The 56,793-nt window shown below is 56.9% G+C and carries 55 protein-coding genes and 1 other RNA gene (2 of these 56 cut by a window edge); 42 read left to right on the top strand and 14 right to left on the bottom strand.

Translation table 11 applies throughout. The annotated features are described in order from the left end of the window. The 3 genes from IG609_RS01615 to IG609_RS01625 form a co-directional block, all read left to right on the top strand. On the top strand, positions 1-359 hold the 3' end of the coding sequence (locus tag IG609_RS01615; RefSeq protein ID WP_193401054.1) for a ParB/RepB/Spo0J family partition protein. Its footprint begins 1,672 nt before the window's first position; the window shows 359 of its 2,031 coding nt (coding positions 1,673-2,031); its start codon lies beyond the left edge, outside the window; the stop codon is at positions 357-359. A 300-nt stretch (positions 360-659) separates the two neighbouring features. Beyond that, positions 660-1,121 (top strand): DUF6367 family protein, encoded by a 462-nt coding sequence (locus IG609_RS01620; RefSeq protein WP_193401051.1) that lies wholly within the window; start codon positions 660-662, stop codon positions 1,119-1,121. A 794-nt stretch (positions 1,122-1,915) separates the two neighbouring features. Then, positions 1,916-2,230, top strand: coding sequence for a DUF736 domain-containing protein (locus IG609_RS01625; RefSeq protein ID WP_193401049.1), 315 nt, complete (start codon positions 1,916-1,918; stop codon positions 2,228-2,230). Between the two features lie 57 nt (positions 2,231-2,287). On the opposite strand, the gene IG609_RS01630 is transcribed toward IG609_RS01625, so the two are convergent. Next, entirely contained in the window at positions 2,288-2,578 is a 291-nt protein-coding gene (locus IG609_RS01630; RefSeq protein ID WP_193401047.1) for a helix-turn-helix domain-containing protein, read from the bottom strand. Positions 2,579-2,877: 299 nt separating this feature from the next. Here IG609_RS01630 and IG609_RS01635 point away from each other — a divergent pair, with 299 nt between their 5' ends. The 10 genes from IG609_RS01635 (at position 2,878) to IG609_RS01680 (ending at position 10,368) form a co-directional block, all read left to right on the top strand. Continuing rightward, on the top strand, positions 2,878-3,228 hold the full coding sequence (locus IG609_RS01635; protein ID WP_193401045.1) for a DUF2958 domain-containing protein: 351 nt from the start codon (positions 2,878-2,880) through the stop codon (positions 3,226-3,228). A gap of 372 nt (positions 3,229-3,600) precedes the next feature. Continuing rightward, a complete protein-coding gene (locus tag IG609_RS01640) occupies positions 3,601-4,356 on the top strand; it encodes a DUF2285 domain-containing protein (protein WP_193401043.1) in 756 nt (251 codons plus the stop codon). 125 nt (positions 4,357-4,481) lie between these two features. Then, positions 4,482-4,778, top strand: coding sequence for a helix-turn-helix transcriptional regulator (locus IG609_RS01645; protein ID WP_193401040.1), 297 nt, complete (start codon positions 4,482-4,484; stop codon positions 4,776-4,778). Between the two features lie 26 nt (positions 4,779-4,804). Further along, a complete protein-coding gene (locus IG609_RS01650; protein WP_193401038.1) occupies positions 4,805-5,671 on the top strand; it encodes a replication initiator protein A in 867 nt (288 codons plus the stop codon). Between the two features lie 253 nt (positions 5,672-5,924). After that, a complete protein-coding gene (gene parA / locus IG609_RS01655) occupies positions 5,925-6,563 on the top strand; it encodes a ParA family partition ATPase (protein WP_193401036.1) in 639 nt (212 codons plus the stop codon). Next, positions 6,560-6,814 carry a chromosome partitioning protein ParB gene (locus IG609_RS01660; RefSeq protein ID WP_193401034.1) on the top strand — a complete coding sequence of 85 codons (255 nt, stop codon included), beginning with the start codon at positions 6,560-6,562 and terminating at the stop codon, positions 6,812-6,814. Before parA ends, IG609_RS01660 begins: the two co-directional genes overlap by 4 nt. A 5-nt stretch (positions 6,815-6,819) precedes the next feature. Continuing rightward, positions 6,820-7,353 (top strand): DUF2840 domain-containing protein, encoded by a 534-nt coding sequence (locus IG609_RS01665; RefSeq protein ID WP_193401032.1) that lies wholly within the window; start codon positions 6,820-6,822, stop codon positions 7,351-7,353. Then, entirely contained in the window at positions 7,350-7,949 is a 600-nt protein-coding gene (locus IG609_RS01670; RefSeq protein WP_193401030.1) for a S26 family signal peptidase, read from the top strand. The genes IG609_RS01665 and IG609_RS01670 overlap by 4 nt, the downstream gene beginning before the upstream one ends. Continuing rightward, positions 7,946-8,413: a hypothetical protein gene (locus tag IG609_RS01675; protein ID WP_193401029.1), complete on the top strand. Its 468-nt coding sequence runs from the start codon at positions 7,946-7,948 to the stop codon at positions 8,411-8,413. Before IG609_RS01670 ends, IG609_RS01675 begins: the two co-directional genes overlap by 4 nt. Beyond that, entirely contained in the window at positions 8,410-10,368 is a 1,959-nt protein-coding gene (locus tag IG609_RS01680; protein WP_193401027.1) for a relaxase/mobilization nuclease and DUF3363 domain-containing protein, read from the top strand. Before IG609_RS01675 ends, IG609_RS01680 begins: the two co-directional genes overlap by 4 nt. Before the next feature lie 91 nt (positions 10,369-10,459). On the opposite strand, the gene IG609_RS01685 is transcribed toward IG609_RS01680, so the two are convergent. Then, positions 10,460-11,101 (bottom strand): TetR/AcrR family transcriptional regulator, encoded by a 642-nt coding sequence (locus IG609_RS01685; RefSeq protein ID WP_193401025.1) that lies wholly within the window; start codon positions 11,099-11,101, stop codon positions 10,460-10,462. Between the two features lie 146 nt (positions 11,102-11,247). Here IG609_RS01685 and IG609_RS01690 point away from each other — a divergent pair, with 146 nt between their 5' ends. From IG609_RS01690 to IG609_RS01760, 15 genes are all read left to right on the top strand, one after another. Beyond that, on the top strand, positions 11,248-12,057 hold the full coding sequence (locus tag IG609_RS01690; protein WP_193401023.1) for a glutathione S-transferase family protein: 810 nt from the start codon (positions 11,248-11,250) through the stop codon (positions 12,055-12,057). Positions 12,058-12,363: 306 nt separating this feature from the next. Next, a complete protein-coding gene (locus IG609_RS01695; protein WP_193401021.1) occupies positions 12,364-13,308 on the top strand; it encodes a LysR family transcriptional regulator in 945 nt (314 codons plus the stop codon). Further along, positions 13,305-13,580 carry an EexN family lipoprotein gene (locus IG609_RS01700; RefSeq protein ID WP_193401019.1) on the top strand — a complete coding sequence of 92 codons (276 nt, stop codon included), beginning with the start codon at positions 13,305-13,307 and terminating at the stop codon, positions 13,578-13,580. Before IG609_RS01695 ends, IG609_RS01700 begins: the two co-directional genes overlap by 4 nt. Before the next feature lie 220 nt (positions 13,581-13,800). Beyond that, a complete protein-coding gene (locus tag IG609_RS01705; RefSeq protein WP_193401017.1) occupies positions 13,801-15,816 on the top strand; it encodes a conjugal transfer protein TraG in 2,016 nt (671 codons plus the stop codon). Continuing rightward, positions 15,813-16,277, top strand: coding sequence for a ribbon-helix-helix protein, CopG family (locus IG609_RS01710; RefSeq protein WP_193401015.1), 465 nt, complete (start codon positions 15,813-15,815; stop codon positions 16,275-16,277). Before IG609_RS01705 ends, IG609_RS01710 begins: the two co-directional genes overlap by 4 nt. Then, positions 16,274-17,338: a P-type conjugative transfer ATPase TrbB gene (gene trbB, locus IG609_RS01715; protein WP_193401013.1), complete on the top strand. Its 1,065-nt coding sequence runs from the start codon at positions 16,274-16,276 to the stop codon at positions 17,336-17,338. The genes IG609_RS01710 and trbB overlap by 4 nt, the downstream gene beginning before the upstream one ends. Next, positions 17,335-17,712, top strand: coding sequence for a TrbC/VirB2 family type IV secretion system protein (locus tag IG609_RS01720; RefSeq protein ID WP_193401011.1), 378 nt, complete (start codon positions 17,335-17,337; stop codon positions 17,710-17,712). Before trbB ends, IG609_RS01720 begins: the two co-directional genes overlap by 4 nt. After that, entirely contained in the window at positions 17,709-17,978 is a 270-nt protein-coding gene (locus IG609_RS01725) for a VirB3 family type IV secretion system protein (protein WP_047748479.1), read from the top strand. Before IG609_RS01720 ends, IG609_RS01725 begins: the two co-directional genes overlap by 4 nt. A 10-nt stretch (positions 17,979-17,988) precedes the next feature. Beyond that, a complete protein-coding gene (gene trbE / locus IG609_RS01730; RefSeq protein WP_193401009.1) occupies positions 17,989-20,439 on the top strand; it encodes a conjugal transfer protein TrbE in 2,451 nt (816 codons plus the stop codon). Beyond that, entirely contained in the window at positions 20,436-21,164 is a 729-nt protein-coding gene (gene trbJ / locus IG609_RS01735; protein ID WP_193401007.1) for a P-type conjugative transfer protein TrbJ, read from the top strand. Before trbE ends, trbJ begins: the two co-directional genes overlap by 4 nt. 11 nt (positions 21,165-21,175) lie before the next feature. Next, complete coding sequence (gene trbL / locus IG609_RS01740; protein ID WP_193401004.1) at positions 21,176-22,555, top strand: P-type conjugative transfer protein TrbL; 1,380 nt, start codon at positions 21,176-21,178, stop codon at positions 22,553-22,555. A 24-nt stretch (positions 22,556-22,579) separates the two neighbouring features. Further along, entirely contained in the window at positions 22,580-23,284 is a 705-nt protein-coding gene (gene trbF, locus IG609_RS01745; RefSeq protein ID WP_193401002.1) for a conjugal transfer protein TrbF, read from the top strand. After that, positions 23,281-24,306 (top strand): P-type conjugative transfer protein TrbG, encoded by a 1,026-nt coding sequence (trbG, locus tag IG609_RS01750; RefSeq protein ID WP_193401000.1) that lies wholly within the window; start codon positions 23,281-23,283, stop codon positions 24,304-24,306. Before trbF ends, trbG begins: the two co-directional genes overlap by 4 nt. A 2-nt stretch (positions 24,307-24,308) precedes the next feature. After that, the gene (locus IG609_RS01755; RefSeq protein ID WP_193400998.1) at positions 24,309-25,601 is read left to right on the top strand and encodes a TraB/TrbI/VirB10 family type IV secretion system protein; all 1,293 of its coding nucleotides are present in this window, start codon (positions 24,309-24,311) and stop codon (positions 25,599-25,601) included. Then, the gene (locus IG609_RS01760) at positions 25,598-25,843 is read left to right on the top strand and encodes a DUF2274 domain-containing protein (protein ID WP_193400996.1); all 246 of its coding nucleotides are present in this window, start codon (positions 25,598-25,600) and stop codon (positions 25,841-25,843) included. Before IG609_RS01755 ends, IG609_RS01760 begins: the two co-directional genes overlap by 4 nt. A 315-nt stretch (positions 25,844-26,158) precedes the next feature. Here the strand turns inward: IG609_RS01760 and IG609_RS01765 are convergent, their stop codons facing one another. The 3 genes from IG609_RS01765 to IG609_RS01775 all read right to left on the bottom strand — a co-directional run bounded on the left by IG609_RS01765 (position 26,159) and on the right by IG609_RS01775 (position 29,630). Beyond that, positions 26,159-27,487, bottom strand: a complete 1,329-nt coding sequence (locus tag IG609_RS01765; RefSeq protein ID WP_193397185.1) for an MFS transporter — start codon at positions 27,485-27,487, stop codon at positions 26,159-26,161. A 212-nt stretch (positions 27,488-27,699) separates the two neighbouring features. Next, positions 27,700-28,746, bottom strand: coding sequence for an L-idonate 5-dehydrogenase (gene idnD, locus IG609_RS01770; protein ID WP_193397184.1), 1,047 nt, complete (start codon positions 28,744-28,746; stop codon positions 27,700-27,702). Positions 28,747-28,856: 110 nt separating this feature from the next. Further along, entirely contained in the window at positions 28,857-29,630 is a 774-nt protein-coding gene (locus tag IG609_RS01775) for an SDR family oxidoreductase (protein WP_193397183.1), read from the bottom strand. Positions 29,631-29,810: 180 nt separating this feature from the next. Between IG609_RS01775 and IG609_RS01780 the strand changes: the two genes are divergently transcribed. The 4 genes from IG609_RS01780 (at position 29,811) to sspB (ending at position 33,666) form a co-directional block, all read left to right on the top strand. After that, a complete protein-coding gene (locus IG609_RS01780) occupies positions 29,811-30,515 on the top strand; it encodes a FadR/GntR family transcriptional regulator (protein ID WP_010280187.1) in 705 nt (234 codons plus the stop codon). Positions 30,516-30,851: 336 nt separating this feature from the next. Beyond that, entirely contained in the window at positions 30,852-32,096 is a 1,245-nt protein-coding gene (locus IG609_RS01785) for an enolase C-terminal domain-like protein (RefSeq protein ID WP_010280188.1), read from the top strand. Between the two features lie 419 nt (positions 32,097-32,515). Continuing rightward, complete coding sequence (sspA, locus tag IG609_RS01790) at positions 32,516-33,157, top strand: stringent starvation protein SspA (protein WP_005975503.1); 642 nt, start codon at positions 32,516-32,518, stop codon at positions 33,155-33,157. Between the two features lie 5 nt (positions 33,158-33,162). Further along, a complete protein-coding gene (gene sspB, locus IG609_RS01795) occupies positions 33,163-33,666 on the top strand; it encodes a ClpXP protease specificity-enhancing factor (RefSeq protein WP_193397182.1) in 504 nt (167 codons plus the stop codon). Between the two features lie 62 nt (positions 33,667-33,728). Here sspB and IG609_RS01800 read toward each other — a convergent pair whose 3' ends face one another. The 3 genes from IG609_RS01800 to gltB all read right to left on the bottom strand — a co-directional run bounded on the left by IG609_RS01800 (position 33,729) and on the right by gltB (position 40,648). Next, positions 33,729-34,502: a (S)-acetoin forming diacetyl reductase gene (locus IG609_RS01800; RefSeq protein WP_102117097.1), complete on the bottom strand. Its 774-nt coding sequence runs from the start codon at positions 34,500-34,502 to the stop codon at positions 33,729-33,731. A 257-nt stretch (positions 34,503-34,759) separates the two neighbouring features. Next, positions 34,760-36,178, bottom strand: coding sequence for a glutamate synthase small subunit (locus IG609_RS01805; RefSeq protein WP_039507277.1), 1,419 nt, complete (start codon positions 36,176-36,178; stop codon positions 34,760-34,762). A gap of 9 nt (positions 36,179-36,187) precedes the next feature. Next, positions 36,188-40,648, bottom strand: coding sequence for a glutamate synthase large subunit (gene gltB / locus IG609_RS01810; protein WP_193397181.1), 4,461 nt, complete (start codon positions 40,646-40,648; stop codon positions 36,188-36,190). Between the two features lie 651 nt (positions 40,649-41,299). On the opposite strand from gltB, the gene mnmL reads away from it, so the two are divergent. The 5 genes from mnmL to IG609_RS01835 all read left to right on the top strand — a co-directional run bounded on the left by mnmL (position 41,300) and on the right by IG609_RS01835 (position 48,006). Beyond that, complete coding sequence (gene mnmL / locus IG609_RS01815; RefSeq protein WP_102117099.1) at positions 41,300-42,229, top strand: tRNA modification radical SAM protein MnmL/YtqA; 930 nt, start codon at positions 41,300-41,302, stop codon at positions 42,227-42,229. A gap of 119 nt (positions 42,230-42,348) precedes the next feature. After that, a complete protein-coding gene (arcB, locus tag IG609_RS01820; protein ID WP_193397180.1) occupies positions 42,349-44,718 on the top strand; it encodes an aerobic respiration two-component sensor histidine kinase ArcB in 2,370 nt (789 codons plus the stop codon). Positions 44,719-45,236: 518 nt separating this feature from the next. Continuing rightward, positions 45,237-45,890, top strand: a complete 654-nt coding sequence (elbB, locus tag IG609_RS01825) for an isoprenoid biosynthesis glyoxalase ElbB (RefSeq protein ID WP_193397225.1) — start codon at positions 45,237-45,239, stop codon at positions 45,888-45,890. Further along, positions 45,887-46,621: a monofunctional biosynthetic peptidoglycan transglycosylase gene (gene mtgA / locus IG609_RS01830; RefSeq protein ID WP_193397179.1), complete on the top strand. Its 735-nt coding sequence runs from the start codon at positions 45,887-45,889 to the stop codon at positions 46,619-46,621. Before elbB ends, mtgA begins: the two co-directional genes overlap by 4 nt. 89 nt (positions 46,622-46,710) lie before the next feature. Then, entirely contained in the window at positions 46,711-48,006 is a 1,296-nt protein-coding gene (locus tag IG609_RS01835) for an alginate lyase family protein (RefSeq protein ID WP_193397178.1), read from the top strand. A 117-nt stretch (positions 48,007-48,123) separates the two neighbouring features. Here the strand turns inward: IG609_RS01835 and dolP are convergent, their stop codons facing one another. The 4 genes from dolP to IG609_RS01855 are packed head-to-tail and all read right to left on the bottom strand — an operon-like array spanning position 48,124 to position 51,711. Further along, positions 48,124-48,696 carry a division/outer membrane stress-associated lipid-binding lipoprotein gene (gene dolP / locus IG609_RS01840; RefSeq protein WP_102117104.1) on the bottom strand — a complete coding sequence of 191 codons (573 nt, stop codon included), beginning with the start codon at positions 48,694-48,696 and terminating at the stop codon, positions 48,124-48,126. Positions 48,697-48,707: 11 nt separating this feature from the next. Then, positions 48,708-49,298: a DnaA initiator-associating protein DiaA gene (gene diaA, locus IG609_RS01845; RefSeq protein WP_005975525.1), complete on the bottom strand. Its 591-nt coding sequence runs from the start codon at positions 49,296-49,298 to the stop codon at positions 48,708-48,710. 41 nt (positions 49,299-49,339) lie between these two features. Further along, on the bottom strand, positions 49,340-49,696 hold the full coding sequence (locus IG609_RS01850; RefSeq protein ID WP_193397224.1) for a YraN family protein: 357 nt from the start codon (positions 49,694-49,696) through the stop codon (positions 49,340-49,342). Then, entirely contained in the window at positions 49,693-51,711 is a 2,019-nt protein-coding gene (locus IG609_RS01855) for a penicillin-binding protein activator (RefSeq protein ID WP_193397177.1), read from the bottom strand. Before IG609_RS01855 ends, IG609_RS01850 begins: the two co-directional genes overlap by 4 nt. Positions 51,712-51,774: 63 nt before the next feature. Between IG609_RS01855 and rsmI the strand changes: the two genes are divergently transcribed. The 5 genes from rsmI (at position 51,775) to ygiD (ending at position 55,091) form a co-directional block, all read left to right on the top strand. After that, positions 51,775-52,662: a 16S rRNA (cytidine(1402)-2'-O)-methyltransferase gene (gene rsmI / locus IG609_RS01860; RefSeq protein WP_039470360.1), complete on the top strand. Its 888-nt coding sequence runs from the start codon at positions 51,775-51,777 to the stop codon at positions 52,660-52,662. Positions 52,663-52,687: 25 nt separating this feature from the next. Continuing rightward, positions 52,688-53,066: RNase P RNA component class A (gene rnpB, locus IG609_RS01865), an RNA gene on the top strand. 531 nt (positions 53,067-53,597) lie between these two features. Further along, entirely contained in the window at positions 53,598-53,852 is a 255-nt protein-coding gene (locus IG609_RS01870; RefSeq protein WP_039282788.1) for a type II toxin-antitoxin system Phd/YefM family antitoxin, read from the top strand. Continuing rightward, positions 53,842-54,129: a type II toxin-antitoxin system RelE family toxin gene (locus tag IG609_RS01875; RefSeq protein WP_039282785.1), complete on the top strand. Its 288-nt coding sequence runs from the start codon at positions 53,842-53,844 to the stop codon at positions 54,127-54,129. Before IG609_RS01870 ends, IG609_RS01875 begins: the two co-directional genes overlap by 11 nt. A 176-nt stretch (positions 54,130-54,305) precedes the next feature. Further along, positions 54,306-55,091, top strand: a complete 786-nt coding sequence (gene ygiD / locus IG609_RS01880; protein ID WP_039524247.1) for a 4,5-DOPA-extradiol-dioxygenase — start codon at positions 54,306-54,308, stop codon at positions 55,089-55,091. 259 nt (positions 55,092-55,350) lie between these two features. Here the strand turns inward: ygiD and IG609_RS01885 are convergent, their stop codons facing one another. Together IG609_RS01885 and IG609_RS01890 are read right to left on the bottom strand one after the other, a co-directional pair. Next, entirely contained in the window at positions 55,351-56,511 is a 1,161-nt protein-coding gene (locus IG609_RS01885) for a glutathionylspermidine synthase family protein (protein ID WP_193397176.1), read from the bottom strand. A gap of 11 nt (positions 56,512-56,522) precedes the next feature. Further along, positions 56,523-56,793: the final stretch of a DUF1190 family protein gene (locus tag IG609_RS01890; RefSeq protein WP_193397175.1), read on the bottom strand. The gene runs 404 nt beyond the window's last position; the window shows 271 of its 675 coding nt (coding positions 405-675); its start codon lies off the right edge, out of view; it ends in the stop codon at positions 56,523-56,525.

A 56,793-nucleotide genomic window follows, 5' to 3' on the forward strand; every position in this document is an offset into this window, starting at 1 on the left:
TGTGCGTCGCCTCGACGGTGGACGTGGTGACGCCTCGCGCTGCGCAGCGCCAGCCCGGCGCGGAACTGGCGCAGGCCGTTGGCCTCGACATGGCGGCATGGTGGAAGCCGACCGCCGAGGGCTATTTCCGGCATGTGCCGAAGGCAACGATTCTGCAAGCCGTGGGCGAATATGCACCGGAGCACGTCACGCGGCTGGCGAAGCTCAAGAAGGCGGACATTGCCAGCGAAGCCGAGCGGCTGGCCGATGGCACGGGCTGGATGCCCGCCATCTTCAAGGCAGAAGGCCCGGCGGTGCAGGAAGCCCCGGAGGCTACCGAAGCTGTGGCGGAGGAACCGGCCGAGGCGCTGGCCGCTTGACCCACGCTGAAAGGCAAGCGTCCCGGCATCGACCGGGGCGCTTTGCTGGGAAAGAAACCGCCCGTGACTCGCACCACCGCCAGCACCGGCCCCAAGCCACCCCGCCTTGGGGCCGGTGGATACCAAAAATCCGGGTGCGGCCGTGGCCGCGCCCGGTGTTGAAGGGCAATTGCGGAATCAGAACGCAATCGGCTTCGCTCTGACTCAGGCACTAGAGTTGAAACTACCCAAAGCAGCCCCATCTGACTGCTTTCGTGTTTAACATGATGTTAAACGAGACTTTATATAGGGGAGATTTACATGAAATTGGCTGAAATTTTAAGGGGGCTGGATGCCGACGCGGAGCCAGAGGAAATTTCTGTTCTTCTTTCGTCCAATGCTCTTCGCCGCTGCAATCTGCAAATCACGTTAGAGAGCATCTGGATGCCTTCAGGGAACAAGGACTGGATGTACCGCGTAGACCCCGAAGATCCAAGAATTCCCCTACAACGTCACATCCACATCGCCAAGAACAAGCACACCAGCGCAAAGAATATGCAGGCATCGTGGAATGCTGACGGTACGCGTCATGACAGGAGTTCTTTCAATACCTCTGTTGGTAGTGCAGAGCGCGTGCGGGACATCGCCAGGAGCGTTCTGGGGATCCCTCCAAACATCACGCTTGAAAGCATTGATAACGTTCAATCTGACAATGTTTTGATTGACGACATCTCGTTTTCTTCGGATGGGAAGATCGCCTACGTGGCCCTTCGCATATCCTAAAAATTGCAGGCAGCGAGCGTGTCGGCGCGGTGCGCCGCCGGGCTTTCGGGCTACGCCCCGTGCCGTCTTTGCCGTCACGGCCATTCGGCTCTAATCCCTCACGCCTTCGCGCCTGCGGCGCTGCGCGCTTCGCTTGCCTCCAGGGGATCGGCGCAAGGCCCATCCCCGCCGCACGCAGCTTGGCGCCCCTGTGAAAGCGCCGAACCGGCTTGCACCGGATCGGCCAGACCAGTGCCCCACCACAATGGACGGGGTGCGGGGCAACGCCCCGGCTTGCTGCGGCAGGTTGTGTAAATGCGTGCCGTCCTCAATGCTGGCGGTTCGTCGTCCCTACGTCATGACATACGATTCACGGACACGCCGCCCAGCCTAGCTATGGAGCTTCCACACCACGCCTCAAGCATGCCGCCGCAGGATGCGGCGGGATCGTTTGCGCTTTCCGTTGGGGGGCTTGTCAGCATCACAGGGGCAAACCGGTGAAGCAGTCTGGCGGGGCTGTCGAGTCAGCCCTGCCTCCTTGCGGAGCAATCGGCCCATGCGTCCTTGGCTTGTCGTGAATCCTGGCGGGGGCACGGCTACGCCTTGGGCTTCATGGCCGCAACCGTCCGGTGCAAACAATTCCCCCTGCGCGGTCACTGCGTTCGGCGCATTCCTCGCGGGACAAATTCTTTGCGCCTCCCGGTCCTCCACTGCGTTTCGGCCGCAAGCGATGCGACCCGCCCATCCACCGCCTGACGGATCACAACAAGGACGCGATGGGCGCGGCCTTGGTTAAACCGCAAGGAGAAAACATCATGGCCACCATCGGCACCTTCACCGCAGACAAAGACAGCTTCACCGGCACGATCCGCACCCTGACGCTCAACGTCAAGGTCAAGCTTATCCCCAACGAAAAGGAAAGCGAGAACGCCCCCGACTTCCGCGTCCAGGCGGCAGGCGGCTACGACATCGGCGCGGCGTGGAAGAAAGTCAGCAAGGCCGAGCGGCCCTACGTGTCCGTGACCCTCGACGATCCCACGTTCCCGGCGACGATCTATGCCCGCCTGATCGAGGAAGAGGACGGCACGCACAACCTGATCTGGTCGCGCAGCAAGCCCCAGGCAGCCTGAAGGCCGCCTCAGCGCCCCGCCCATTGCGGCGGGGCAGCCGTGCTCTGCACGGCAAACCTACGACCGGGCCGCCGCGAGCTGGCTTTCTGTTTCGGTCATCAGCACCGAGGTACTGCATTCAAGCGCGCCGGCGATCTTGAAGATGATCGCTAGCGTGGGCATGTGCTCGCCGCGCTCGACCTTTCCCATGTGGGAACGCTCGATGCCGGCTAGATTCGCCAGCAACTCTTGCGCGATCCCGCGTTCCGCCCGCAGTGCGCGCACCGCCGCGCCGAAGGCTTGCGCCAATTCGGCATCGAAGGTGGTGGCACCGGTCGGCCGACCGGGTTGGATGGATCGCTTCTGCATAGACAGAAGCGTCCAATTTCGAGACAATTAAAACCACGTTATCTTTAACTCATTGGTTGGAGTGTCGTCCGCATCCGTGCTTGTACGGAAACCCGTATCGGCGGATTTCAACAGAACCGGGAAACCGTATCCGTGTCTTGCCTGACTTCCACAATTCCGCTTTTGCATTTCTGTGTCAGTACGGATTCGACGGCTTGCGTATCTGTGTTTACCCACGAAAGCACCCATCCGGTTCGGTGCTTCTGCGCTTTCGCGCAAAAGCGGTTTCGTGCACTCTCGGTTTTGCGGGGTTCCTGACCATGATCCAGCCTCTCATCACCGCCGACGAGCGAGCGCAACTGCTCGCCAACGGCCAAGCACGTGCGGCAGATCGGGGCATCGATCCGAAACCCGTGGTGCGGCTGTTCACGCCGGATGCGCACGCAACCTGGTTGCTGGCTGCGCTCGATCCGGCTGATGATGATACGGCCTGGGGCCTCATTGATCTCGGCATCGGCATGCCGGAGTTGGGGACGGTCAAGTTGTCCGACTTGGCAGGCATCGTCGGGCCGCATCAGCAGCCCATCCGACGTGATCTGTATTTCCGAGCATCGCGGCCGCTATCGGAGTATGTCCAGTTGGCGCAGATCGACGGTTCGATCCCCGACTGATCGAGCCGCATGGCCCCGTAGCGCGGGCCATCCAGACACAGGCCGTTGCGGCGCATTGTGTCTTTTTTGGTCTTATTTATGACATTGGCGATCTAAATCGCCACTCTTGCGGCAAGGCGACGCGCCCTGACCGAAAAGGACATGACGCACAGCAAGACTTGCGGCAGGGTCTCCTCTGCTGTACCCCATTTCAGGGTTATGCAGCCGTCGCATTCGGACAGTTCACATAAAACTTCGGAGCCAATTAGTCTTGACACCGCTCGTTACAACTTAAGTGTATCTCTTTGCTGGGTGCGCGTTGAGGTTTCGATGGTGTAGCTCCTGCGTACCAAGAACCGTGGCGACGATCCCTGCCCAACAGGAGGTTGCGTCATGACTGATCGAAGCACCGAACCTTGGTATCCCACTGCCGCGTATCTCTACGTGCTGCACCTGGATGACCTGGCACTGGCCTGGGAGTATTTGCGCCGGCATCCCGACTACCGCCACGACTGGTTACACCGTCGCCGCCAACTGGAGGCTGCCCAAAGTTGGGGGCTGCGCATGCTGGAAGACCCGGCCCTGGATGCGCGCGACGCGCATCCGGCCTGGCTTCCCGGCCATCCCTGCACCGCGCAGCTTCACCCGGACATCGACCCGCCACCGGATGCCATCGCGTTCGAGCTGTGGCGCATTCCCGGTCAAAAACACCTGGTCCACGATGGCCGACGCCTGATGCTCGCCACGCGCTGGCCCGGCTGCTGCCTGCGCCTGACGTTGGCGCCAAGCCTGGAGGATGGCATGGCCTACGTCTATGCCATCCGCGCGTGCAACATGCCTTGTGCACGCCATTGCACGCTCCGGACCGAACTGGACAAGCTGGCCGTAGCCGCCGAAACCACGCCTGCGGCAGCGGCTCGGCCCCGGCCTGCGCCAACTGCGTTGCAGGAGCTGCACACCTTGCAGGCGCTCGACGCCAACCTGGCAGGGGCATCCTTGCGTGAGGTCGCCGAAGGCCTGTTCGGTACCGATGCCGTCGTGCACGGTTGGTATGCCGATGGCGGCTTGCGTTCCCGCGTGCGCCGTCTGGTGCGACGCGGCCAGGGCCTGATGCGCGGTGGGTATCGCCGCTTGGCGCAACTCCAATGAATTGAGCAGGGTCGTTTTGCATCCCCCGCAAAACGACCCTCTACGAGACGCATCGCTTTCTTGAGACTGCCTCCATCTGGCCGCGCGGTGCGGCTGGACTGTCCTAACCGATGGAGGCTTACCCGATGCGACCCGCTCCCTTGCGGCCTGCTGCCGCGCCCGCCACGCAGCAGAAATCCGCTGCTGCTGCACAACCCCAACGCTACCTGACCAACGACGAGGCCGCCGAATACCTGCGCTTGTCGCCACGCACGCTGGAAAAGCAGCGCGTGATCGGCGGCGGCCCGCGTTTCCGCAAGTTCGGCCGTCGCGTCATGTACGCGGTGGCCGACCTCGACGTTTGGGCCGACCAGCGCAGCTTCGAGGCCACGTCCGATCCCGAATACGCCGAGCACCACTCGGCCGACAGCCGTGCGCGCTGATCGGCGCTTCGCCGGTGGCTATCTCCATGTCCAGCCCATCGCTGCCACCCCGATCATCGGGGCAGCGGCCAGCGCAGGAGCGGGAACAGCTCGATCTGTTCCGCGCGCTGCCGGGCGACATGGCGCCGCGCGACAGCCAGGATTTGATGGCCTTTCCGTTTTTCTCGCTGGCGAAGTCGAAGCGCGTCCAGCCGATCGACTTCCGCGCCGGCGGCGTGACGATCCGCGTGGAGGGAACGCAGGAGCACGGTATCGCCACGATCTGGGATGCCGACATCCTGATCTGGGCAGCCAGCCAGATCGTGGAAGCGCGCGATGCGGGCATTCGCCCATCGCGCCTCATGCGCGCCACGCCCTACGAGATCCTGCGCTTCATCGGACGCGGTACGTCACTGCGCGACTATCAGCGCCTCAAAGCAGCCTTGGATCGGCTGCAATCGACCACGGTAGCCACCTCCATCCGCGAGACGACCGGGCGGCGCCTACATCGCTTCTCGTGGATCAACGAATGGAAGGAACTGGCCGATGCCCGCAGCACTCCGCTGGGCATCGAATTGATCCTGCCGGACTGGTTTTTTGTCGGCGTGATGGATGCTGCGTTGGTGCTGACCATCGACCCGGCCTATTTCAAGCTCACGGGTGGCATCGAGCGCTGGTTGTACCGCCTGGTGCGCAAGCACGGCGGCAAGCAGCCGGGTGGCTGGCAGTTCGACTTCAAACACCTGCACCGCAAATCGGGCAGCACGGCGAAGCCCTACGACTTCGCCTGCGACTTACGCGCGCTGGTGGCGCGGCAGTCGATGCCGGGCTACGTCCTGGGCATCGAGCGGATGCCGGACGACGGGGCCGAACTGCTGACTTTCCGGCCCGTGCTTCGGACGGCACGGGGATAACCGGTGGAAAAACTGTGAATGGCCTCGTGCTATCAGGCGTGCCGGGTATCGTGCTATCGGGCGTGTCCCTATCGTGCTATCAGGCGTGCGAAACCGCCGAAAACCCAATAACGGTGCGGGTTTCCAGTCCCTCTAACTTCCCTAACTTAAATTCTTTAACTAATAAAAACAGCGCGCCGTTTCGGTGGAAAACTGCCAAACGGCCCTGCTCACAGGGAAGAAAAGCCGGCTTTCCAGAAAGGAGGGCCAGGTCATGATCATCGCTTTGCTCAATCAGAAAGGCGGCGTGGGCAAGACCACGCTTGCTACACACATCGCCGGAGAGCTGGCCATGCGCGGCCAGCAAGTCGTTCTGCTGGATGCCGACCCGCAAGGCTCGGCGTTGGACTGGACGCAGCGGCGAGCACAGCAGGGCTTGCCACGCTTGTTCAGCGCCGTAGGCCTCGCACGCGAGACGCTGCACCAGGAAGCCCCCGAACTGGCACGCAGGGCCGATCACGTCGTCATCGATGGTCCGCCACGTATCGCCGCGCTGGCGCGCTCGGCGCTGCTGGCAGCCGAGCGTGTGCTGATCCCGGTGCAGCCCAGCCCCTATGACTTGTGGGCGTCGGCCGAGATGGTGGCGCTGATCCGCGAGGCACAGGTATTTCGACCAGCACTGCGCGCAGCCTTCGTCATCAATCGACGCGTCAGCACGACCATCATTGGCCGCGAAGCACGCCAGGCATTGACCGACCAGCCGCTGCCTGCGCTGCGTTCGGAAGTGCACCAGCGCATCGCCTTCGCCGACAGCGTAGCTGCCGGGCGGCTCGCCCGTGAAACGGCGCCAGACAGTGCGGCCGCGCGCGAGATCACCGCACTGGTCGATGAACTGCTGCGGTGGCCGACATGACTGGAACAAGCAGCAAGCGCGTCGGCATCGGAGTACGGCCACCAGCGAACCCGCACGCAGAGGCGTGGGTTCGCCAGGGGGAAGCCAACGACATCCAGAAAGGCGACCTCTACACCGCACGCCTGACCCTCGACATCACGCCCGCGATGCGTGCGCGCATCAAGGTGTCGGCCTTCACGCAGGGCGTGACGGTGGCCGAACTGCTGCGCGCGTTGCTGGAGCGCGAATTCCCGGAAGTTTCTACGGAGTGAACACCATGAATGCTCACGCCTTGCCAGGCACGGTTGCACCACCAACTTCACTCGCAGAACTCGTTGGCCGAGCCGGCACTGCACCATTGACCCGCGTTTCGCTGGCCTACATTGAGCAGCGCATTGATATCTATCTGCGCTTCGGCGAACCGATGCGTACGATCCGGCTCGACCGCTGGCGGCGCGTCGCGATGTTCCCGCCGGGCGCTGTGTTCTGCCGTATCCGCTGGCATGCCAACGACTACGGTACCGTGCGCTGGCAGCTCATGGTGATGCAGGCTTGCACTCTATTGGATGCGGCGCAGCGCATCCCCGGTGTGCTGCCCGGCGCGCGCCTGCTGCTGCACGCCGAGGGAGAACTCGCCGTGCGCGCCGTGCTGGCGCAACTCGACGCCATCGAGGCGCAAAGCATCGTGCCCGCCGACGTGTCGCCCGCGTATTGGCGCACGCTGGGCAACCGGCTCGCCGCACGCTTACCGCTGCCAGCCTACACAACCGAGCGGCATGCCGCCTGGCTGGCAGGGAGGGCGCTGTCATGACGGTGCTTTCCACATCTGGCACCACGCCGCATCCTCTCTCGCGCAGGCGCGCTCACCTCGTGCTGGCGGCGTTGTCCGCCTGCGGGCTCGCTGCGCTGGCCTGCGCGTCCTTCCTTCCTGACCACATGCGGCCGCTGCCACGCCTGACCTACAACCCGTCCGACAGCGTAGCGGTCGGCTGGTATCGCGTCGATCTGCTCGACCACCAGGCCGACTCGCTGCCAAGTCCGTTGTCCGTGAACAGCATTGTGCTTGTGCCGCCGCCGGCCGAGGCCGGCGTGCTGGCTGCGCAGCGCGGCTATCTGCCGACGCGCGTTCCATTGCTCAAGCGCGTGGGTGCGATTGCACCGCAGGAAGTGTGCATCGCGGGCGGCATCGTCCGCATCGACGGCGTGCTTTCGGCCGCTGTGCTGCGAACTGACCGACTGGGCCGTCCGCTGCCGTCGTGGCAGCAATGCCGCCGCCTCGCACCGGGCGAGCTGTTCCTGTTGAGCGTGACCAATCCGGCGTCGTTTGACAGCCGCTATTTCGGGCCGGTTGCTGCATCCACGGTGATCGGTGTTGCGCATCCGATCTGGTTGGAAACACGTCCATGATGGCCGCCGATTCGCTGCACATTTCCGTGCACTTCATCGTGCCATCCGGCATGTCGTTCCGCTGGTCGTCGCCGTGTCGTTGTGCGTGCAGTGCTGGTGCCGATCCTGCGTATCGTGCACCGCACTTCGCGCAACCTCCAGCGCCGTCCTCCTACGTGCAGGCGTCTTGCCTCGAACACACCCGGCCGGTGGCCGTGGCTGCGTTCGCCGGTGGGCTGGCTGCGGGCAGCGCAGCACCGCCGGACCGCCAACGCCCAGAGCGAAAGCGAAGGGCAAAGGCGGAAGGCAAGATAAAAGGTCGCGGCACATGGCCGCTTGAAAACCTTGTCTGCACGTGGGGGTGGCGCGGCACGCGCCAAGAGGCGGCAGCGTGCCGCGAGAGTGCGCAATGCCGCATCTGCATTGGCGAAGGCGCGTGCTTTGCCCTCCTGGCTGCGCTGGTCTTCGATGGAGGCACCGCATGAGCAATCAAGACGACGAGCGCTTCCAGCTGCGGCCTGGCGTGCCGAAACAGCGTGGCGACGCCTTCATCAGCAAGGTACTACGCCAGACCAACAAGGCCGGTGCCAAGCTCGGCAAGACGGTCGGCAAAGTCGGCCATCGGCCCGGTTCCCGGCTGGGGCGCGGCCACGTCGCGGCCCGCTTTGCCGGAGCCTCACTCACAGCCAACGCGCGGCGTGTGACCATCAAGACACGACTGGTTAATCTGCCCAAGGCAGGGCCGCGTTCGACTGCCTCACACCTGCGCTACATCGAGCGTGAGGGAGTCGATCGTGAGGGCGGGCCGGGTCAGGCTTACGGCCCGGCGACCGACGCGGCGGATACCTCCGCTTTCGAGGAGCGTGGGCGCGAGGATCGTCACCAGTTCCGCTTCATCATCTCGCCGGAGGACGCCGAACAGCTCGATGACCTGCACACCTATACCCGGCACCTGATGGCGCGCATGGAGGCCGACCTTGGCACCCGGCTGGACTGGGTGGCGGTAGATCACTGGAACACCGACAACCCGCACACCCACGTCGTCTTGCGCGGAAAGGACGACACCGGTAAAGACCTTATCATTTCCCGCGACTACATTGCCGAGGGGATGCGCCACCGGGCTGCCGAACTGGCAAACGAATGGCTGGGGCCGCGCACCGAACTGGAGATCGAGCGCGCCACGCAGCGCGAAGTCGACCAGGAGCGGTGGACGAGATTGGATCGCACCTTGCAGCGTGAGGCCAAAGACGGTCTGGTGCTGCCGGAGACGTTGGCCGAACCCCGGCTGCAACGCCAGCGTCAAATGCTGATCGGCCGCCTGCAGCACTTGCAGCGTATGGGTTTGGCGACCGAACAGCAGACCGGTACATGGGCTATCCACGCCGAGGCCGAGCCGACCCTGCGGGCCATGGGCGAGCGCGGCGACATCATCCGCACCATGCAGCGCGCCATGAGCGGCAAGCAACGCGATCTGGCCGTATTCCAACCCGGCGAGGATGGCCGCTCAATCGTCGGTCGCGTCGTCGGCAAGGGACTGGCCGACGAGTTGTACGACAAAGGCTATCTGATCGTTGATGGCACGGACGGCAAGGCGCACTACGTCGCGCTACCGCCACGCTCTGAGCTGGAGCAATATCCGACCGGCGCCGTGGTGGAAGTGAAAGGCTCGGTCGACATGCGCGCTGCTGACCGCAACATCGTCGCGCTGGCCGTCGATGGCGTGTATCGCACTGATCATCATTTGGCCGTCGCGCAAGGTCAGGCCAAGCCCGACCGTGATCCGCGTGAGGTGGTGGCGGCGCACGTGCGTCGACTCGAAGCCCTGCGCCGCGCCGGCATCGTGGAGCGCGTTGCCGAAGGCGTCTGGCGCGTGCCTGGTGACTTGGCCGACCAAGGCCGCCAGTACGATACGCAGCGCCTGGGCGGTGGCGTGGCGGTGGAGCTGAAATCGCACTTGCCGATTGAACGGCAGACCCGCGTAGTCGGCGCGACTTGGCTGGATCAGCAGTTGATCGGTGGGGGCAAGGGACTAGGAGACCTGGGCTTTGGCGCCGAGGTGAAGGACGCACTGTGTGAGCGCGCCGAGTTCTTGACCGAACAGGGACTGGCCGAACGTCACGGTCAGCGCGTGGTCCTGGCACGTAACCTCTTGGCGACGTTACGCGGGCGCGAGCTGGTGAAGGCTGCGCAGGACATAGCGACGGAAACTGGTTTGGAGCATCGTCCGGTGGTCGAGGGTCAGCGTATAGCTGGTACGTATCGGCGCAGCGTCATGCTGGCCAGTGGGCGTTACGCAATGCTCGACGACGGCGTAGGGTTCAGCCTGGTGCCGTGGAGGCTCGCAATCGAACAGCGATTAGGACAGCAGATTACAGCAACGGTGCGAGGGAGTAGTGTCTCCTGGGAAATTGGTGGTCAGCGAGGACGTGGAGTTAGTTAAGCATCTTGCTGCAGTCTGGTTAGATCCGTACAGCGTTTTTTGCCTGTTCGCCGGTCGGTGAGGTCACCGACCGCATCGAATACCGCCGTCCTCACGATCCAGCTCCCGCGTCGATCCGACCGCAGATCGCAATGACAGCGGCGTCCGCAATGCCGGCCAATTCCTCGCGTCCACTGCCCGTTCGTGCACGCACAGCCAGCGTTTGCAGCATCGCCGAAGCGACGACGGCAGCAGAGGTCGGGTCGACACCACCATTCAGCTCGGCCTTCGATCGCTCGAAGCGCTCGCGAAAAGCACGGTCAACATCCGCAACATAGCCCGCCGCAACCGCGCGCGTATTGGGATCGCGAAGCGACTCAGTGACCGCTGTACAGATGACGAAGCATCCCCGCGCGCCCATAGATCCCGCCAGTGTGCTCTCCGCCGCTTCGATAAGAAAGTCGCGGAGCACTTCACGCAACGGCGCGCTGCTAGCCATGCGCTGTCGAATTCCTTCTACCGACCACATCCTGTTTTCCTGAAGCGCGCGCAAGTAGAGCGCATGCTTGTCGCCGAACGCCGCATACAGGCTTGGGCGATTTAGCCCGGTCGCCGCAGCGAGATCATCCAGTGAGCTCGCTGCATAGCCATAGTTCCAGAACACGTCACGCGCACGCTCAACCACTTCGGTCTCGTCAAACTTTCGCGGGCGTCCGCGGGGGCGTGGAGCCTCCTGCTTTGTTTTTTGTACCATTTCGCAAATAATCCTTGATCGTTTGATTTATGTTCGATATAGTACATAAATCGCGACTTGGAGTCATTACCTAAATCCGTCGCGCCCTCCCGCCGGAAGTATCTCCGGCGACCTATGTTTACGATTTTTTGCCCATGGAGTTAAATATGAAACAGTATCCCGTCTACCAGAATCCCTATGGCGCCCTCCACATCGGCGCTGACACCGTCCTCAAGCTGCACGCGATCCCGCTCGCTGAAAATGACTTGGCGTCTTACGTAGCCAGCCTGTCACCCTTCGCCTCGAAACTTCAAGCCTATTTCCGAATTTTCGGTGTCAAACACGAGCTCGTTGCTGTGCCCGTCCCTGACGTTGGTCCGCGCGGCAAAGTGCCCTTCATCAGCGTCGGCGATACGCAAATTGCTGACAGCGGACTCATCATCGATTATCTCAAACGAACCCTAGGCGACCCCGATGCCCAGCTGACTGCCGAGCAGAAGGCCTTGGGTCAAATGGTTCAGGGCACGCTTGAAGATCACCTCTACTGGGTCATCATCTACTACGAGTTCTTTGACCAAGGCGGTTGGGACTTCCTCATGAAGACTATGGTCGGCGATCCTATGGCGTTGCCTGCCGAGATCCAGGAAGCTTTGCGGGTGCGTCGGGAAGACTTCCGCAAGCGCTGCTTCGACCAAGGCATTGCGCGCTTTACTGAGGCCGAGATCATCGATAAGGCAAAGAAGGACCTAGCAGCTATTGACATCCTCATTGGCGACAAGCGCTTCCTGCTAGGCAATGATCGTCCTAGCTCTTATGACGCGGTTGTTTTCGGCTTCACCCAAGCGTTTTTCCAAGCGCGTGGCATGCACCCAGAAATTACAGACTTCGCACGCACGCTGCCAAACTTGGGGCGCTTCATCGCGACCGTTACCGATGAGTGGTATCCCGAGCTGAAACTTTCCTTCCAGCCCGCGTAACCGTTTGCTCGATTGCATCGCGCCGAGTGGATGCGAACCGACTCTATTTAAAGGGAGAGGTGTCTATTGCACGTATGTACCAACAGTAATTCTGCGGATACATAGTCAAAGGAGCTGCTCAAGAGAGGTTCGCACTCCGCCTCCTGTCGTAATGCTAATACGGCGGCAATCGCTACGCTCCTCAGGCGAGAGTCTAATGCTTGTATTGATGCATAGCTTTCGCTGTATGACGCTCGGGGCAGGTTACAACCGCATGACCTAGAACTGATCGCGCTTTGATCGCGTCAAGTGCGCCAAAGGAGGAGCATGGAAATCCGTCATCTTCGCTGTTTCATTGCCGTGGCTGAGGAACTTCATTTTGCGCGAGCTGCGGAACGACTGCATATTGAACAATCCCCATTGTCACGCGCGATCAAAGATTTAGAGGAAGAACTGGGTGTGGTGCTGTTCGCCCGTACTACGCGCAGTACGAAGTTGACCCGTGCGGGAAATCTATTCCTAGAACATGTTCCACGCGTGTTCACAGCTATGCAGCAGGCACGCGACAGCGTAAAAGCTGCTGCTAACGGCTATCACGATCAATTGCGCGTCGCATTGTCAGATGGCATTTCAACTGCGCGCTTTTCTGCCTTCCTGGCACTGTGCCGGCAGGAAGAACCCGAGGTCGAGATTCGTCTGTCTCAAGTACCGCTTTCACAGCAAATACGGGGGCTGCATGACGATCTCTATGATGTGGGATTTGCCCAATCCGATGAAGTCGGCGAACGCATCATCGCCGAACCGGTTTGGAGAGATCCTCTCATGGTGGTCGTGCCCGCAAGGCACCCATTGCTCGCTTACAAACGAATCCCTCTGGATGAAGTACTGCGCTACCCGCTCGTTTTGGGTGATCCACAAATATGCGAAGGGTACGTGCGTCAAGTAGATCGGATATTGCGCCAAGCAGATCAGGAACCCCTAATCGCAGAACGAGTAGCGTCATATGATTTGATGATGGTGCTGGTGTCAGCTGGCTTTGCCCTTGGATTGGCGGGAGCATCACATGTGGTCACATGCCGTGAGTCGGAAGTGGTGGCGCGGCCTTTGGCCGGTCGTTCTAAGGTACTCACGACCTACCTGCTGCGCCTGGAAGAAGACCCCTTGGAAACGACGACTCGTTTCATTGAGCGTGCGCGTGCTGTCAAAGAATTTGATGACAGCGCATCGACATCATTTCCATCCACCGACGCACCGGAGGAAAACGAGCCATGAAAAAAATCATCCCACTTTTGCTCACCGCAATGCTGGTCGCTTGCGGAAAACCCGAGCCACCCGCAGCGAGCAACAACTCGGCGCCAGTTGAAACGGTCGAATCTCTCGCTGCCAATCCTGAACGGTTGAAGACACTGCGCCAGCAATGCAAGACGGACCGCGTGAGACTTGGCGATGAACTCTGTAACCGAGTGGCCGAGGCGACGAGCCGACGTTTTCTCGGCGGCGGCAAAACACCCTACACGCCGCTGAAGGAGCAACCCAAGTTCTGATCGTGGGCGACACACCACGGAATTGCATTTATTTTCTCGGCACGCCGCAACACGCCTTTGCTTGCGGCGTTTATATTGGCTTTTCACCTGCATGAATTGATGCTTTTTGAAGCGCATTTGTCCCGATAACGGTCTTTGACCGGCCTTGCTCCACCTCCGATCCTGATGACAACGGCACGTCTTCGTGCCACTCGCCATGTGGGAGAAATCGGAGGACAGGATGCAAGGTCAGGGTGTGCTGTTCGGGCAGATCGCCGTTGTTTTCAGCATCGTGATCGCCGGCGTGTGGGGTGCCACACAATGGACAGCCGCCGCCCTGGGCTACCAACTACGCCTGGGTTCGCCCTGGTTCGATTTCTTCGGCACGCCGGTCTATCACCCCTGGCGGCTGTTCGAGTGGTGGTTCTTCTTTGATGCCTATGCGCCGCATGTCTTTGACATCGGCGGTGCGATTGCAGGCGGCAGCGGCTTGGTCGCTGTCGTTGTTGCCATCGGCATGTCGGTATGGCGTTCGCGACAATCGAAGCTGGTCACGACCTACGGTTCGGCGCGCTGGGCTGATGCTACCGACATTCGCAAAGCCGGACTGAATCAGCCTGCCGGTGTTTTCCTCGGCCTGCATGACGGCCAGTACCTGCGACACGAAGGCCCGGAGCATGTCCTGACCTTCGCACCGACGCGCTCCGGCAAGGGCGTCGGCCTCGTGGTGCCAACGCTGCTCTCCTGGCCAGCGTCCGCTGTCATCCACGACATCAAGGGCGAGAACTGGACCATCACCGCTGGCTGGCGCTCGCGCTTTTCGCACTGCCTGCTGTTCAACCCCACCGATGCGAAGTCAGCAGCCTACAACCCGCTGCTGGAAGTCCGGCGCGGCGCGCATGAGGTGCGCGACGTGCAGAACATCGCCGACATCCTGGTGGACCCGGAAGGCGCGCTGGAGCGCCGCAACCATTGGGAGAAGACTTCGCACGCGCTGCTGGTCGGCGCCATCCTGCATGTGCTCTACGCAGGTGAAGACAAGACGCTGCGCGGCGTTGCCAACTTCCTGTCCGACCCGGCGTGCCCGTTCGAGCTAACGCTGCATCGCATGATGACGACGCGGCACCTTGGCGCAGATCAGGGAAATAAGCCGCACCCCGTCGTCGCCTCGGCCGCACGCGAGGTCTTGAATAAGTCGGACAACGAGCGCTCGGGCGTGCTGTCCACGGCCATGTCCTTCCTCGGCCTGTACCGCGATCCAACCGTGGCCGAAGTCACCTCGCGCTGCGACTGGCGCATCGCTGACCTGATTTCGGCCAAGCATCCGGTATCGCTGTACCTGGTCGTGCCGCCGTCCGACATCAGCCGCACCAAGCCGCTGGTACGCCTGATCCTCAACCAGATCGGTCGGCGCCTGACCGAATCGCTCGACGGCAGCGACGGCATCGCGCGGCGCCACAAACTGCTGTTGATGCTCGACGAGTTCCCCGCACTGGGCCGACTCGATTTTTTCGAGACGGCCTTGGCCTTCATGGCCGGTTACGGCATTCGCAGCTTCCTGATCGCGCAGTCGCTCAACCAGATCGACAAAGCCTACGGCCAGAACCATTCCATCCTCGACAATTGCCATGTCCGGGTGACGTTCGCCACCAACGACGAACGCACCGCCAAGCGGATTTCCGAGACGCTGGGTACTGCCACGGAACTGCGTGCCCAGCGCAACTACGCAGGACACCGGCTCGCACCGTGGCTGGGTCACCTGATGGTGTCGCGGCAAGAAACGGCGCGGCCATTGCTGACGCCAGGCGAGGTGATGCAACTCCCGCCGGACGAGGCCGTCGTGATGGTGTCCAGCGTGGCGCCGATCAAGGCCAAGAAGCTGCGCTACTACGCCGACGTGAACTTCAAGCGGCGCGTACTGCCGCCGCCCGTGCTGGCAGCCAGTCGCTACGCCGACGCACCGCCTCGGCAGCCCGATGACTGGAGTGGTCTGGCAATCCCCACCGTACCAACAGCACCTGCCGCTACGGTCTTGAACGACGGCGAAACCAGCACCGCCGATGACGGCGGGCCACGCCGTCAGCCGGAGCTGTCTGAAGTCACCGAGTACCACCCCGAACAGGAGCCTGCCAGCAACGACCTGGCACTGCTTGATGACGACGACTTGCCGCTGCCGCTTCCTTGCCAGCTCGACCCGGCCATGCAGCGCACGGCCCGGCTGGCCTCCCTCGACCCCGACGATGGAATCCAGCTATGAGCCAATACCGCCTCAACCTGTTCATTCCGCCCGAGCACGCGAAGCGCCTGGACGAGCTGGCCGCCAAAAAAGGCGTGTCCAAGTCGTCCATCGTCGCGGCGGCACTGGCGTCCTGGTTGTCGCCCGACGCAGGCGATCAGCGCGAGGCAGCCATCGCTAAACGACTTGATCGACTGTCACGCCAGTTCGAGCGGCTGGAGCGCGATCAGAACATTGAGATCGAGACGCTGGCGCTATTCGTTCGCTACTTCCTGACCGTCAGCACGCCGGTTCCCGAGGCGCATCAGGAAGCGGCCCGCGCCCAAGGCAAGGCGCGTTTCGAGCAGTTCGTCGAACAGCTCGGCCGCCACCTGATGCGTGGGCGCAGTCTGGTGCGTGACGTGGTGGAGGAACTTCAACCCGACTCTGCGCGGCTGGACGAAGCGGCAGCTTTGGCCGAAGCCCAGGAGCGTGCCTCATGAGCGCGCAACCGGAATCCTTTTCCGCCACATCGCTCGACCGGCGCATCCGCATGCTGCGCACGGCCATGGGGCCGGTGATCGCCGCCGCGCTGGAAGACCCGGACGTGGTGGAAATCATGCTCAACCCCGACCGGTCATTGTGGGTCGATCGCCTGTCCTCCGGCCGCGCACCGTTGGGCGTGGAACTGTCTGAAGAAGACGGCGAACGCATCATCCGGCTGGTCGCAGCACACGTCGGTGCGGAAGTGCATCGCGGCCAACCGCTCCTGACCGCCGAGTTGCCCGAGACGGGCGAACGCTTCGAGGGCATTCTGCCACCCGCTGCACCGGGGCCTGCCTTCGCGCTACGCAAACGGGCCGTGAACATCATCGGCCTGGATCGCTACGTGGCCGACGGCATCCTGTCCGCCCCACAGGCCGAATTCCTACGCCATGCGGTGCGCGAGCGGCAGAACATCCTGATCGCCGGCGGCACCAGCACTGGCAAGACGACGCTGGCGAATGCCTTGCTCGCCGAGATTGCCTTCACCGGCGACCGCGTGCTGGTGCTCGAAGACACCATCGAACTGCAATGCGCTGCCCGCGACCACGTGCCGCTGCGCACGCGTGCGGGCGTCGTGTCCATGACTGAGCTAGTGCGCGCCACGATGCGGCTGCGCCCCGACCGCGTGGTGGTCGGCGAAGTACGCGGCGGCGAGGCGCTGGATCTGATCAAAGTCTGGGGCACCGGTCACCCTGGCGGCATCGCCACCATCCACGCCGGCTCCGCGCTGGGCGCGCTGTTGCGCCTGGAGCAGTTGGTTCTCGAAGTCGCGGTGAATCCGCCGCGCGCTCTGATCGCCGAAGCGGTGAACGTCGTCGTGTTCATCGTCGGCCGTGGCCGCAAGCGCCGCATCGAAACCATCGCCCGTGTCACCGGCTTCGACGGTGCTGGGTACCAGCTCGTCGATGGCCTGGCGGACGCACAGGAAACGCCATTCCCAGAGCTGCTGCCGCTGTCTTCCATCGTTCCTTCCGCCGTTCCTTCTCTTTCCCCCAACCCCTCTGGAGACCTGCCATGACGTATGCCCATGCTTTCCGTATTTCTGTAAATCCGGCTTCGATCTTCACTCGCTTGCGCCGGCTTGCCGAGCCCGTCCATCACGGCCTGCTGTTGGCCGCTGCGATGCTGACGATGGCAGGCACCGCGAAGGCGGCCGGCTCCTCGATGCCTTGGGAAGGGCCGCTGCAATCCATCCTCGACTCCATCCAGGGGCCGGTGGCGCGGATCATCGCCGTCATCATCATCATTTCGACGGGCCTAGCGCTGGCCTTCGGCGACACATCAGGAGGCTTTCGCAAGCTGATCCAGATCGTGTTCGGTCTGTCCATTGCGTTTGCCGCGTCCTCGTTCTTCCTGTCGTTCTTCAGCTTCTCCGGCGGGGCTGTCGTATGAGCACGGCCAACGACCTGCCGGGCTTCGAGATTCCGCTGCATCGCTCGCTGACCGAGCCGATCCTGCTGGGTGGTGCGCCGCGCACCGTGGCGATTGCCAATGGCACGCTGGCTGCCGCCGTGGGCCTGGGCCTGCAACTATGGATTCCGGGTTTGGTGCTCTGGATCGTCGGCCATTCGCTGGCGATGTGGGGCGCGCGCGTCGATCCGCAGTTCATGCAGGTGTTTGCCATGCACCTGAAGCACAAACCGCTGCTGGACGTGTGAGGACCATGCCATGTTGAACCTCGCCGAATACCGCCAGCGCCCAGCCTTGCTTGCCGACTGGCTGCCCTGGGCCGGGCTGGTCGCACCGGGTGTCGTGCTGGACAAGGATGGCAGTTTCCAGCGCACGGCGCGCTTTCGTGGGCCGGACCTGGACAGCGCCACGCAGGGCGAGCTGATTGCCACCACGGCACGGTTGAACAACGCACTGCGTCGGCTTGGCTCTGGCTGGGCGTTGTTCGTCGAAGCCGAACGCCGGCCTGCAGCGGACTATCCGCACTCGGATTTCCCGGAGCAGTTGTCCTGGCTGGTGGATGAGGAGCGGCGCGCGACCTTCGAAGAATCTGGTCACCACTTCGAGAGCGGCTATCACCTCACGCTGCAATACCTGCCGCCGGAAGAATCGCGCGCACGGGCGGCCAAGATGCTCTACGAGAACACCCCCACGCAAGGCGTGGACTGGCGCGAACGCCTATCGGCCTTCGTCGCCGAAACCGACCGCATCTACGACTTGCTGGACGGCGTGATGCCGGAGATCGACTGGCTCGACGACAGCCAGACGCTGACCTACCTGCATGCGACCGTTTCGACACACCGCTACCGCATCGGCGTACCGGAGGTGCCGTTCCATCTCGATGCACTACTGGCCGATGCACCGCTGGTCGGCGGTCTCGCGCCCATGCTGGGCGACCAGCACCTGCGTGTGGTGACGGTGCGCGGCTTCCCGACCTCGACCTGGCCGGGGATTCTGGACGACCTCAACCGGCTCGGTTTCGCCTACCGCTGGAGCACGCGCTTCCTGTGCATGGACAAGGCCGAGGCCGAAAAGGAGTTGGGCCGCCTGCGCCGACAGTGGTTCGCCAAGCGCAAGAATGTCCTCGCGCTGCTGCGCGAAACCATCTTCCAGCAGGAAAGCCCGCTGGTCGATACCGATGCCAGCAACAAGTCCGCCGATGCGGATTCGGCCTTGCAGGAGCTGGGCAGCGATCAGGTCGCTTTCGGCTATGTCACCGCGACCGTGACCGTGCTGGATGCCGACGCCAACGCAGCCGACGAGAAGCTGCGGATGGTGGAACGCGTCATCCAGGGGCGCGGCTTCGTCACGATCCCGGAAACGCTGAACGCCGTGGAGGCCTGGCTGTCTTCGGTGCCGGGCAATGCCTACGCCAATGTGCGCCAGCCCATCGTCTCGACACTGAATCTCGCGCACCTGATGCCGGTGTCGGCGGTGTGGGCCGGGCCGGAGAAGAACGACCACCTCGATGGGCCGCCGCTGATCGTGACGCGTACTGAGGGCGCCACGCCGTTCCGGCTGGTGACGCACATCGGCGACGTGGGGCATACGTTGGTGGCCGGGCCGACCGGCATGGGTAAATCGGTTTTGCTGGCCACGCTGGCGATGCAGTTCCGCCGCTATCCCGGTTCACGTATCTTCGCCTTCGACATGGGGCGCTCGATGCGCGCCACCATTCTCGGACTGGGCGGCGAGCACTACGACCTCGGTGCCGATGGTGCGATTGCGTTTCAGCCGCTCGCGCGCATCGACCGGGAGGGCTATCGCACCTGGGCTGCCGAATGGGTCGAAGGTCGCCTGCGGCAAGAAGGCATTGCGGTTGGCCCAGACGAGAAGGCGGCCATTTGGTCGGCGCTCGTCAGTCTTGCGGGCGCGCCCGTGGAGCAGCGCACGCTCACCGGCCTGTCGGTGCTGCTGCAATCCAACGTGCTGCGTCAGGCGCTCGCGCCTTACGTGCTCGGCGGTGCGCACGGCAAGCTGTTGGATGCCGACAGCGACCGGCTGGGCGCGGGCGACGTTCAGGGCTTCGAGATGGAGGAACTGATGCACAGCAAGGCCGCAGTATTGGCCGTGCTGGGCTATCTGTTCGCGCGCTTCGATGAGCGTTTCGACGGCGCACCGACACTGCTGATCCTCGATGAAGCCTGGCTGTTCCTGGACGACCCGGTATTCGCGGCGCGCATTCGCCAGTGGCTCAAGACGCTGCGCAAGAAGAACGTCAGCGTCATCTTCGCCACGCAGTCGCTGGCCGACATCAAAGACTCGACCATCGCGCCCGCGATCATCGAGAGCTGCGCCAGCCGCATCTTCTTGCCCAACCCGCAGGCCACCGAGCCGCAGATTCGCACGATCTACGAGGGCTTCGGGCTCAACAGTCGGCAAATCGAGATCGTCGCCACCGCTCAGCCCAAGCGCGACTACTACTACCAGTCGCGTCTGGGCAACCGCCTGTTCGACCTGGACCTCGGGCCGGTCACGCTCGCCTTTGCGGGCGCTTCGACGCCTCAAGACCAACGCGCTATCGACAACGTGCTGCGCGATGCCGGAACACCGGGCTTCGCAGGTGCTTGGCTGCGCCATCGCGGCCTCGATTGGGCGGCCGACCTGTTGCCGTCCGCTCCCTCGGCCGCGTCCTTCCTTGCTTCCCAACCTCTGGAGGTTTCGCCATGAAAATACGTCTTCTTGCCGTCGCTGCCGCCGCCTTGATCGGTGTCATGCCGGTTGCCCAAGCGCAATGGGTCGTCATCGACCCCACGAATCTGGCCCAGAACATCCTGACTGCCGCGCACACGCTGGAGCAGATCAACAACCAGATCAAGCAGCTTCAGAACGAGGCGCAATCCTTGATGAACGAGGCCCGCAACCTTGCAAGCCTGCCGTTCAACGTGGTCAATCGCCTGCGGAGCAACCTGGACACCACGCGGCAACTGATCACCCAGGCACGGGGACTGGCCTTCGACATCCAGAACATGGACCAGCAGTTCGCGCAACTGTACCCGGAGCAGTACGCCGCCAGCGTGAGCGGCAACCGGATGTTCCAGGACGCACACCAGCGCTGGCAAAACACGCTCCAGGGCTTGCAGACCGCCATGCGCATGCAGGCGCAGGTGTCGCAGAACCTGAACCAGGATGAAGGCGTGTTGGCCGATCTGGTCGATCAGAGTCAATCGGCCACCGGCGCCTTGCAGGCCATGCAGGCCACCAATCAGCTCCTGGCCCTGCAAGCCAAGCAGTCCATCCAGACACAGCAGCTCCAACTCACGCAGGGTCGCGCGGCCTCGCTGGAACTGGCGAGGCAAGCCGCCGCCGTCGAGCGTGGGCGCGAAGTGACGCGCCGCTTCCTCGGCAGCGGCACGGCATACACGCCGCAGTCCGTGAACTTCTACGGCAACTGACGGATGCGGCCATGAACGACGTCTCCGTCATCGACCGTTTCCTCAACGTCTTCTCCACGTACATCGACTCGGGGTTCGGCCTGCTGCACGGTGAAGTCGCTTTCCTGACCGCAACGCTGGTGGCGATCGACATGACCCTGGCCGGCCTCTACTGGGCGCTGGGCCATGCCACCGGCCAGGGCGAAGACGTGATGGCCAAGCTCCTGCGCAAGGTGCTCTACGTCGGCGCCTTCGCCTACATCATCGGTAACTTCAACTGGCTCTCCAGCATCGTGTTCCGATCCTTCGCCGGCCTCGGCCTGACGGCTTCCGGTTCGACGTTGACCATGGCGACCTTCCTGCAACCGGGGCGCCTCGCCAAAGCCGGCATCGACGCGGCTGCGCCCATCTTGCAACAGATCAGCGAGATGGCCGGGTTCCCGGAGGTGTTCATCAACATCGCGCCCATCGTAGTGATGTTCCTCGCCTGGCTGATCGTCATCATCAGCTTCTTCGTGCTGGCGGTGCAGCTCTTCGTCACGCTGATCGAATTCAAGCTGACCACGCTCGCCGGCTTCGTTCTGGTGCCGTTCGCGCTCTGGAACAAGACCGCCTTTCTCGCTGAAAAGGTGCTCGGCAACGTGGTGTCCTCGGGCATCAAGGTACTGGTGCTGGCCGTGATCGTTGGGATTGGAACGGGCCTGTTCGCCGAGTTCCAGGTCACGCCGAATGAACCTTCCGTGGACCACGCGCTGGTGGTGATGCTGGCCTCGCTCGCCATGCTCGCACTAGGCATCTTCGGTCCCGGCATTGCCACCGGCCTCGTGTCCGGGGCGCCGCAGCTAGGCGCCGGTGCGATGGCGGGTGCAGCGATGGGCGCGGCCGGTACGGCTGCTGCAGTCGGCGCCGTCGCAACCGGGGTGGGTAGCGCGGTGGTGGCTGGGGCGCGCATGGCACCCGCCGCAGCCAAGATGGCTGGCAATGGTGCGCGTGCCGCTGCCTCGACCGCAAGCAGCGCGCGCTCGGCCTATCAAGCAGGTTCCGCAGCGGCCGGTGGTGGTCTCAAAGGTGCCGCTGCCGGTGTGGGCAATGTTGCCAGGACCGGTGCGCAAGCCGTCGGACAAAAGGCCGCCGCCGGGATGCGCTCGCTCAAGGAGCGCGCGGCATCCGCCTTCCGTTCCGACGAGGCGGGGCCGGCATCTGGAGGCGCCGCCGCATCAGGCCAATCCATCGCCAACGAAGCCAATTCCGGCGCTGCCGACCCGCAGCAACAGGCGCAACCAGCCTGGGCCAAACGTCTGCATCGCCGCCAGCAGATCAGCCATGCCGCCACGACCGCCGCCCACACGCTGCGCGGAGGCGACGGCGGTGGTTCGAGCAGCGGCCCGAGTTTGAACAGTTCCGACGATTGAAGCCATTCATAAGGAGAACAAACCATGCGATTCAAACGACCGCAGGTGCGCTACGCCGATACGCCGCAGCCTGCCACTCCCTACCAATCCGCCGCGCAGGTATGGGACGAGCGCATTGGCTCGGCCCGCGTACAGGCAAAGAACTGGCGGCTGATGGCCTTCGGCTGCCTGTCGCTCGCGCTGCTGATGGCCGGTGGGCTGGTCTGGCGCTCCGCACAGTCCATCGTCACCCCCTACGTAGTGGAGGTGGACCAGGCCGGACAGGTCCGCGCCGTTGGCGAAGCGGCCACGCCATACCGGCCGAACGATGCGCAGATCGCTTACCACCTGGCGCACTTCGTCGTGCTGGTTCGTTCGCTGTCGATTGACCCCATCGTCGTGCGGCAGAACTGGCTCGATGCCTACGATTACACCACCGACCGCGGCGCGGGCGTGCTCAACGAGTACGCGCGTACCCATGACCCATTCGCTCGCATCGGCAAGGAGTCGGTCACGGTGCAGATCACCAGCGTTGTGCGCGCCAGCGATGCGTCGTTCAACGTGCGCTGGACCGAACAGCGCTTCGTCAATGGCGCGCCGGCCGACACCGAGCGCTGGAATGCCGTGATTTCCACCGTCCTGCAAACCCCGCGCACCGAGCAGCGCTTGCGCAAGAACCCATTGGGCATCTACGTCAACGGACTGTCGTGGAGCCGCGAACTCGATGCCTCTGAAGGAGCCAAGCCATGAACCCGTCTTTCCGCTTTTACGCTTTCGTGCTGACGCTTGCAGCGTCAGTTCTGTCGTTGCAGGGCTGCGCCACGAAGGGCACGCCGCCACCGACCATCTCGCTCGATGAGCCAGTGCAGGCCCAGCCGCTGCCCGAACCGCCCAAACCGGTTGAAGTGGTGGAGGTGCCGAAGGTGCTGCCGATGCCGGCACAGATGAAACCGTTGCCGGAGGGAGGCGAGACCAAGGCTGCACCTGAACCCGCCGATGAGAAGCTCCGGGTCTCGCGTGCCAATGCCGAGGCGCGCATTGCGCCCACACGCGAGGGCTACGTCAACGCCATCCAGGTCTGGCCCTTCACCGATGGCGCGCTGTATCAGGTCTATGCGGCGCCGGGGCGGGTTACGGTGATCTCTCTCCAACCCGGCGAGGAACTGGTGACGGTTGCCGCCGGCGATACGGTGCGCTGGATTGTCGGCGACACCTCTAGCGGCACCGGCGATGCGCTGCGCGTCAGCGTGCTGGTCAAGCCGATCCGCTCGGGCCTCAAGACCAATCTGGTCATCACCACCAGTCGGCGCACCTACCTGATCGAGCTGACCTCGACCGAACGTGCCTGGATGGCTTCGGTGTCGTGGGAGTATCCGAAAGATCGGATGCTGGCCCTGCAACGCCAGGCGCAGGCCGCGCAGGCGACCGCACCGGTCGATACCGGCCTGTCGCTGGAGAAGATTCGCTTCCGCTATGCGATCAGCGGCAGCACACCGCCGTGGAAACCGCTGCGCGCCTTCGACGATGGTGAGAAGGTCTATATCCAGTTCCCGCCTGGCATCGCGCAAGGCGAGCTGCCGCCGCTGTTCGTGATCGGCGCTCAAGGCGACGGGCAACTGGTGAACTACCGTTTCCGCCCGCCGTACTACATCGTGGATCGGCTGTTTGGCGCGGCCGAACTGCGCCTGGGCGGTGGAAAGGGAAGCGATGGGGGCGAAGTGGTGCGCATCGAGCGCACGGATGGGGTCGTGGGCACAGCGCGGGGGAACTGACCATGAGCCAGAACGACACCCCGGACATGCCTGTCCCCGACGCAGCTCCAAAGGTCGCGCCAGAGAACGTGGCGCTACGCGCCCAGCCGCGCCCGGTGACGCGCCTGAGCCGGCGCACATTGGCGATCCTGGCTGGCGGTCTCGCCGTGGCCGTGCTGGGCGCCACGACGTGGTCGCTGCAACCGCGCAAGCGCAGTGCAGGCGAACAGACCGAGCTTTACAACGTGGATCGCGTGTCGCGCTCGGAAGGATTGGACCAGCTTCCGACCGATTACTCCAAGCTGTCACGGGCTGTGCCGCCCCAAGTACCCGAGCTGGGGCCGCCGCTGCCGGGTGACTTGGGTCCGGCTATCGTGAAATCTCAGCAACCAGTAACACCCACCTACACGCCGCCCGGCCACGTTCCAGCAAATACCGAGCACGACGCACAGCGCAAGGAAGCGGAAGCGGCGGCGGGGGCATCGGTGTTTTTCCGGTCCAGCAACCAGCGCGCCGCTGCCCCGTCAACGCAGGTGGCCACGGCCAGTCCGGCGTCCGGCCTTGCGGGTTTCGACCCGATGGCCGCCGGGCCAGCCTCGACGGCAGCACAGCCGGCTGATCCGACCACCGTGCAGAACCGGCAGGACCAGAAAGAGGCGTTCCTGAAAGCCGGAACTACGGAAACTCGTAATTCCGGCAACCTGAAAATGCCGGCTTCACCGTACCAGGTCATGGCCGGGACGGTGATTGCGGGCGCGCTGGTGACGGGCATCAAGTCCGATCTGCCGGGCGACGTGATCGCCACCGTGACGGAACCGGTCTATGACACGGCCACGGGCAAGTTTGTATTGATCCCACAGGGTTCGCGCATCCTCGGCCGCTACAACAGCCAGGTGAGCTATGGGCAGAGCCGGGTGCAGGTGGTGTGGAATCGGATCATCTTGCCCGACACGTCTTCGCTGACGCTGGACAACCTGGCCGGTGCCGACCCCGCCGGCAACTCCGGACTGGAGGATGGCGTCGATTGGCATTGGGATCGCATCTTCGCGGGTGCTGCGCTGACGACGCTGCTGGGTGTCGGTGCCGAACTGGCCGCACCGGAGAACCGCCAGAACGGCGACCGCGTCATCAACGCCGGACGCAACAGCCTGCAGGACAGCGTGAACCAAGTTGGCCAAGAGATGACTCGGCGCAACCTCAATATCCAGCCAACCTTGACGGAGCGGCCGGGTCTGCCGGTACGCATCATTGTCAATCGGGATCTGGTGCTGCGGCCCTATCAGCCGCTGTTCTTCAATCGGGGGACTTCACGATGAGCACTACGCGCAAGCTGCGGCTGGGTCCGCTGCCCAAGACCGAGAGCGTCAAGCTGACCTTCGCGTGTCCGACCAGCCTCAAGGCTGACCTTGACCGCTACGCCGCGCTGCATGCGCAGACCTATGGCGAAACAGTCGATGCGGCGACGCTGATTCCGCACATGCTGGAGGCATTTATGACAGGGGATCGAGGATTTAGGAGAGGGACTTCCCCCAAGCCGGTGCCGCAGAAACCAACCTAGCGGTATGAAAACCGCCAGCCATACACGAAAGCGCAGCCATCGGCTGCACTTTCACTTTTGGGGACCAACGAAGGCAAGGGGGCATATGATGGCGAGTAAGAAGTGAGTTGGTTATGAACCGACCCGCCCGCTACAGTGCTCTCAGGCTTGCTGTCTCGAAGCCCCTATGTGGCACTTGGCCCGTAGGTCGCCAAGTGCGCGCGGCGGCTGGAATCTAGCCTAACTCATTGCCCCATATAGCCTTTAGCGTTGCTGTCCGGTTTCACAATAAGCTTGACAGCGGACATTTTTTATGTCTAGCGTTTACCTTTACTGCTATTCCGTTGCGTTTTTTACCTCATGCAGATCGCGATCTTTGACTTCTGGCATCAAAAGGGCGGATAGCAAGCCAATGCAGGAGTAGCAAATTAGCATCACAACGATGGGATACCACGACCCTGTCATTTGGCAAAAAATACCCGCTAACAAAGGACCGAGCCCCGTAGCGAATAACCCACCGATTTCTTTGGAAATTGCCATTTGGGAGAAGCGGTTTTTTGAACCGAACATCTCTGCCATCGTGATCCCTTCGATAGCGGCTTGCCCCAGCACCGCGATGTTATGAATTAGGATTAAGCATACTGTTATCGTGGCAACGGCCTGCTCTTTATTCACGATGATTGAAATCATCGGATAAGCGAGAAGAATAGAGCCCAACGTCAGGATAATATAAGGAATGCGGCGCCCGATTCTATCTGATAGCCACCCCATCAATGGGATTGTCAGAAAGCCGATGATTGAACTAATCATGATGGCATCGGTTGGAACGGCCTTGCTAAATAGTAGCGTTTGTACCATGTAGCCAGCCAGGAAAGTCTGGATAATGCCCGAGTTCCCCGCCTGCCCGAAGCGAAGGCCTGTTGCAATCCAAAACGCTTTCCCTTTTAGCAAAGACCAAAAAGGAGTGTGCTGGTGGGCGACTTCTTTTGTGTCTTGTACCCCTTCAAATACCGGGCTTTCTTTCAGATTCAGACGTAACCAGATAGCAAACCCCATCACCACGAAACTCGCAAGGAAGGGAAGACGCCACGCCCAATCAATGATCTCTTCATTGCTAAAGAGGTAAAACATCGCAGCCCAAATGGCCGTCGCACTCAATGTTCCGCAGTTGGTTCCCATTGCAACCAGTGAGGCAATAATGCCTTTTTTACCTGCAGGCGCATATTCTGCCAGCATGGTACTGGCACCAGAGATCTCGGCACCGGCACCTAGTCCCTGAATAACTCTGAGCACCACCAATAGAATCGGTGCCAGAATGCCAACCTGCTGGTAAGTCGGGAGTGCGCCTATTAATGTGGTACAAATGCCCATTAATGCGATGGTAATAAACAGGACCTTTTTCCTGCCTACTCTATCTCCCATTTTCCCGAAGAAGACGGCGCCGACAATACGGGCAATGTATCCTGCTCCATAGGTTCCCATCGCGAGAATTAATGCCATCGCAGCCGATTGTTCAGGAAAGAAAACTTCATGGAAGACCAGTGCGGCACCAAGAGAATAGAGCTGGAAATCCATGAATTCTAATGTTGTACCGAGCCAGCCAGAAACGGATGCCCTGGCAAGATCGGACGTGCTTCTTTTCACTTTAACTGGAGATGAGTTCATAGTGTCACCATATGATTATTAGATTTAATTCAATATGTGGTGAGGTATAAATACCTGGTGGCACACACGAAAAATCATTTCCAGACAATGTGTGGAAATAATTAATCGATAGAATAATAAGAAAAACACCACATCTTGATTTTGGGGCAATAGCGTATTATCAGCATTCCTTTGCCGTATTAATCCGATTTAAGATTAAAGGTGTTTTTTTATTAAAATTTAACGAGTACTTTTGAAGAAATATTTTTATCACTTGCAGCAATTAATGCATTTTCAACATCATGATAAGAATATTCAGCGGAGATAATGGGCTGTGGGTTTATAATACCTTTCTCGAGCCATTTAACCGCAGTCGCAAATTCATTAATGAATCGGAATGATCCTTTCCACGAGAGTTCTTTTACTAGCATTTGTGCAACGGGATATTGGACAGGGCTTGGGCCCATACCAATTTGTACAATCAAGCCATTAGGGCGTGTCGCAAAGACCGATGAGGCGATTGCCGCAGGCGCACCGCTGGCCTCGAATGTCACATCAAAGTAGCCTTTATTTTGGTTATAGATTTCCATTGCACTTTCATCAAGCGGATTGACGGAGGCATCGGCTCCCATTTCCAACGCGATATTTCTGCACCTTTCACTGATATCGGATGCAACAATCTCTACGGCGCCCGAGGCTTTCGCTGCGGCAATCGTCAAGGCACCAATCGGGCCCGCACCGATGACCAGGACTTTTTTACCGACCAGGCTGCCTGCGACGTTAATGGCATGAATAACAACCGCCGTTGGTTCTGCAAGTGCCATAATTTGTGAAGGGACATTTTCATCATAGGGATAGCACTGTTGCGCAGAAACAGTGACATATTGAGCAAAACCGCCGTGTACGTGCGGATTAAATTGGGCGCTCCCCATAAATCGCATACTTTGACATTCGTTCTGTTTGCCTTCCAGGCAATAGTTACATTGATTGCAAGGCTGGGAAGGATTGATTGCAACTTTTTGGCCGACTTTTAATTGACTATTGGCAGGGGCCTGATGAATTCTGCCAACGAATTCGTGACCAATGACCATGGGATGTTTTATTACAGACAAACCGGCATGGCCTTCATGATAATAATGAATATCTGAACCGCAAATACCGCCGCATTCAACGTTAACGACAATGTCGTTTTCGGTATAAGTCAATTCACGACTTTCTACTTTTACGTCTTTTTTTCCATGAACAATACATGCATCAAAGGTAAGCGTATCTTGTTTCATATTGATACCTCTAAAATAATATAGTGTGGTTTTCCTTTGTCGCGGTGGAGAGCATTAAAACCACACGTTGACTTATCAATCATCTCTGACAAATATTAGTTTCCTGAGAATCAGAGTACCGCTAACCATCCGCCATCGACATAGATGACCTGACCATTGATATAATTCGATGCATCAGCAGACAGGAAAATAGCCGTACCGATAAGTTCTTCGGTTTTTCCCCAGCGTTTAGTTGGGTTGCTACTTTTGACCCACTTATCGAACTCAACATCTTTAATTAAGGCTTCGTTCATGTCGGTCAGTATGTAGCCGGGGCCAATTGCGTTCGCTTGAATGTTATATTCTGCCCATTCTGCCGACATGGAGCGCGTCAACATTTTGATTCCGCCTTTAGCTGCGGTATAAGGGGCGACGGTAGGGCGTGCTTGTTCACTGGTCAGTGAACAGATATTGATAAATTTTCCGCCGCGACCGCGTTTTATCATGCGGATTGCAGCCTCGCGCGACACGAGGAATGTTCCTGTCAGGTGAATGTCCATGACGCGCTGCCAGTCCTGTAGCGCGAGGTCGACTAACGGTTGACGATGTTGGATCCCTGCATTATTAATCACAATGTCGATTTCTATACCGGCGGCATCTATCAGGTTGAATGCATTGACGATCTGGTCTTCTTTTGAGACATCAATCACGTAACCTTTAGCGTTATAGCCCTTTGCCGTTAGCTTTTGTACCGCCTCGTTCAGTGTTTCTTCTCTGATGTCACTAAGTACAATGGCGGCACCAGCCGATGCTAATCCTTCTGCATAGGAAAACCCGAGGCCTCTTGCAGAACCGGTAATGAGTGCAGTTTTCCCTGATAGATCAAATAGTTTTGCGGCATCCATTATCAACTCCTTAACTGATTATTGAGTAGTGAATAGGTTATTTTTTAAGAGGTAGTATTGTCATACATCATGTTGTCATACAACTAATGAGTGGAAGTGATGGTGTCGCTTTGTTATACTTCAATCAACAGTCAAAGCGTTTTTTTGTGATCATGATTCCAATAATTGATTTGAGGCGTTATGGACAATATAGAATCAATACCAAGAAATAATATTGCTGAAGCCGTTTATCAGAAGATGCAGAAAAAAATACTCAGCGGTGAGTGGAAACAGGGTGAGAAATTACCGTCTGAGTTTGAATTAAGTGAAGCTTTTGAAGTAAGTCGAACGAGTATTCGCAGTGCGGTGCAAAAATTGAGAAACCTGGGAATCATCTATACCAAACATGGTCGAGGTTCTTTTGTTTCAAATGAAATTGAAAGCTTCCGTATGCAGGCGAATGACAAGCCGATTCTTCACCTGACGAAAGGTGAATTCATGGACATGATGGTGTTTCGGCAAACGGTAGAATTTAAGTGCATTGAGTTGGCGGCAAAAAATGCAACGGATGAGGATATTGCTCTTATAGAAGATGCGCTTAACCGAATGCTGGTCAACAAAAACGACTATAAAAAATACTCCCAGGCCGATCTGGATTTCCACATGGCGATTATCAATGCGGCGCATAATAAAGTGTTTTCACATGCAATTAAGTATGTGAAAAATATGTACTATTTTTATCTGGAAGAGTTAAACCGCGTGCTAGGCATAACGTTGGATAGTATTGATGCGCATATCAAAATTTTTATGGCAATAAAAAATCGTGATGTTGAAACCGCTAAGCTGTGCCTGGATCAGGCGATGGAATGTAACATTGTTATGATTAACAACCTTGATAATAACTAACGCGTAAATATTGCCCTATTTCTCAGGTCGCTTACCTCTCCTTTATTTCTATGTCAGTAACGGCCTGCTGATGCTTGCTTTGTAGCATCAGCAATTGATGTGACTTCGCGATATGTTTGTATCTGAAATGTACCCGTAGTGATCCACTATTTATCTAATTTATTAAAATGATTACCTTTAGTGACACCCCCTTCAACCTGCTGTATTTCCCTGTTTTCTCCTCGATATAAGTTGCTTTTATTTTTTTCTTTTGATAGTAATACCTCAAGAGATATGATGTCATACAACAAATGAGATTCTACATAATCTGATTGTGGCTATCACAGGAGTTTTTGCATGATAAAGGTAACAAACGTAAAGACGATTCTAACGGCACCGGGTGGCATTGATCTGGTTGTCGTCAAGGTCGAAACCAATCAGGACGGTTTATACGGTTTGGGATGTGCAACCTTTACCCAACGTATTTTCGCGGTTGAAGCGGCCATTAATGAGTACATGAAGCCTTTCCTGATCGGGAAAGATCCTTCTCGTATTGAAGATATCTGGCAGTCCGCTGTCGTGAGCGGCTATTGGCGCAATGGGCCGGTGATGAACAATGCGATCTCGGCTATCGATATGGCGCTGTGGGATATCAAGGGTAAAGTCGCTAACCTGCCGGTCTATGAATTGCTGGGCGGCAAGTGCCGTGACGGTATTCCGCTTTATCGTCATTGTGATGGTGCGGATGCGGTCGCGGCGGAAGATAACATCCGTGCGGCAATGGAAGAAGGGTATCAGTATGTTCGTTGTCAGATGGGCATGTACGGTGGGGCCGGGACGGAAGACCTCAAACTGATTGCCACTCAGTTGGATAAAGCCAATATCACGCCGAAGCGCTCACCAAGAACGAAGACGCCTGGCATTTATTTCGATCCTGATGCTTATGCCAGAAGCATTCCGGCCTTTTTCGATCATCTGCGCAATAAGATTGGGTTTGATGTTGAATTTATTCATGATGTTCATGAGCGGGTATCGCCGGTTACCGCGTTGCAAATGGCGAAGTCTCTGGAAGATTACAAGCTCTTTTATCTTGAAGACCCCGTTGCTCCAGAGAATGTTGATTTCCTTAGCGTGATGCGCCAACAAACATCCACCCCAATCGCGATGGGAGAACTGTTTGTTCATGTTGCCGAATACAAGCACCTGATAACCAATCATCTGATTGATTTTATTCGCTGCCATATCAGTATGATCGGTGGGATTACGCCAGCCAAAAAACTGGCGACACTCGCCGAATTTCATGGTGTGAGAACCGCCTGGCATGGGCCGGGGGATATCTCACCTGTCGGTGTAGTCGCGAATATGCACATTGATATGAGCATTACTAATCTGGGTATTCAAGAATATACGCCGATGAATGAAGCGCTACGGGACGTTTTCCCCGGTTGCCCAGATATTGAAGGCGGATACGCGTACCTGAACGATAAGCCAGGATTAGGGATTGATATCGATGAGCAAAAAGCGAAGCAATTCCCTGTTGAAGGTGGATTGCCGTCATGGACGAATGCACGCTTGCCGGATGGCACGGCGGCACGACCTTAACCGCTGGCTTAACGGCGTCAATGTGCTTTAATTTCGCTTACTTAGAAGCCGACGGCCCTCGTCGGCTTCCAGGGGTCTGACGGTTCAGCGTAGACTAATGCCGGGGATAGATTATTCTCTGGCAGCGTTGTTTAGACTTCGCGATTGCAAATGAAAAATTTGTATTTAATAAAAAAACACTTATTTATCATTTTGTTAAATAAGATTATCCGCTTATATCCCCACAAAACGAACAAAATCTGATAAACTACCCGCCGATTTTATGCCTGTGTGTAAGCTACCGTGTAGCTGTTTAAAACAGCTGGATTTTTGTCCGGTGACGTTTACACACATTGGCGAGCAGCATTTCGAATAGCGTTTTGCAGGTTACTGACTGCGCGGTTATTCGCCATATTTTCTCGATAAACTTGGAGGTTTTCATGGCTGTCGCTGCCAACAAACGTTCGGTAATGACGCTGTTTTCTGGTCCATCCGACATTTTTAGCCATCAGGTCCGCATCGTATTGGCGGAAAAGGGTGTGAGTGTCGAGATTGAGCAGGTAGACATGGATAATCTGCCTCAGGATCTTATTGACCTCAATCCTTACGGTTCCGTGCCAACGCTGGTCGATCGTGAACTGACGCTCTATGAATCACGTATTATCATGGAGTATCTGGATGAACGTTTTCCTCATCCGCCGTTAATGCCTGTTTATCCGGTTGCGCGCGGTAATAGCCGCCTGATGATGCATCGTATTGAGAGCGACTGGTATTCTTTGCTGAAGAAAATTACGCACGGCAGCGCTCAGGAAGCGGACGCAGCGCGTAAGCAATTGCGTGAAGAACTGCTGGCCATTGCCCCCGTGTTCAATGAAGCGCCTTATTTCATGAGTGAAGAGTTCAGCCTGGTGGATTGCTATCTGGCTCCGCTGCTGTGGCGTCTGCCGCAGTTAGGCATTGAACTGAGTGGTTCGGGCGCGAAAGAGCTGAAAGGCTACATGACTCGCGTCTTTGAGCGTGATGCGTTCCTGGCTTCCCTGACGGAAGTGGAACGTGAAATGCGTTTGCAAACCCGAGGTTAAACCGTATGGCGTTGTCTCAACTGTCTCCGCGTCGTCCGTATTTATTACGGGCTTTTTATGATTGGTTACTGGATAACCAATTAACGCCTCATCTGGTGGTCGATGTGACTCTGCCTGGTGTTATGGTGCCGATGGAGTTCGCCCGTGACGGCCAGATTGTGCTGAATATCGCACCGCGCGCTGTTGGTGGCCTTGAGTTAGCTGATGACAGCGTTCGTTTCAATGCTCGTTTTGGTGGTGTGCCGCGCCAGGTTTATGTGCCGATGGCAGCCGTAATGGCGATCTATGCTCGTGAGAACGGGGCTGGAACGATGTTTGAGTCCGAACCTGCTTACGAATCCGCAGGTGAATACGACGACTTTCAGGAAGGCGCACCCGCTTCAGGGACGGTCATGTCGATTGTCGATAGCTCACCTGATTCTGAAGCACCTGACGATGGCTCTGGTTCGGATGATGAACCACCACAGCCGCCTAAAGGTGGCCGACCGTCGCTACGGGTCGTGAAGTAATTTGTTTCTAAGGGCACTTTAGCAGTGCCCTTTCTTATCCCAGTTGTTCGCTGAATATATGGTTAACTGAACACCATTCCGCCATCAATCAATAGCGATTGTCCCGTCATATAGTCGGAATCGTGGCTGGCCAGATAGGACACGCAGGCAGCGACATCTTCCGGTTCGGAAAGGCGGCCCAGCGTGATGCGTTTGGCGAATTCTTCCGTCGCATAGCCACGCGGTTTTCCTGCGGATTCAGAGATCTTCCGATCGATTTCATCCCACATTGGCGTTTTTACGATACCCGGACAGTAACCATTGACCGTGATGCCCAGCGGTGCTAAATCGCGCGCGGCAGTTTGCGTTAAGCCACGAACTGCGAATTTACTTGAGCTGTAGACGGCGAGTTCAGGGTTGCCCACATGCCCAGCCTGAGAACAGGCATTGATGATTTTGCCGCCGTGACCCAGAGATTTGAAGGCATCTAGCGCAGCCTGAATGCCCCAGATAACGCCTTTGACGTTAATGTTATAAACGCGATCGACGATTTCTGGCGTGATGTCTTCAATCAGGGTTGATGGAGCAATGCCAGCGTTATTAACGATGACGTTAAAGTCACCAAAGCGCTCTTTGGTTGCGGCGACAGCAGCAAAAACCGCCTCACGATCTGCGACGTCCGCCTGTAGTGCGATGGCCTGTCCGCCGGATTTTTCGATTTCCTGCGCCACGTTGTGTGCGGTTTCTTGGTTATAGTCCACGATAGCGACGGCAAAACCGTCTGCCGCCAGTCTGAGAGCAATAGCGCGGCCAATACCTTGGCCGGCCCCTGTTACAAGAGCCACTTCGACTGCCATACTTTCCTCCTTAATGAAATCCCATCTCAATAAAGACAAATCAATGTAGGAGGTAAGTGTAGGTCTTTAACGTGATATTGCAGGATTTATTACGAAAGGTTCTTTATAACCCAGTGGAAAGATGAAGTTTTTATTAGTCAATCTGGTGTGATATTCCGCAGAGGGAAATATAGAGCTGATTACTATCGGAACTGCAATTTCAGATCACGACGAAAAAAAGGGCAGCTAGCGCTGCCCTCAAGAGACGAAATGTGTTTCTACACTTCCAGATAGTTCATGATGCCGTCAGCGGCCTTACGACCTTCAGCGATAGCCGTAACTACCAGATCGGAACCGCGAACTGCATCGCCACCCGCAAAAATTTTCGGGTTGCTGGTCTGGAAGGCGTTATCGCAACTTTCTGGTGCGACAATACGACCTTGGTCGTCCAGCTTGACGTCATGTTCTGCCAGCCACGCCATTTTGTGCGGACGGAAACCGAACGCCATGATGACCGCATCGGCTTCCAGAACGTGCTCGGAGCCCTCTACGATTTCAGGACGACGACGGCCGTTGGCATCTGGTGCGCCTAGCGCAGTACGCGCCATTTTCACACCGCACACTTTGCCCGCGCCATTGATCTCGACGCTTAACGGTTGCAGGTTGAATTTGAACTCGACGCCTTCTTCACGCGCATTTTTCACTTCGCGTTTAGAACCCGGCATGTTCTCTTCATCACGACGATAGGCACAGGTAACGTGCGTTGCACCCTGACGAATCGAGGTACGCACGCAGTCCATCGCGGTGTCACCACCGCCCAGTACCACAACGCGTTTACCTTGCATGCTGACGTAAGGCTCGTCAACAGCGGCTTCAAAGCCCATCAACTGCTTAGTGTTGGCAATCAGGAACGGCAGCGCATCGTAGACACCCTGAGCGTCTTCATTGTCCAATCCGCCACGCATAGACTGATAGGTACCGACGCCGAGGAATACCGCATCGTACTCGTCCAGCAGCGCTTTCATCTGCACGTCTTTGCCGACTTCGGTATTCAGACGGAATTCGATGCCCATCTCGGTGAAGATCTCACGACGTTTCACCATCACTTCTTTTTCCAGCTTGAAAGAAGGGATACCGAAGGTCAACAGACCACCGATCTCAGGGTGACGATCGAAGACGACAGCTTGTACGCCACTGCGTGCCAGTACGTCGGCACACGCTAGTCCTGCTGGGCCCGCGCCAATGATGGCGACGCGTTTGCCGGTTGGTTTGACGTTGGCAACGCTTGGCTTCCAGCCCATCTCTATCGCTTTATCATTGATGTAGCGTTCGATGTTGCCGATGGTGACCGCGCCGAATTCATCATTCAGCGTACAAGACCCTTCACACAGACGATCCTGCGGGCATACGCGACCGCAGACTTCCGGCAGGCTGTTGGTCTGGTGCGATAACTCGGCCGCTTCGATAATGCGGCCTTCGTTCGCCAGCTTCAGCCAGTTCGGGATGTAGTTATGTACCGGACACTTCCACTCACAGTAAGGGTTACCGCACGCCAGGCAGCGGTCTGCCTGGGCTTTGGACTGGCTTTCTGAGAACGGCTCGTAGATCTCAACAAATTCAATTTTACGAATCTTCAGCGGTTTCTTGGGCGGATCAACGCGCTGTAAGTCGATAAACTGGTAAACATTCTGACTCATGATGACCTCTTACTGCGCCTGAACCCGCAGCTCGGCTGCGGAACGACTACGGTGACCCAACAATGCCTTCACATCACTTGACTTCGGTTTCACCAGAGCAAATTTCGGTGCCCAGGTCGGCCAGTTAGCGAGGATCTCTTCTCCGCGGTGTGAACCGGTATTCTGCACGTGCTCGGTGATCAGGCCACGAAGGTGTTCTTCATGAATAGCCAGTTCTTCGACATCCAGCACTTCCACCAGTTCCGGGTTAACGCGTTTGCGGAATTCACCGTCTTCATCCAGCACGTAGGCGAATCCACCGGTCATCCCTGCGCCAAAGTTCACGCCAGTACGGCCCAGCACGCAGACGATACCGCCCGTCATGTATTCACAGCCGTTATCACCGATGCCTTCTACCACGGTGATACAGCCGGAGTTACGTACGGCGAAACGCTCACCTGCACGGCCTGCGGCAAACAGTTTACCGCCGGTAGCGCCGTAGAGGCAGGTGTTACCGATGATGCTGGCCTCGTGGCTGCGGAAGGCTGAACCCACCGGAGGACGTACGGAAATGCTGCCGCCTGCCATGCCTTTGCCCACGTAGTCGTTGGCATCGCCGATTAATTTCAGTTCTAGGCCGCCTGCGTTCCAGACGCCAAAGCTCTGCCCTGCGGTACCAGAGAAGTGCACTTTAATTGGATCGCCAGCCAGACCTTGATCGCCATGTTTCTCGGCAATTGCGCCAGACAGCGTCGCGCCGACGGAGCGATCGGTGTTGCGGATATCGAAGTAGAGCGCTTTGCCCTGTTTCGCATCAAGGTGCGGCTGTGCCTGTGCCAGAAGCTCTTTGTTCAATAAGCCTTTATCGAACGACAGATTGCTTTCCGTGCAGTACAGCGCTTTGCCCGGCTGAGGCTGTGCGGCGTACAGCAGCGGCGACAGATCCAGCTTGTTCTGTTTCGCAGTGAAACCGTCCAGCTCGACCAGCAAGTCGGTACGGCCAATCAGGTCCACCAGACGGCTGACGCCCAATTCTGCCATCAGCACGCGAGTTTCATGCGCGATGAAGTGGAAGTAGTTAGCTACACGTTCAGGCAGGCCGTGGTAATGATCGCGGCGCAGCTTCTCATCCTGCGTTGCAACGCCTGTTGCACAGTTATTCAGGTGACAAATACGCAGGTATTTACAGCCCAGCGCAACCATCGGTCCGGTGCCGAAACCGAAGCTTTCTGCGCCCAGAATCGCCGCTTTGACGATATCCAGACCGGTTTTCAAGCCACCGTCCACCTGAAGGCGGATTTTGTGGCGTAGGCCGTTGGAGACCAAAGCCTGTTGCGTTTCAACCAGACCCAACTCCCACGGGCAACCCGCGTATTTCACGGAGGACAGCGGGCTAGCGCCAGTACCACCGTCGTAACCGGCGATGGTGATCAGGTCGGCATACGCCTTGGCAACGCCCGTCGCGATAGTGCCAACGCCCGGCTCGGACACCAGTTTTACCGAAATCATCGCTTTCGGGTTGACTTGTTTCAGATCGAAAATCAGCTGTGCCAGATCTTCGATAGAGTAAATATCGTGGTGCGGCGGTGGTGAAATCAGCGTCACGCCAGGGACGGAATAACGCAGACGAGCAATGTACGGCGTGACTTTATCACCCGGTAACTGACCCCCTTCGCCCGGCTTCGCGCCCTGCGCCACTTTAATCTGAATCACATCGGCGTTAACCAGATAGGCTGGTGTCACACCAAAGCGACCAGAAGCAACCTGCTTGATACGGGACACTTTATTGGTACCGTAACGTGCGGGATCTTCGCCGCCTTCACCGGAGTTGGAGAAACCGCCCAGTCCGTTCATCGCCTCAGCCAGCGATTCATGGGCCTCGGGGCTGAGTGCACCGATGGACATGGCTGCGGTATCGAAGCGTTTGAACATTTCAGAGGCCGGTTCAACGCTGTCGATCGCGATAGCCGCGCCCTCTTGTGGTTTCAGTGCCAGCAGGTCGCGTAAGGTCGCTGCTGGGCGCTCGTTAACCAGTTTGGCGTATTGCTCATAATCGCTGTACTCCCCAGTTTTCACTGCGGTTTGCAGCGTAGTGACCACATCTGGGTTGTAGGCATGGTATTCGCCGCCGTGAACAAATTTCAGCAGGCCGCCTTGTTCCAGCGTTTTACGTTTCAGCCAGGCACGCTTGGACAGGTTCAACAGATCCTGTTCGAAGTCGCTGTAGTTTGCCCCGCCGATGCGGCTGACAACGCCTAGGAAGCATTGCGTCGACACATCTTTATGCAGACCCACGGCTTCAAACAGTTTGGAACAACGATAAGACGCAATCGTCGAGATGCCCATTTTGGACATAATCTTGTACAGGCCTTTATTGATGCCGTTACGGTAGTTCAGCATCACGGCACGATAAGGTTTGTCGATGGTGTGGTTATCGACCATCCGCGCCAGCGTTTCGTAGGCAAGGTAAGGGTAGATAGCCGTCGCACCAAAGCCTAACAGTACGGCAAAGTGGTGCGGGTCGCGTGCACTGGCGGTTTCAACAATGATGTTGGCATCACAGCGCAAGCTCTTTTCGACCAGACGGCGCTGAACGGCACCCACGGCCATCGGCGCAGGGACGGGCAAGCGTGACTCGCTAATGCCACGGTCGGACAGCACCAGCAGAACGGCACCGTCTCTGACTTTACTTTCTGCTTCGTCACACAGCTTTTCGATCGTCTGTTGCAGCGTTTGCTGTGACGGATCAAACGTCAGGTTCAGCGTGACGGCACGATAGTGCAGCTCATCTTGTGAGGTCAACTGGGTGAAGTCGGAGTAAAGCAGGATCGGTGATTTAAAGCTCAGGCGGTGGGCCTGACCTTCCGCTTCACAGAACACGTTCATTTCACGACCAATACTGGTCGCCAGTGACATGACATGTGCTTCACGCAGCGGGTCGATCGGCGGGTTGGTTACCTGCGCGAACTGCTGACGGAAGTAGTCATAAATGATGCGTGGACGGCTGGACAGCACGGCGAACGGCGTGTCATCGCCCATCGACCCCGTGGCTTCCTGACCGTTCTCGCCCAGCACGCGGATGACCTGATCCAGCTCTTCGCTGCTGTAACCGTACTGTTTCTGGAAGGTCTCCAGCAGCTCATCGTTGAATTCACGGCTGCCGACCTGATCGTCTGGCAGCTCTTCAAACGGCACCAGACGCTTAACGTTTTTCTCCATCCACTCTTTGTAAGGGTGGCGGCTTTTCAAATCGTCATCGGTTTCGGCTGAGTGCAGGATGCGGCCGCTGCGGGTGTCGATCACCATCAGTTCGCCCGGACCGACGCGGCCTTTTTCAACCACTTCGTCCGGCTGGTAATCCCAGATACCGACTTCAGAAGCACAGGTGATCAGCTTGTCTTTGGTGATGACGTAGCGCGCAGGGCGCAGGCCGTTACGATCCAGGTTACAGGCGGCATAGCGCCCATCGGACATCACGATACCGGCTGGGCCATCCCACGGCTCCATGTGCATGGAGTTAAAGTCGAAGAAGGCGCGCAGTTCAGGATCCATATCTGGGTTGTTCTGCCAAGCTGGCGGAACGAGCAGACGCATAGCACGGATGATATCCATCCCGCCGCTCAGGAACAGTTCCAGCATGTTATCTAGTGAGCTGGAGTCAGAGCCGGTTTCGTTGACGAACGGCGCGGCATCCTGCAAATCTGGAATCAGCGGCGTTTTGAACTTGTAAGCACGCGCGCGAGCCCACTGGCGGTTACCCGCGATGGTGTTGATCTCGCCGTTGTGCGCCAGATAGCGGAACGGCTGCGCCAGCGGCCAGCGTGGAACGGTGTTGGTTGAGAAGCGCTGGTGGAACAGGCAAATTGCCGACTCCAGACGCAGATCGGCCAGATCGAGGTAGAAGCGCGGTAGATCCGCCGGCATGCACAGACCTTTGTAGATCGTGACCAGATTAGAGAAGCTACAAACGTAGAACTCTTTATCTTCAATGCGCTTTTCGATACGGCGACGCGCCATGAACAGGCGACGTTCCATATCACGTTGACGCCAGCCTGCCGGGGCATTAACGAAAATTTGCTCAATACGCGGCATGGACGACAGGGCAATTTCCCCCAATACATCCGGGTTGGTCGGAACTTCACGCCAGCCGAGTACGGACAGCGTTTCGTTCTGCAACTCTTCTTCTACAATCCGACGTGTGGCGCGAGCCAGCTCTTCGTCCTGATTGAGAAACATCATGCCAACGGCGTAGTTTTTGGCTAAACGCCAGCCGTGCTCTTCCGCCACGAGACGAAAGAAACGATCGGGCTTCTGAAGTAATAAACCGCAGCCGTCGCCAGTCTTGCCGTCAGCAAGGATTGCGCCACGGTGCTGCATGCGTGCGAGTGCGTGAATGGCAGTACGCACTACTTTATGGCTCGGCTCACCTTCTATATGGGCGATTAATCCGAAACCACAGTTATCTCTCTCTTGGGATGCATCGTACAACATGTTAGTGAACCTCCCCAGGCTCTGTGTGACTCTCACAACCTACTGCGAGAAAGCACCGTGGCGTTGAGCGACTAATATTACGCTCTCTTCTTCGGCCTCTCGTGACGGTCTCACAAGTGGTAAATGACTTGTTTTTAGAGGGAGTCTTCATTTACTGCATAAATATGACGAGTCGTGTGCCCGTCAGGAAAGCTTCCAGCGGATCCCCAAATTAACGAGAAAGCCTGTTCAGGTCAAATACCAGTGTAAAATGTGCTGATAAGCGATAGTTTTTAATTATACCTATGAAAGATAATGATTTTTTTAGAAAAACTATCTCGATAAATGAATATGGAGTTTAATTGAAGTGTGAGCTGTATCACTATACAAAAGCGTGAGAACCCTTCTCCATGCTATGTTCTTTCTACGTTGCAGCATATTATGCCAAATATGGTCACTTTTAGATTTTATGAAACTATTTTTAAGTGTTGCTTCATCTTTTCATTAAGCGAGCATGCGTGATAAGAAAAATTAATTAGCACTGACATGAGTTTATTTTCACTAAAAGCGAATAAAAATTCATTTCATTGGGATGTGTGTGATTGATCGCGGTCATCGCGAAGGGGGCGAGAGAAAGGTAGTCTGCTGTCCCTCAAGGGAGCAGGTTAGAATATGCAATTGCAAAAATTAATCAATATGTTTGGCGGAAATCTTCAACGTCGCTATGGCGAGAAGATCCACAAGCTGACGCTGCACGGCGGGTTTAACTGCCCAAACCGTGATGGCACGCTGGGGCGGGGCGGCTGCACGTTTTGTCATGTGGCCTCGTTTGCCGATGAGCAGATGCAGCAACGCAGCATCGCGCAGCAGTTGGAAGTGCAGGCGGGAAAGGTAAACCGAGCTAAACGTTATCTGGCCTATTTTCAGGCGTATACCAGCACCTATGCCGAGGTTCAGGTTCTGGAAAGCATGTATCAGGAAGCGTTGAAGCAGGCCGAAATGGTGGGGATTTGCGTGGGTACTCGCCCCGATTGCGTGCCCGATGCGGTACTGGATTTGCTGTCCCGCTATCATGAACAGGGTTACGAAGTCTGGCTGGAACTGGGGCTGCAAAGCGCGTGTGACAAAACGCTGCATCGTATTAATCGCGGCCATGATTTCGCCTGCTATCAGGAAACCACCCGCCGTGCGCGTGATCGCGGTCTGAAGGTGTGCAGCCATCTGATTGTGGGTTTACCGGGAGAAGATGCACAGCGCTGTTTATCGACGCTGGAGCAGGTTATCGAGACAGGCGTGGAAGGTATTAAGCTTCATCCTCTCCATATCGTGGAAGGCAGCACGATGGCGAAGGCCTGGCGAGCGGGAAGGCTGCCCGAGCTGGCGCTGGATCGCTACGTGGAGATAGCGGGAGAGATGATTCGCCATACGCCACCGGAGGTGATTTATCACCGCATTTCTGCCAGTGCTCGCCGCCCGACCCTATTGGCACCGCTCTGGTGTGAAAACCGCTGGACGGGCATGGTGGAGCTGGATCGCTATCTGCAAACGCAGGGTGTACAGGGTTCCGCGCTGGGTTCGCCTTACCGTTACGATGGGGCTTGATGTGTCAGAAGACACGGGCGGTAGACGCCGATATTTCATGCCGTGAATCTGCGTGGCGGCACCGTATACGTCGCCATTTTACGTTATGATGCGCGGGTGGGTGACTAAGGGAAATCGCTATGAAGCAAATTCGTCTGTTGGCGCAGTACTATGTTGATTTAATGGTAAAACTGGGGCTTGTCCGTTTTTCACTGCTGCTGGCCTCGGTATTGGTGCTGCTAGCGATGGTGGTGCAAATGGCCGTCACCCTGTTGCTCAGCGGGGAAGTCGAAAATATCGACGTCGTCCGCTCCATTTTCTTCGGGCTGTTGATTACGCCCTGGGCCGTTTATTTTCTCTCCGTGGTGGTGGAACAGCTTGAAGAGTCGCGTCAGCGGCTGGCTAAGCTGGTGGCGAAGCTGGAAGAAATGCGCCATCGGGATCTGGAGCTGAATGCGCAGCTTCAGGAAAACATCGCGCAGCTCAATCAGGAAATCGCTGACCGTATCAAAGCGGAAGAGGCGCGCGTGCTGGTGATGAGCCGACTCAAAGAAGAGATGTCCCACCGTGAACAGGCGCAGATTGAACTGGAGCAGCAATCTGCGCTGCTGCGTTCGTTCCTCGATGCCTCGCCGGATTTGGTTTACTACCGTAACGAAGAGAAAGAATTCTCCGGCTGTAACCGCGCAATGGAACTGCTGGTGGGTAAAAGCCAGAAGCAGCTTATTGGCCTGACGCCACAGGATGTTTACGCCCCCGATATTGCCGAGAAAGTGATGGAGACGGACGAAAAAGTGTTCCGCCACAACGTTTCTCTGACCTATGAACAATGGCTGGTGTATCCCGATGGCCGTAAAGCCTGTTTTGAGCTGCGCAAGGTGCCGTTTTATGACCGAATGGGCAAACGTCACGGGCTGATGGGTTTTGGACGCGATATCACGGAGCGTAAGCGTTACCAGGACGCGTTAGAGAACGCCAGTAGGGAGAAGACCACTTTTATCTCAACAATCAGCCACGAGCTTCGTACGCCGCTTAATGGCATTGTCGGGTTAAGTCGCATCCTGCTGGATACGCAACTCGACCCTGAACAGCAAAAATACCTGAAAACCATTCACGTCAGCGCGATCACGCTGGGCAATATCTTTAACGACGTGATTGAGATGGACAAACAGGAGCGCCGCAAGGTGCAACTGGATAATCAGCCGATTGATTTCACCGGTTTTCTGGTGGATCTGGAAAACCTCGGCGGCCTGCTGGCGGAACCGAAAGGCCTGAAGCTGATTATGGATCAGCATCAGCCTCTGCCGCAGAAAGTCATTACTGACGGCACGCGCCTGCGGCAGATTCTGTGGAACCTGCTTAGTAACGCGGTGAAATTCACGCCGAAGGGTGAGAACGGCAAAAAAGGCGAAATCGTGGTGCGCGTCTGGCATGAAAAAGGCGATCGCCTGCGCTTTGAAGTGGAAGATTCTGGGATGGGCATTCCGGCGGATGAGCTGGAAAAAATCTTCGCCATGTATTATCAGGTCAAAGACCAGCATGGTGGGAAGCCCGCAACGGGCACGGGAATCGGTCTGGCGGTGTCGAAGCGTCTGGCACAGAACATGGGGGGCGATATCCAGGTTTCCAGCACGCAAGGCAAGGGTTCCTGCTTCACCCTGACTGTGACGGCACCGAGCGTCGATGAAGCGGGAAGCGGTCTGGAAGACGACGATGATTTGCCGCTACCAGCGCTGCACGTTCTGCTGGTGGAGGATATTGAGCTCAACGTCGTGGTCGCGCGTTCGGTACTGGAAAAACTGGGTAATAGCGTGGATGTCGCCATGACTGGGCAGGAAGCGTTGGATATGTTCGATCCCGATGAGTTCGACCTGGTGCTGCTCGATATTCAACTGCCGGATATGACCGGTCTGGACGTGGCGCGTCAGTTGCGTTCACGCTATGGCAAACGCAGCATGCCGCCGCTGGTGGCGCTGACGGCGAACGTACTGAAAGATAAACGTGAATATCTGGATGCGGGTATGGACGACGTGCTCAGTAAGCCGCTGTCGGTGCCTGCGCTGACGGCTGTCATCAAACAGTTCTGGGACACGCATACGGTGTGGGCGGAAGAACCGGTGGTTGAGGAGGAGGATGACATGGCAAATGCAGAAGACGATCTGCTGGATATCCCGATGCTGGAACAGTATCTGGATTTGGTGGGGCCGAAATTGATCCACCAGAGTCTGGAGATGTTTGAACAGATGATGCCGGGCTATCTGGCAATTCTGGATTCCAACATGACGGCGCGCGACCAGAAAGGCATTACGGAAGAAGGGCACAAAATCAAGGGGGCGGCGGGTTCCGTTGGATTACGGCATCTGCAACAAGTCGCCCAGCAGATTCAGACCTCATCGCTACCGGCATGGTGGGATAACGTGCAGGAATGGGTTGATGAGCTGAAGCACGACTGGCGCCATGACGTTCAAGTACTGCGTGATTGGGTAGCAAAAGCAGAAAAAGAATCCTGATATGGATTGTTGCGTTGATACCGTCTATGGCGGCCACAGGGACGTGGCGAGCAAAACGGTTAGACAATTTTTTTCGTCTTACGCGGGTATCATGAAAAAAATGCAAAACGGCGTGAGATTAAGTGGTGTTTACGATTGAGTAAGGGTCGGGGATGCGAGGGATTTGCACGTTTTCATTCGGTAGAAAAAAATGACCCCGGCCGAAGCCGGGGTGCGCGAATTATGCGCCAACACCAGGGAAAACATGCACCTGCATTTAGATCTCAGGGTTTGTAAACTCGCAAGTGCGGATATTCGTGTCTTAACTATGTTCTTACTACCAACGTTTTTACTACCAACGTTCTTACTAGTACAACTTACAACAGCGACTAAAACCTCGTTACTGTACATCTTCGTCAAGCAACAAAATAGCAAATGTAGAAATCTTTGTTACAAGAATCATTAAAATGTGTGATGTAGATTAGTGTTTGTCAATTAAAAAATCAATTAGTTGATGTAATGAAACGAAGGAAAAGATGATGAAACGAGTCGGCATTGTCCTTAGTGGCTGTGGTGTTTATGACGGTTCCGAGATTCATGAAGCCGTGTTGACGTTACTTGCGCTGGATCGCGCGGGCGCGCAAGCGGTTTGCTTTGCGCCAGATAAACCACAATTACAGGTAGTTAATCACCTGACAGGTGACGTAACTGGTGAGAATCGCAACGTTTTAGCAGAATCAGCACGGATCGCCAGAGGAAAAATCCAGCCGCTTTCCACCGCGAATGCACAAGACTTAGATGCACTGATTGTGCCGGGTGGTTTTGGCGCGGCGAAAAATTTAAGTGACTTCGCGACGCAGGGAACGGCGTGTCAGATTGATGAAACGCTGCAATTGCTCACACAGGAAATTTATAAGCAAAATAAACCAATTGGTTTTATTTGCATCTCACCTGCGCTGCTACCGACGATTTTGGGTATTCCTGTTCGCGTAACCATTGGTAACGATATTGATACCGCTGAAGCCGTCGAAGAGATGGGCGGTATCCACGTGGTTTGTCCGGTCGATGATATCGTGGTCGATGCGGAACATAAAATCGTGACCACACCTGCCTATATGCTGGCTCATTCCATCAGCGAAGCGGCACAAGGCATTGATAAGCTCGTTGCTCGCGTGTTGGATCTCACCGAATGAGGTGGAACCGAGGGCATGGAGGCTTATTCACGTGGCTGAAGCGCCTGATTGTTCGGAGTGTTTTGGTTGTCATCGGAGCGTGGTTGGCTGGCATCCTGCTGTTTTCCTTCCTGCCTGTGCCGTTCTCTGCGGTGATGGTCGACAGGCAGATCAGCGCATGGCTGAAAGGCGAATTTTCCTACGTTGCCCATTCTGACTGGGTGGCTATGGAGGCGATTGCCCCTGAAATGGCGCTAGCGGTGATGGCGGCGGAAGATCAAAAATTCCCTCAGCACTGGGGCTTCGATCTTGATGCGATTGGTCAGGCATTGAAGCACAACGAGCGCAACACGCAGCGGATTCGAGGTGCCTCTACGCTCTCGCAGCAGGTGGTGAAGAACCTGTTTCTGTGGGATGGGCGTAGCTGGGTGCGCAAGGGGCTTGAGGCGGGTATTACCACCGGTGTTGAGCTGGTCTGGACGAAACGGCGGATTCTGACCGTGTATCTGAATATCGCCGAATTTGGCCCCGGCATCTTTGGCGTGGAAGCGGCCGCCAGACGTTATTTCAACAAGCCTGCCAGCAGGCTAACGGCAAGTGAATCCGCTTTGCTCGCGGCAGTGCTACCGAACCCCATTCGCTTTCGTGCGAATGCGCCCTCCGGCTATGTTATTCAACGCCAGCAGTGGATTTTGCGCCAGATGAGGCAGATGGGCGGCGACGCATTTTTGCGAGATAACGATCTGTTGTGAGATAACAATATGAATTAATTCGCCTTGTTCGTTTACTATACCGAGAAATTTTCGCGTTAAGGGTCGTGTTTTCGACATCAGGAGAAAGTATGCGGTTACGTTATTGGTCAGGTTTACTGGTTGCATTGTGTTGTGTGGCTTCCGTTGCCCGTGCGGACGCGGAGCCTAAAGCGTCATCCCCCGATAATCCCTACGCCTTCTTGCAGCAGTCTCAGCTATTCTCAGTAAAACAGCTGCTACAGCAGAAAACGGAAAAGCCGCAGACGCGAATGGCGTACGAGCAGCTTATTTCGGAAGCCGATCGCGCGCTGAAAATAAATAATCCCAGCGTGACGGAAAAGAAATCTACGCCACCCAGTGGTTCAAAGCATGATTATTTGAGCCTCAGCGCCTACTGGTGGCCCGATCCCGACAAAGCTGATGGTTTACCTTGGATTCGTCGTGATGGGCAGGTAAACCCTGCCAGTAAGGATGAGGAGACCGATGGGGTAAGACTGGCAAAATTCACTGCCCAAACGCAGGCGTTGACGCTAGCGTGGTACTTCTCTGGCAAACAGGCTTATGCCGACAAGGCCATGTCGATGATCCGTACCTGGTTTATCGACCCCGCTACGCGCATGAACCCTAACCTCGACTTCGCGCAGGGCGTGCCGGGCATTGCACCGGGCAGAAGCTCGGGCGTGCTGGACGGGCGTTATTTTTCCACCCGCATCGTCGATTCACTGATTATGCTGCGTCACGCTCCGGGCTGGACGGCGCAGGATGAACAGCAGATGCAGACATGGATGAGCGATTATCTGCACTGGTTACAAACCAGCAAGCTGGGGAAAAAAGAGGCTACAGCCCAGAACAACCATGGTAGTTGGTATACGGTACAGGTTGCGGGGATCGCCTGGTATCTGGGGAAAATCGACGTGGTGAAATCCATGGCGCAGTTACAGCGGGAAAAATTGGATCACCAACTGCAACCGGATGGTGCTCAGCCGGAAGAGCTGGCGCGTACCCGCTCTTTCCATTACAGCTACTTCAACCTTCAGGCGATAACGGATATGGCGATGCTAGCTTCCCGCGTCGGCGAAAATATCTGGCAGTACCACACGCCGAAGGGAAGCAGTGTGATAAAGGCGCTGGATTTTATGGCACCGTATCTGGATGAAAACAAGGCATGGCCGCGCAAAACGATGGACAGGCAAAGCAGCCGCTTGATTCCGCTGCTATTGCAGGCGGATCGTGGTTTGAAAACGCCGCGTTACCAGATGCAAATCAGGCAAGCGGGCTTTGCTGAATTGCTCACTGGGGAGGCGAGTGTGCGCGATAAAGAACCGAGTCATATCAGCGTTGAAACTCGCCGTGAGCTCTGGCTGCTTAATCCCGCTACGTCCTGATCTCAGCGGGTAAGATATGTGTCCCTGAACTGGGATAAAAAGTGCACAGATAAAAAAACCGCTGATGAAGGCATCAGCGGTTTTTTAAAAAGACAAAATATTAAAGAGATAACAGCGTTATTGCAGGTAGGTGAAGGCCGTCGTGACGTGCTTCACGCTGCCAACTTTACTGGCGATTTCTGCGGCGGAGGTGCCTTCACGCTGTGTCACCAGACCTAACAGGAAGACTTCACCGTTTTCCGTTGTGACTTTGACGTTAGAGGATTTAACCGTGTCGCTTGCCAGGATCTGCGAGCGAACTTTAGTGGTGATCCAGGTATCCATGGAGGCGGTTCCCATTGAAACTGGCGTACCTTGGCGTATTTCGTTGTAGACTTCGGCTGCGCCGTCCACGCCGAGGGCGATTTGCTTAGCTCGGCTTGCCATTTCTGTGCTCGGCGCTTGCCCCGTTAACAACACTTTCCCCTGATAAGCCGTTGCAACGATACGGGCATCCTTTTTCAACTGCTCGTCTTTGCTAATGGCATTCATCACTCGGACTTCCAGTGTGCCATCGTCAACCTGCGTGCCTACAGTACGCGGATCAGTGGCCGTTTTGGTTGCCACAGCACTACCAACAGCAACAACCCCGACACAGCCTTGTAGCAACAGGGCGACAGACAGCACGGCAAATGCAGAACTTATCCTCATGTAGTGCTCCTTCAATCGTTCTGGTGTGGAAAAAGTGTGTTATCAATTAAATCGCACAGGCAATTTACTGTCAGCATGTGCATTTCCTGAATACGAGCGCTGCGGTGTGATGGGATGCGAATCTCCACATCCTGCGGCCCGAGCAGCCCAGCCAGTTCTCCGCCATCGTAGCCTGTCAGGGCGACAATCGTCATGTCGCGGGTAACGGCAGACTCTACAGCTTTAACAATATCGCGGCTGTTGCCACGGGTTGAAATCGCCAGTAGTACGTCGCCAGCCTGACCTAATGCTCTGACTTGTTTGGCATAGACCTCTTCATGCAAGCGGTCATTCGCTATCGCAGTTAAGACCACATTATCCGCATTAAGTGCGATAGCCGGTAAGCTGGGGCGCTCTGCTTCAAAGCGGTTAATCATGCTGGCGGCAAAATGCTGCGAATTGGCTGCTGATGTTCCGTTACCGCAGCACAGAATTTTGTTGCCGTTTAGCAGAGACTGCACCATCGCAATCGCGCCACGGGAAATAGCGTCTGGCAAGGCTTCTGCCGCTGCAATCTGCGTTTGAATACTCTCGGTAAAACAAACTTTTATTCTATCCAGCACGTTGAGTTAACCTACGTAAATTGAAATTCATCAAGGATATATTATCCCTGTGCGGCAAAGGCGTTAGGGAGCCAGTCGAACTGTTCGCCTGTAATGGCCAGCACGTCAAAACGGCAATCCACCGTGTCAAAGCTGGCACCTCGCTGTGCCAACCACACGGCAGCGGCATGCAACAACCGCTGCTGTTTGCGTCGGGTGACGCTGGCTGCGGCATCACCAAACTGGGCGTTGCGCCGATAGCGCACTTCGACAAACACCCAAATATGGCGATCGCGCATGATCAAATCCAGTTCACCGCCGCGTAGCGTAACATTCGCCGCAGTGAAGGTCAGGCCCGCGCGTTCAAGATAACGCCGGGCCCGTTGTTCATACACTGCACCAGCCGCTCGCTGATTCAGAGCACAGGTACCAGTTGGCCCTGACGATATTGCTGCCAGGTGAGCTGCCGGTTGATGGTGCAATCTGGTCCTGAACTCAGCATGCCTGTCGCCCCAGGAATCTGGTGACCCGGAATCTGGCGCATTTCACCAAAGTGGCTGGCGAGCGCCCAGGCATCCATCCCCATCGCATACAGGCGGACTAACGAGTAATCGTTTTTAAACTGGCTGCTGACCTGCTGCATCAGTGCTGGGTTAGCGCCGGCTAACAGCGGGATATCGCTGAACTGCAACCCTTCCATTTCGAGGCGGAAGTCCGGCCCTAATCCGGCCTGGAAGCTACGTGAGCTGGCGTAGAGCGCTGGACGTGCGTGTGACGTGGTGCGCATATCGATCATCGGCTTAATCAGCGCCAACTCATCTGGCGTTGCGATGATATAGACCGCATCGGTATTGCCACTGACGGACGAACTGGACGTAGGCTGAACCTGAGAGGGAATGGTTAAGCCACCGATGGTGGTGCCTGGCTGTGCCTGCTGCTGCGACACGTTAACAGGCTGACCGCTCAGGCTTAAGCCCGCGCCGCTATTAATCGCCTGTTTTAACTCTGCCGTGTTGCCAAAGCGCTGTTGCAGAGCGCTGGTGCCGCTTTGCTGGTTCCAGGCCTGAGCGAATGCGTTAATGATACGGTCGCCCAGTGCGCCTCGGGGGGCTAGAACCAGCGGCTGCTGTTTACCCTGCTGATGGATAAATTTTGCCGCGTCTCGGGCTTCATCTTCTGGAGAGAGGGCGAAGTAGCAGATGTTAGCGCTATTTTCGACGTGTTCCGGCTGGTTCAACGCCAGAATATTCAGCGGTGACTGGCTGTTTGCCAACTGATCCACTTCATTTTTCAGCAACGGACCGATGACCAGCGAAGCGCCATCTTGCTGTGCCTGTGTGAGAATATTCGCCAGCGGTTGTGAAGACGTATCATACACTTTGACCGGGAGTGAGCTGGACAGCCCCGCGCTTGTCGCCTGTGCTTCCGGTGCAGGCGTCGGGGAGGCTAACACCTGACCGCTGTACGGCGCGGGCGATTGGGTACTCTGCCCCCCTGACGGAGGGGTAACCTGTTCGGTTTGCGTGGCATCCGATGGTGGTGCGACAGAGGCAGAGACGGCTGCGATGGCTATCTGACCGTTCTTTGCTGCGTTAAAACCTTGCTGGATGGCATTGGCGAAAACCTGCGCTTGACCATTGAGTGGCAACAGCAAGGCGATGCTGTTCACCGATGACTGCTGGTAGTTAATGACCTGATTCAACTGCGTAGGCAGCGTTTTTGTAGCCGGATGGTGCGGATAGCGGGTTTGCCAATCCTGAATCGCGCTCTTTAACTGATCGGGAGAAGTACGGTTATCCTGATAGTTATTAAGCAGATCGACCCAGCCTTGCAGCACATTTTCATTCGCATTAATCAGCAGCGAGTTCGACTCCTGTGACGACATTTGCGTCAATGCCAGCCAGGTTTGATCGAGGTTCATCTGATGCTCGTCGCCTTTCAGCAGCGGCTCTTGGGCGATATAGGCCCGCAGCAGCTCAATGGACGGACGACCTTGTGCTGTTTTGATTTGCGTCTGGTAGTAACGCTGCTTTTGCTGATCGGAAAGTGCACCCACATCAAGCTGGCTCAGCGCTGCTTTAGCCGCATCCCTATTGTTTTGGGCAACGGACAGTTCTGCACTGAGTAACTGCTGTTCTTGCTTTTGCGCTGCGCTTAATTTTTCTGGCAGTGCATTGAACTGCTGGCTTGCTTGAGGGGCTTTCCCTTCCTGTAACAGGGAACGAATAGCAAGTAATTGCCAGTCAGCCTTGTTATTATCGCTACTTTGCTGCATCTGTTGCAGATAATAATCGGATGATGCGTCGGCTTTGCCCTGAACCTCGGGTGGCGGGCTCTGCGGTGCATGACTTGGACAGCCTGCGAGAAACAGTGCCGCTAACAAAACAGGGATAACACGCCCTGCCTGGGTACGGACGAAATGAAAGGGAAGCATACTGTATCCAGTGATTTTTTTTAAAAAGATGCTCAATATTAAATCGGCAACCCGGATGAAACAATGAATCAAGACCAACAAGCAGACATTTCTGCATCTACCCTCTACATTGTCCCCACGCCAATCGGCAATCTGGGCGACATCACGCAGCGTGCGCTAGCGGTATTGGCGAGCGTTGATCTGATCGCCGCAGAGGATACCCGCCATACCGGTCTGCTGTTACAACATTTTGCGATTAATGCGCGGCTGTTCGCATTACACGATCATAACGAACAACAAAAAGCGGATGTGTTGCTGGCTAAATTGCAGTCAGGACAAAGCATCGCGCTGGTTTCCGATGCGGGCACGCCGCTGATTAATGACCCCGGCTACCATTTGGTTCGACGCTGCCGTGAAGCGGGCGTTCGCGTGGTGCCGTTGCCGGGTGCGTGCGCGGCGATAACGGCGCTCTCCGCGTCCGGTTTGGCGTCTGACCGTTTTTGCTATGAAGGTTTTTTGCCCGCCAAAACGAAAGGGCGTAAGGATAAGCTGCGTGAGCTAGGGGAAGAAACCCGCACGCTGATTTTCTACGAATCCACACATCGTCTTTTGGACAGCCTGCAGGATATCAGCGAAGTGCTGGGAGCCGAGCGCTACGTGGTGTTAGCGCGCGAAATCACCAAAACCTGGGAATCTATCCACGGCGCGCCCGTGGGCGAACTACTGGCTTGGGTGAAAGAAGATGAGAACCGCCGCAAAGGGGAAATGGTGCTGATTGTGGAAGGGCATCAGGTTGATGACAGCGCGCTGTCGGCGGAAGCGCTGCGCACGCTGACGCTATTGCGTGCTGAGCTGCCGCTGAAGAAAGCGGCTGCGCTGGCGGCTGAAATTCACGGCGTGAAGAAAAACGCGCTTTACCGCTACGGGCTGGAGCAAGAAGGCGATAGCGGTGAATCGGGGGATGACAAGTAGGGCGATTTGCCCTATCATCCGCGCCGGAGTTGACCAGACAGTCGCCGCTTCACTGCCGTCCCTTTCGGGGGAGACAGGTGGAGGGGAGGAAAGTCCGGGCTCCATAGGGCAGGGTGCCAGGTAACGCCTGGGAGGCGCAAGCCTACGACTAGTGCAACAGAGAGCAAACCGCCGATGGCCCACGCAAGTGGGATCAGGTAAGGGTGAAAGGGTGCGGTAAGAGCGCACCGCGCGACTGGCAACAGTTCGTGGCACGGTAAACTCCACCCGGAGCAAGGCCAAATAGGGGTTCACATGGTACGGCCCGTACTGAACCCGGGTAGGCTGCTTGAGCCAGTGAGTGATTGCTGGCCTAGATGAATGACTGTCCACGACAGAACCCGGCTTAACGGTCAACTCCCTTCATCATAAAACCCCGCTTCGGCGGGGTTTTGCTTTATGGGTGCAGGCAAGATGAATGACTGTCCACGACGCTTTTTATGAAAGAACGCGGCTTAACGGTCAACGCCCTTCATCATAACACCCCGCTTCGGCGGGGTTTTGCTTTATGGGGGCAGGCAAGATGAATGACTGTCCACGACGCTTTTTATGAAAGAACGCGGCTTAACGGTCAACGCCCTTCATCATAACACCCCGCTTCGGCGGGGTTTTGCTTTATGGGGGCAGGCAAGATGAATGACTGTCCACGACGCTTTTTATGAAAGAACGCGGCTTAACGGTCAACGCCCTTCATCATAAAACCCTGCTTCGGCGGGGTTTTGCTTTATGGGGGGCAGGTAAGATGAATGACTGTCCACGACACTTTTTATGAAAGAACGCGGCTTAACGGTCAGTGTGAAGTGATGCTTAGGAGATACTATAATAAGTGCTTTTAAAAGTGCTATTATTAGTGTGTTTAAGTCGCTTTTGACTAACTGAATTGAGTGAATGAAATTATGGCTTTCAACATCCTAACTAACACAGCCGCCAGTATTACTGAGTTGAAACGTGACCCGATGGGGACGGTACGGGCTGCTGAAGGTGAAACTATCGCTATACTGAACCGGAATGAGCCGGCGTTCTACTGTGTGCCTCCTGCCGTATTCGCTTATTTAATGGAATTGGCTGAAGATGCAGAGCTGGGGCGTACCGTTGATGATCGGATGTCAGAGCTAGCTGACGCGGAAGAGATTTCGCTCGATGACCTATAAGTTAAAATTTGTGCCTTCTGCAATGAAGGAATGGAAAAAGCTAGGGCATCCTGTCCGTGAGCAGTTCAAGAAAAAGCTGGTTGAGCGTTTGGAAAATCCTCGTGTTCCTTCAGCCCAGCTTCATGGCCGTAAAGACCAGTATAAAATTAAACTGAAGTCCGCTGGCTACAGGCTGGTGTATTTGGTCCAGGATGAGACCATCACTGTGATGGTTATGGGAGTTGGAAAGCGCGAAGGTAGCCAGATTTATTCTGATACGAAAGGTCGCTCTGCTTAATCTGGTCTTTTGCGAGTCCTATCCCTTGTCGGTAGTTTTTCTTGCCGCGTCATACCTTTCAAATTAATTGATGTTCTCCATCACATAACTCTGACTTTTTCTGTGTCATAAAGCGCGTAAAGTAAGGCCATCGCGTGCGGCTGCACGCTCGCTGACATCTTTCAGAGGATATGACTATGAACAACACTTCTCGGATGCCTGCACTGTTCCTCGGCCACGGTAGCCCGATGAACGTGTTGGAAAACAATGTGTATACGCAGGCATGGCAAACGCTGGGTGAGACGCTGCCGCGTCCGAAGGCGATTATTGCGGTTTCTGCCCACTGGTATACCCGTGGTACGGCTGTGACGGCGATGGAAAACCCGCGCACCATCCATGATTTTGGCGGTTTCCCGCAGGCGCTGTTCGATACCCAGTATCCGGCACCCGGTTCGCCTGAATTGGCGGCGAGAATTCAGCAGGTGCTGGCCCCGTATCCCGTTACCGCTGATCAAAGCCAATGGGGTTTGGATCACGGCTCTTGGGGCGTGCTGATCAAGATGTATCCCGATGCGGATATTCCCGTTGTGCAACTGAGCGTGGACGGTACGCAGCCTGCCGCGTATCACTATGAATTAGGGCGTAAGCTGGCAGCCCTGCGTGATGAAGGCTTCATGATTGTGGCGAGTGGCAACGTCGTGCATAACCTGCGGATGGTGAAATGGGACGGCGACGCTGAGCCGTATCCGTGGGCTATTTCGTTCAATCAATTTGTGCGTGATAACCTGACTTATCAGGGTGACGACCACCCGCTGGTTAATTTTATGCAGCATGAGGGTGCCGCATTATCCAACCCGACGCCTGATCACTATTTCCCGTTGCTCTATGTGCTGGGAAGCTGGGACGGTAAAGAGGCGATCGGCATTCCGGTCGATGGGCTTGAAATGGGATCGCTGAGTATGTTGTCGGTACAGGTGGGATAATCCGCTGTTTGCGGCAGAAATGAGAAGGCACGGTGAAAACCGTGCCTTCTATACTCGTCATACTTCAAGCTGCATGTATGTTGGCTGCGCTTAAATACTCGGCCCGTCGTGGGCCTCGCCCTAAAGGGCCGCTGCAAGCAGCGTTCAAATCTGCTCCCGGCAGATTTGTCACCCGAATCACTTACCTGAGTAAGCTCATCGGGATGCCTTCTCTTGCCGCCGCCATGCAACTCGGATTATTTAGAGTATATTTTTCGGCTTAATCCAGAATGGTATGCGGATAGAAGCGCGAGAGATCCTGCGTGATCAGGGCGCGATCTTCACGTACGCCGATACCACAAGGTTGATCGTTCACCAGCCAGCTACCAATCAGCGTGTAGCTGTCGCCGAATTTTGGCAGTTGATGGTATTGCTGGACGATCATCCCTTCTTCGCCGTAAGGGCCGTCGGCTGACGCAATCTCTTTGCCATTTTCGACGATCTTGATGTTCGCCCCTTCACGTGAAAACAGCGGCTTAATGACGTAGCTGTCTAGTTCTGGGTGTTCATCTTCCGCGAAATAGGCAGGAAGCAGGTTGGGGTGGTTTGGGAACATTTCCCACAGCATTGGCAGCAGCGCTTTATTGGAAATGATGCTTTTCCAGGCCGGTTCCAACCAGCGCACGCCGGCATCTTCCAGCTTGGTGGAAAACATCTCGCGCAGCATGAACTCCCACGGATACAGCTTGAACAGATTACCAATTACCTGATTTTCAGGGTCGGTAAACTGGCCTTTCTCACCGAGGCCAATTTCCTCAATGTACAGAAACTCGCTCGGCAGACCGGCTTCCAGCGCGCAATCCTGAAGGTATTGTACCGTACCGCGATCTTCTTCCGTATCCTGACAGCAGGCGAAGTGCAACAGGCCGAAGCCGTGATTGAGCTTTAGCTCCTCAAAGCGTTCGATCAGCTTTTCCTGAATGCTGTTGTACTGGTCTGAATTCTGCGGCAGGTTTCCGGCGTTGATTTGATCTTCCAGCCAGAGCCATTGGAAAAAGGCCGCTTCGTACAGCGACGTCGGCGTGTCCGCATTGTTCTCCAGCAGCTTGGCTGGAGATTTGCCGTCATACGCCAGATCAAGGCGTGAATACAGCGAAGGCTGATTGGTGCGCCATGAATGTCTGACGAATTCCCAAGTGTGTTTAGGAATACGGAATTTGGCGAGCAGCGCATCGCTGTTGACGACTTTTTCCACCACTTGCAGACACATCTGGTGCAGTTCGGCAGTGGCTTCTTCCAGCTCTTCGATCTGAGCGAGCGTGAACTGGTAGTAAGCCTCTTCGCTCCAGTAGGGCTCGCCATACATGGTGTGGAAACGAAAACCAAATTCGGTGGCTTTTTCCTGCCAGTCAGGACGCGCTGTAATATCTATCCGCTTCATCTAATACGTCCTCAGCCGCCCATGCTACGGGAAGCGCTGGAACTTGAACTGGCGCTGCTGCGCTGCATGCTGTTTTGCTTCGCGACGGTTTCACCAAAGCCCCCACGCGTGATGGTTGAGGTCGTTGCAGGCTTCGGTGCCAGTGCGGTTTTCGGCACGGTCATCGTGCGGCCTGTTGTCGCGTTGCCGTAGTTTTTACCAGCAGCATCAACAAACTGGCCATTGGCCGAGCTGGCTGGCGTTTTTGGACTGAACAGCGGCTGCTGTGCGAAACCGGCACCA

The sequence above is a fragment of the Pectobacterium quasiaquaticum genome (assembly GCF_014946775.2).
Taxonomy (GTDB): Bacteria; Pseudomonadota; Gammaproteobacteria; order Enterobacterales; family Enterobacteriaceae; genus Pectobacterium; species Pectobacterium aquaticum.

Excerpts from the sequence above, each read along its gene's own strand:
- IG609_RS01650 (WP_193401038.1), top strand. The coding sequence starts at position 4,805 with ATGTCCAGCCCATCGCTGCCACCCCGATCATCGGGGCAGCGGCCAGCG.
- mnmL (WP_102117099.1), top strand. The coding sequence starts at position 41,300 with ATGCAATTGCAAAAATTAATCAATATGTTTGGCGGAAATCTTCAACGT.
- IG609_RS01695 (WP_193401021.1), top strand. The coding sequence starts at position 12,364 with ATGGAAATCCGTCATCTTCGCTGTTTCATTGCCGTGGCTGAGGAACTT.
- IG609_RS01710 (WP_193401015.1), top strand. The coding sequence starts at position 15,813 with ATGAGCCAATACCGCCTCAACCTGTTCATTCCGCCCGAGCACGCGAAG.
- IG609_RS01870 (WP_039282788.1), top strand. The coding sequence starts at position 53,598 with ATGGCTTTCAACATCCTAACTAACACAGCCGCCAGTATTACTGAGTTG.
- gltB (WP_193397181.1), bottom strand. The coding sequence starts at position 40,648 with ATGTTGTACGATGCATCCCAAGAGAGAGATAACTGTGGTTTCGGATTA.
- parA (WP_193401036.1), top strand. The coding sequence starts at position 5,925 with ATGATCATCGCTTTGCTCAATCAGAAAGGCGGCGTGGGCAAGACCACG.
- IG609_RS01625 (WP_193401049.1), top strand. The coding sequence starts at position 1,916 with ATGGCCACCATCGGCACCTTCACCGCAGACAAAGACAGCTTCACCGGC.
- sspA (WP_005975503.1), top strand. The coding sequence starts at position 32,516 with ATGGCTGTCGCTGCCAACAAACGTTCGGTAATGACGCTGTTTTCTGGT.
- IG609_RS01680 (WP_193401027.1), top strand. The coding sequence starts at position 8,410 with ATGAGCAATCAAGACGACGAGCGCTTCCAGCTGCGGCCTGGCGTGCCG.
- IG609_RS01685 (WP_193401025.1), bottom strand. The coding sequence starts at position 11,101 with ATGGTACAAAAAACAAAGCAGGAGGCTCCACGCCCCCGCGGACGCCCG.
- dolP (WP_102117104.1), bottom strand. The coding sequence starts at position 48,696 with ATGAGGATAAGTTCTGCATTTGCCGTGCTGTCTGTCGCCCTGTTGCTA.
- IG609_RS01690 (WP_193401023.1), top strand. The coding sequence starts at position 11,248 with ATGAAACAGTATCCCGTCTACCAGAATCCCTATGGCGCCCTCCACATC.
- IG609_RS01800 (WP_102117097.1), bottom strand. The coding sequence starts at position 34,502 with ATGGCAGTCGAAGTGGCTCTTGTAACAGGGGCCGGCCAAGGTATTGGC.
- trbG (WP_193401000.1), top strand. The coding sequence starts at position 23,281 with ATGAACCCGTCTTTCCGCTTTTACGCTTTCGTGCTGACGCTTGCAGCG.
- IG609_RS01725 (WP_047748479.1), top strand. The coding sequence starts at position 17,709 with ATGAGCACGGCCAACGACCTGCCGGGCTTCGAGATTCCGCTGCATCGC.
- rsmI (WP_039470360.1), top strand. The coding sequence starts at position 51,775 with ATGAATCAAGACCAACAAGCAGACATTTCTGCATCTACCCTCTACATT.
- arcB (WP_193397180.1), top strand. The coding sequence starts at position 42,349 with ATGAAGCAAATTCGTCTGTTGGCGCAGTACTATGTTGATTTAATGGTA.
- trbB (WP_193401013.1), top strand. The coding sequence starts at position 16,274 with ATGAGCGCGCAACCGGAATCCTTTTCCGCCACATCGCTCGACCGGCGC.
- IG609_RS01670 (WP_193401030.1), top strand. The coding sequence starts at position 7,350 with ATGACGGTGCTTTCCACATCTGGCACCACGCCGCATCCTCTCTCGCGC.
- trbF (WP_193401002.1), top strand. The coding sequence starts at position 22,580 with ATGCGATTCAAACGACCGCAGGTGCGCTACGCCGATACGCCGCAGCCT.
- trbE (WP_193401009.1), top strand. The coding sequence starts at position 17,989 with ATGTTGAACCTCGCCGAATACCGCCAGCGCCCAGCCTTGCTTGCCGAC.
- IG609_RS01660 (WP_193401034.1), top strand. The coding sequence starts at position 6,560 with ATGACTGGAACAAGCAGCAAGCGCGTCGGCATCGGAGTACGGCCACCA.
- IG609_RS01835 (WP_193397178.1), top strand. The coding sequence starts at position 46,711 with ATGCGGTTACGTTATTGGTCAGGTTTACTGGTTGCATTGTGTTGTGTG.
- IG609_RS01665 (WP_193401032.1), top strand. The coding sequence starts at position 6,820 with ATGAATGCTCACGCCTTGCCAGGCACGGTTGCACCACCAACTTCACTC.
- IG609_RS01645 (WP_193401040.1), top strand. The coding sequence starts at position 4,482 with ATGCGACCCGCTCCCTTGCGGCCTGCTGCCGCGCCCGCCACGCAGCAG.
- IG609_RS01755 (WP_193400998.1), top strand. The coding sequence starts at position 24,309 with ATGAGCCAGAACGACACCCCGGACATGCCTGTCCCCGACGCAGCTCCA.
- IG609_RS01805 (WP_039507277.1), bottom strand. The coding sequence starts at position 36,178 with ATGAGTCAGAATGTTTACCAGTTTATCGACTTACAGCGCGTTGATCCG.
- mtgA (WP_193397179.1), top strand. The coding sequence starts at position 45,887 with ATGAGGTGGAACCGAGGGCATGGAGGCTTATTCACGTGGCTGAAGCGC.
- IG609_RS01640 (WP_193401043.1), top strand. The coding sequence starts at position 3,601 with ATGACTGATCGAAGCACCGAACCTTGGTATCCCACTGCCGCGTATCTC.
- IG609_RS01705 (WP_193401017.1), top strand. The coding sequence starts at position 13,801 with ATGCAAGGTCAGGGTGTGCTGTTCGGGCAGATCGCCGTTGTTTTCAGC.
- IG609_RS01785 (WP_010280188.1), top strand. The coding sequence starts at position 30,852 with ATGATAAAGGTAACAAACGTAAAGACGATTCTAACGGCACCGGGTGGC.
- IG609_RS01635 (WP_193401045.1), top strand. The coding sequence starts at position 2,878 with ATGATCCAGCCTCTCATCACCGCCGACGAGCGAGCGCAACTGCTCGCC.
- IG609_RS01760 (WP_193400996.1), top strand. The coding sequence starts at position 25,598 with ATGAGCACTACGCGCAAGCTGCGGCTGGGTCCGCTGCCCAAGACCGAG.
- ygiD (WP_039524247.1), top strand. The coding sequence starts at position 54,306 with ATGAACAACACTTCTCGGATGCCTGCACTGTTCCTCGGCCACGGTAGC.
- IG609_RS01700 (WP_193401019.1), top strand. The coding sequence starts at position 13,305 with ATGAAAAAAATCATCCCACTTTTGCTCACCGCAATGCTGGTCGCTTGC.
- IG609_RS01630 (WP_193401047.1), bottom strand. The coding sequence starts at position 2,578 with ATGCAGAAGCGATCCATCCAACCCGGTCGGCCGACCGGTGCCACCACC.
- IG609_RS01765 (WP_193397185.1), bottom strand. The coding sequence starts at position 27,487 with ATGAACTCATCTCCAGTTAAAGTGAAAAGAAGCACGTCCGATCTTGCC.
- sspB (WP_193397182.1), top strand. The coding sequence starts at position 33,163 with ATGGCGTTGTCTCAACTGTCTCCGCGTCGTCCGTATTTATTACGGGCT.
- elbB (WP_193397225.1), top strand. The coding sequence starts at position 45,237 with ATGAAACGAGTCGGCATTGTCCTTAGTGGCTGTGGTGTTTATGACGGT.
- IG609_RS01855 (WP_193397177.1), bottom strand. The coding sequence starts at position 51,711 with ATGCTTCCCTTTCATTTCGTCCGTACCCAGGCAGGGCGTGTTATCCCT.
- IG609_RS01875 (WP_039282785.1), top strand. The coding sequence starts at position 53,842 with ATGACCTATAAGTTAAAATTTGTGCCTTCTGCAATGAAGGAATGGAAA.
- IG609_RS01720 (WP_193401011.1), top strand. The coding sequence starts at position 17,335 with ATGACGTATGCCCATGCTTTCCGTATTTCTGTAAATCCGGCTTCGATC.
- IG609_RS01885 (WP_193397176.1), bottom strand. The coding sequence starts at position 56,511 with ATGAAGCGGATAGATATTACAGCGCGTCCTGACTGGCAGGAAAAAGCC.
- IG609_RS01620 (WP_193401051.1), top strand. The coding sequence starts at position 660 with ATGAAATTGGCTGAAATTTTAAGGGGGCTGGATGCCGACGCGGAGCCA.
- idnD (WP_193397184.1), bottom strand. The coding sequence starts at position 28,746 with ATGAAACAAGATACGCTTACCTTTGATGCATGTATTGTTCATGGAAAA.
- IG609_RS01775 (WP_193397183.1), bottom strand. The coding sequence starts at position 29,630 with ATGGATGCCGCAAAACTATTTGATCTATCAGGGAAAACTGCACTCATT.
- IG609_RS01780 (WP_010280187.1), top strand. The coding sequence starts at position 29,811 with ATGGACAATATAGAATCAATACCAAGAAATAATATTGCTGAAGCCGTT.
- trbJ (WP_193401007.1), top strand. The coding sequence starts at position 20,436 with ATGAAAATACGTCTTCTTGCCGTCGCTGCCGCCGCCTTGATCGGTGTC.
- IG609_RS01675 (WP_193401029.1), top strand. The coding sequence starts at position 7,946 with ATGATGGCCGCCGATTCGCTGCACATTTCCGTGCACTTCATCGTGCCA.
- trbL (WP_193401004.1), top strand. The coding sequence starts at position 21,176 with ATGAACGACGTCTCCGTCATCGACCGTTTCCTCAACGTCTTCTCCACG.